Annotated in this window: 49 protein-coding genes and 2 tRNA genes (1 of these 51 running past the window's edge); 20 read left to right on the top strand and 31 right to left on the bottom strand. The window is 42.8% G+C overall.

Annotation, left to right across the window (positions count from 1 at the left end; genetic code table 11):
- The 3 genes from ACQKCG_RS03660 to ACQKCG_RS03650 form a co-directional block, all read right to left on the bottom strand.
- Window positions 1-288 carry the start of an RDD family protein gene (locus ACQKCG_RS03660; RefSeq protein ID WP_101205144.1) on the bottom strand. The gene continues 375 nt to the left of window position 1, outside the view, so 288 of the gene's 663 nt are visible here — the first part of the coding sequence; the start codon lies at window positions 286-288; its stop codon lies beyond the left edge, outside the window.
- Window positions 289-554: 266 nt separating this feature from the next.
- A tRNA-Arg gene (locus ACQKCG_RS03655) sits at window positions 555-631 on the bottom strand.
- Between the two features lie 181 nt (window positions 632-812).
- Window positions 813-902 (bottom strand) — tRNA-Ser (locus tag ACQKCG_RS03650).
- 393 nt (window positions 903-1,295) lie between these two features.
- Here ACQKCG_RS03650 and ACQKCG_RS03645 point away from each other — a divergent pair.
- Window positions 1,296-2,090: a hydroxymethylpyrimidine/phosphomethylpyrimidine kinase gene (locus ACQKCG_RS03645; RefSeq protein ID WP_101205145.1), complete on the top strand. Its 795-nt coding sequence runs from the start codon at window positions 1,296-1,298 to the stop codon at window positions 2,088-2,090.
- A 107-nt stretch (window positions 2,091-2,197) separates the two neighbouring features.
- Here the strand turns inward: ACQKCG_RS03645 and ACQKCG_RS03640 are convergent, their stop codons facing one another.
- The 5 genes from ACQKCG_RS03640 to ppx all read right to left on the bottom strand — a co-directional run bounded on the left by ACQKCG_RS03640 (window position 2,198) and on the right by ppx (window position 8,248).
- Complete coding sequence (locus tag ACQKCG_RS03640; RefSeq protein ID WP_101205146.1) at window positions 2,198-2,767, bottom strand: YggT family protein; 570 nt, start codon at window positions 2,765-2,767, stop codon at window positions 2,198-2,200.
- A gap of 119 nt (window positions 2,768-2,886) precedes the next feature.
- On the bottom strand, window positions 2,887-3,720 hold the full coding sequence (gene proC, locus ACQKCG_RS03635; RefSeq protein WP_134292320.1) for a pyrroline-5-carboxylate reductase: 834 nt from the start codon (window positions 3,718-3,720) through the stop codon (window positions 2,887-2,889).
- A gap of 177 nt (window positions 3,721-3,897) precedes the next feature.
- Window positions 3,898-5,478: a tRNA lysidine(34) synthetase TilS gene (tilS, locus tag ACQKCG_RS03630; RefSeq protein WP_134292319.1), complete on the bottom strand. Its 1,581-nt coding sequence runs from the start codon at window positions 5,476-5,478 to the stop codon at window positions 3,898-3,900.
- A 223-nt stretch (window positions 5,479-5,701) separates the two neighbouring features.
- A complete protein-coding gene (locus tag ACQKCG_RS03625; RefSeq protein ID WP_134292318.1) occupies window positions 5,702-6,505 on the bottom strand; it encodes an acetyl-CoA carboxylase carboxyltransferase subunit alpha in 804 nt (267 codons plus the stop codon).
- A gap of 177 nt (window positions 6,506-6,682) precedes the next feature.
- Window positions 6,683-8,248, bottom strand: coding sequence for an exopolyphosphatase (gene ppx, locus ACQKCG_RS03620; RefSeq protein WP_134292397.1), 1,566 nt, complete (start codon window positions 8,246-8,248; stop codon window positions 6,683-6,685).
- A 601-nt stretch (window positions 8,249-8,849) separates the two neighbouring features.
- On the opposite strand from ppx, the gene ACQKCG_RS03615 reads away from it, so the two are divergent.
- Entirely contained in the window at window positions 8,850-9,185 is a 336-nt protein-coding gene (locus ACQKCG_RS03615; protein ID WP_201556086.1) for a DUF962 domain-containing protein, read from the top strand.
- A gap of 125 nt (window positions 9,186-9,310) precedes the next feature.
- Here the strand turns inward: ACQKCG_RS03615 and ACQKCG_RS03610 are convergent, their stop codons facing one another.
- The 3 genes from ACQKCG_RS03610 to ACQKCG_RS03600 all read right to left on the bottom strand — a co-directional run bounded on the left by ACQKCG_RS03610 (window position 9,311) and on the right by ACQKCG_RS03600 (window position 13,055).
- A complete protein-coding gene (locus ACQKCG_RS03610; RefSeq protein ID WP_134292316.1) occupies window positions 9,311-11,032 on the bottom strand; it encodes an AMP-binding protein in 1,722 nt (573 codons plus the stop codon).
- Window positions 11,033-11,296: 264 nt separating this feature from the next.
- Window positions 11,297-12,598 carry a glutamate-1-semialdehyde 2,1-aminomutase gene (hemL, locus tag ACQKCG_RS03605; protein ID WP_102078705.1) on the bottom strand — a complete coding sequence of 434 codons (1,302 nt, stop codon included), beginning with the start codon at window positions 12,596-12,598 and terminating at the stop codon, window positions 11,297-11,299.
- 103 nt (window positions 12,599-12,701) lie between these two features.
- Complete coding sequence (locus ACQKCG_RS03600) at window positions 12,702-13,055, bottom strand: zinc ribbon domain-containing protein YjdM (RefSeq protein WP_057758016.1); 354 nt, start codon at window positions 13,053-13,055, stop codon at window positions 12,702-12,704.
- A gap of 296 nt (window positions 13,056-13,351) precedes the next feature.
- Here ACQKCG_RS03600 and ACQKCG_RS03595 point away from each other — a divergent pair, with 296 nt between their 5' ends.
- Both ACQKCG_RS03595 and ACQKCG_RS03590 read left to right on the top strand, forming a co-directional pair.
- Window positions 13,352-14,104: a YgfZ/GcvT domain-containing protein gene (locus ACQKCG_RS03595; RefSeq protein WP_101205153.1), complete on the top strand. Its 753-nt coding sequence runs from the start codon at window positions 13,352-13,354 to the stop codon at window positions 14,102-14,104.
- A gap of 64 nt (window positions 14,105-14,168) precedes the next feature.
- Window positions 14,169-15,521 carry a D-amino acid dehydrogenase gene (locus ACQKCG_RS03590; RefSeq protein ID WP_264757024.1) on the top strand — a complete coding sequence of 451 codons (1,353 nt, stop codon included), beginning with the start codon at window positions 14,169-14,171 and terminating at the stop codon, window positions 15,519-15,521.
- An 88-nt stretch (window positions 15,522-15,609) separates the two neighbouring features.
- Here the strand turns inward: ACQKCG_RS03590 and ACQKCG_RS03585 are convergent, their stop codons facing one another.
- Both ACQKCG_RS03585 and ACQKCG_RS03580 read right to left on the bottom strand, forming a co-directional pair.
- Window positions 15,610-17,808: a molybdopterin oxidoreductase family protein gene (locus tag ACQKCG_RS03585; protein ID WP_134292315.1), complete on the bottom strand. Its 2,199-nt coding sequence runs from the start codon at window positions 17,806-17,808 to the stop codon at window positions 15,610-15,612.
- Window positions 17,809-17,871: 63 nt separating this feature from the next.
- Window positions 17,872-18,570 (bottom strand): TetR/AcrR family transcriptional regulator, encoded by a 699-nt coding sequence (locus tag ACQKCG_RS03580; RefSeq protein WP_166739224.1) that lies wholly within the window; start codon window positions 18,568-18,570, stop codon window positions 17,872-17,874.
- Window positions 18,571-18,780: 210 nt separating this feature from the next.
- Between ACQKCG_RS03580 and ACQKCG_RS03575 the strand changes: the two genes are divergently transcribed.
- The 4 genes from ACQKCG_RS03575 (at window position 18,781) to ACQKCG_RS03560 (ending at window position 22,509) form a co-directional block, all read left to right on the top strand.
- Window positions 18,781-20,022, top strand: coding sequence for an NADH:flavin oxidoreductase/NADH oxidase family protein (locus ACQKCG_RS03575; RefSeq protein ID WP_134292313.1), 1,242 nt, complete (start codon window positions 18,781-18,783; stop codon window positions 20,020-20,022).
- A 438-nt stretch (window positions 20,023-20,460) separates the two neighbouring features.
- On the top strand, window positions 20,461-20,664 hold the full coding sequence (locus tag ACQKCG_RS03570) for a CsbD family protein (RefSeq protein ID WP_057758006.1): 204 nt from the start codon (window positions 20,461-20,463) through the stop codon (window positions 20,662-20,664).
- A 723-nt stretch (window positions 20,665-21,387) separates the two neighbouring features.
- A complete protein-coding gene (locus ACQKCG_RS03565; RefSeq protein WP_101205157.1) occupies window positions 21,388-22,050 on the top strand; it encodes a hypothetical protein in 663 nt (220 codons plus the stop codon).
- An 84-nt stretch (window positions 22,051-22,134) separates the two neighbouring features.
- Entirely contained in the window at window positions 22,135-22,509 is a 375-nt protein-coding gene (locus ACQKCG_RS03560; protein ID WP_101205158.1) for a hypothetical protein, read from the top strand.
- Between the two features lie 142 nt (window positions 22,510-22,651).
- On the opposite strand, the gene ACQKCG_RS03555 is transcribed toward ACQKCG_RS03560, so the two are convergent.
- The 8 genes from ACQKCG_RS03555 to ACQKCG_RS03520 all read right to left on the bottom strand — a co-directional run bounded on the left by ACQKCG_RS03555 (window position 22,652) and on the right by ACQKCG_RS03520 (window position 30,444).
- Window positions 22,652-22,963 (bottom strand): NGG1p interacting factor NIF3, encoded by a 312-nt coding sequence (locus tag ACQKCG_RS03555; RefSeq protein ID WP_101205159.1) that lies wholly within the window; start codon window positions 22,961-22,963, stop codon window positions 22,652-22,654.
- 37 nt (window positions 22,964-23,000) lie between these two features.
- Entirely contained in the window at window positions 23,001-23,633 is a 633-nt protein-coding gene (locus ACQKCG_RS03550) for a DNA-3-methyladenine glycosylase (RefSeq protein WP_134292312.1), read from the bottom strand.
- 390 nt (window positions 23,634-24,023) lie between these two features.
- Complete coding sequence (locus tag ACQKCG_RS03545) at window positions 24,024-24,746, bottom strand: hypothetical protein (protein ID WP_134292311.1); 723 nt, start codon at window positions 24,744-24,746, stop codon at window positions 24,024-24,026.
- 190 nt (window positions 24,747-24,936) lie between these two features.
- Complete coding sequence (gene purC, locus ACQKCG_RS03540) at window positions 24,937-25,650, bottom strand: phosphoribosylaminoimidazolesuccinocarboxamide synthase (protein WP_101204577.1); 714 nt, start codon at window positions 25,648-25,650, stop codon at window positions 24,937-24,939.
- A gap of 128 nt (window positions 25,651-25,778) precedes the next feature.
- Window positions 25,779-26,108, bottom strand: coding sequence for a hypothetical protein (locus tag ACQKCG_RS03535; RefSeq protein WP_227522882.1), 330 nt, complete (start codon window positions 26,106-26,108; stop codon window positions 25,779-25,781).
- Window positions 26,109-26,249: 141 nt separating this feature from the next.
- Window positions 26,250-27,155 (bottom strand): 4-hydroxy-tetrahydrodipicolinate synthase, encoded by a 906-nt coding sequence (gene dapA, locus ACQKCG_RS03530; RefSeq protein WP_101204579.1) that lies wholly within the window; start codon window positions 27,153-27,155, stop codon window positions 26,250-26,252.
- 450 nt (window positions 27,156-27,605) lie between these two features.
- Window positions 27,606-28,814 (bottom strand): hypothetical protein, encoded by a 1,209-nt coding sequence (locus ACQKCG_RS03525; protein ID WP_101204580.1) that lies wholly within the window; start codon window positions 28,812-28,814, stop codon window positions 27,606-27,608.
- A 265-nt stretch (window positions 28,815-29,079) separates the two neighbouring features.
- Entirely contained in the window at window positions 29,080-30,444 is a 1,365-nt protein-coding gene (locus tag ACQKCG_RS03520) for a Do family serine endopeptidase (RefSeq protein ID WP_404944627.1), read from the bottom strand.
- A gap of 967 nt (window positions 30,445-31,411) precedes the next feature.
- On the opposite strand from ACQKCG_RS03520, the gene ACQKCG_RS03515 reads away from it, so the two are divergent.
- The gene (locus ACQKCG_RS03515; RefSeq protein WP_101204581.1) at window positions 31,412-33,685 is read left to right on the top strand and encodes a cation:proton antiporter; all 2,274 of its coding nucleotides are present in this window, start codon (window positions 31,412-31,414) and stop codon (window positions 33,683-33,685) included.
- A 148-nt stretch (window positions 33,686-33,833) separates the two neighbouring features.
- On the opposite strand, the gene tmk is transcribed toward ACQKCG_RS03515, so the two are convergent.
- Entirely contained in the window at window positions 33,834-34,475 is a 642-nt protein-coding gene (gene tmk / locus ACQKCG_RS03510) for a dTMP kinase (RefSeq protein WP_101204711.1), read from the bottom strand.
- Between the two features lie 178 nt (window positions 34,476-34,653).
- On the bottom strand, window positions 34,654-35,943 hold the full coding sequence (gene mltG, locus ACQKCG_RS03505; protein ID WP_101204582.1) for an endolytic transglycosylase MltG: 1,290 nt from the start codon (window positions 35,941-35,943) through the stop codon (window positions 34,654-34,656).
- A gap of 170 nt (window positions 35,944-36,113) precedes the next feature.
- On the opposite strand from mltG, the gene ACQKCG_RS03500 reads away from it, so the two are divergent.
- On the top strand, window positions 36,114-36,878 hold the full coding sequence (locus ACQKCG_RS03500; protein ID WP_101204583.1) for a DpnI domain-containing protein: 765 nt from the start codon (window positions 36,114-36,116) through the stop codon (window positions 36,876-36,878).
- Here the strand turns inward: ACQKCG_RS03500 and ACQKCG_RS03495 are convergent.
- Entirely contained in the window at window positions 36,875-37,369 is a 495-nt protein-coding gene (locus tag ACQKCG_RS03495) for a hypothetical protein (protein WP_101204584.1), read from the bottom strand. The two genes, ACQKCG_RS03500 and ACQKCG_RS03495, sit on opposite strands and share 4 nt — an antisense overlap.
- 160 nt (window positions 37,370-37,529) lie before the next feature.
- Here ACQKCG_RS03495 and ACQKCG_RS03490 point away from each other — a divergent pair, with 160 nt between their 5' ends.
- Entirely contained in the window at window positions 37,530-37,721 is a 192-nt protein-coding gene (locus ACQKCG_RS03490) for a DpnD/PcfM family protein (protein WP_101204585.1), read from the top strand.
- 118 nt (window positions 37,722-37,839) lie between these two features.
- The gene (locus tag ACQKCG_RS03485) at window positions 37,840-38,523 is read left to right on the top strand and encodes a DNA-methyltransferase (RefSeq protein ID WP_264754898.1); all 684 of its coding nucleotides are present in this window, start codon (window positions 37,840-37,842) and stop codon (window positions 38,521-38,523) included.
- Here ACQKCG_RS03485 and ACQKCG_RS03480 read toward each other — a convergent pair.
- Together ACQKCG_RS03480 and ACQKCG_RS03475 are read right to left on the bottom strand one after the other, a co-directional pair.
- On the bottom strand, window positions 38,520-39,530 hold the full coding sequence (locus tag ACQKCG_RS03480) for an aminotransferase class IV (RefSeq protein ID WP_101204587.1): 1,011 nt from the start codon (window positions 39,528-39,530) through the stop codon (window positions 38,520-38,522). The two genes, ACQKCG_RS03485 and ACQKCG_RS03480, sit on opposite strands and share 4 nt — an antisense overlap.
- A gap of 3 nt (window positions 39,531-39,533) precedes the next feature.
- Window positions 39,534-40,196 (bottom strand): hypothetical protein, encoded by a 663-nt coding sequence (locus tag ACQKCG_RS03475; RefSeq protein ID WP_101204588.1) that lies wholly within the window; start codon window positions 40,194-40,196, stop codon window positions 39,534-39,536.
- Between the two features lie 490 nt (window positions 40,197-40,686).
- On the opposite strand from ACQKCG_RS03475, the gene aroE reads away from it, so the two are divergent.
- Window positions 40,687-41,550, top strand: a complete 864-nt coding sequence (gene aroE / locus ACQKCG_RS03470; protein WP_134292310.1) for a shikimate dehydrogenase — start codon at window positions 40,687-40,689, stop codon at window positions 41,548-41,550.
- Window positions 41,551-41,581: 31 nt separating this feature from the next.
- Here aroE and ACQKCG_RS03465 read toward each other — a convergent pair whose 3' ends face one another.
- Window positions 41,582-42,703: an FUSC family protein gene (locus ACQKCG_RS03465; protein ID WP_134292309.1), complete on the bottom strand. Its 1,122-nt coding sequence runs from the start codon at window positions 42,701-42,703 to the stop codon at window positions 41,582-41,584.
- A 381-nt stretch (window positions 42,704-43,084) separates the two neighbouring features.
- On the opposite strand from ACQKCG_RS03465, the gene ACQKCG_RS03460 reads away from it, so the two are divergent.
- Entirely contained in the window at window positions 43,085-44,905 is a 1,821-nt protein-coding gene (locus tag ACQKCG_RS03460; RefSeq protein WP_134292308.1) for an acyl-CoA dehydrogenase C-terminal domain-containing protein, read from the top strand.
- Window positions 44,906-45,027: 122 nt separating this feature from the next.
- Here the strand turns inward: ACQKCG_RS03460 and ACQKCG_RS03455 are convergent, their stop codons facing one another.
- A complete protein-coding gene (locus ACQKCG_RS03455; RefSeq protein ID WP_101204592.1) occupies window positions 45,028-45,402 on the bottom strand; it encodes a 5-carboxymethyl-2-hydroxymuconate Delta-isomerase in 375 nt (124 codons plus the stop codon).
- Between the two features lie 204 nt (window positions 45,403-45,606).
- A complete protein-coding gene (ybaK, locus tag ACQKCG_RS03450) occupies window positions 45,607-46,095 on the bottom strand; it encodes a Cys-tRNA(Pro) deacylase (RefSeq protein ID WP_101204593.1) in 489 nt (162 codons plus the stop codon).
- A gap of 247 nt (window positions 46,096-46,342) precedes the next feature.
- On the opposite strand from ybaK, the gene plsB reads away from it, so the two are divergent.
- Window positions 46,343-49,165 carry a glycerol-3-phosphate 1-O-acyltransferase PlsB gene (gene plsB / locus ACQKCG_RS03445; RefSeq protein ID WP_134292307.1) on the top strand — a complete coding sequence of 941 codons (2,823 nt, stop codon included), beginning with the start codon at window positions 46,343-46,345 and terminating at the stop codon, window positions 49,163-49,165.
- A 102-nt stretch (window positions 49,166-49,267) separates the two neighbouring features.
- On the opposite strand, the gene ettA is transcribed toward plsB, so the two are convergent.
- A complete protein-coding gene (gene ettA, locus ACQKCG_RS03440) occupies window positions 49,268-50,929 on the bottom strand; it encodes an energy-dependent translational throttle protein EttA (RefSeq protein ID WP_134292306.1) in 1,662 nt (553 codons plus the stop codon).
- Between the two features lie 404 nt (window positions 50,930-51,333).
- Between ettA and ACQKCG_RS03435 the strand changes: the two genes are divergently transcribed.
- The 4 genes from ACQKCG_RS03435 (at window position 51,334) to ACQKCG_RS03420 (ending at window position 55,135) form a co-directional block, all read left to right on the top strand.
- Window positions 51,334-52,584: a flavin reductase family protein gene (locus ACQKCG_RS03435; protein WP_227522883.1), complete on the top strand. Its 1,251-nt coding sequence runs from the start codon at window positions 51,334-51,336 to the stop codon at window positions 52,582-52,584.
- A 158-nt stretch (window positions 52,585-52,742) separates the two neighbouring features.
- On the top strand, window positions 52,743-54,191 hold the full coding sequence (locus ACQKCG_RS03430; RefSeq protein WP_101204597.1) for a fatty acid desaturase family protein: 1,449 nt from the start codon (window positions 52,743-52,745) through the stop codon (window positions 54,189-54,191).
- A 200-nt stretch (window positions 54,192-54,391) separates the two neighbouring features.
- Entirely contained in the window at window positions 54,392-54,685 is a 294-nt protein-coding gene (locus tag ACQKCG_RS03425) for a GNAT family N-acetyltransferase (RefSeq protein ID WP_101204598.1), read from the top strand.
- Window positions 54,686-54,841: 156 nt separating this feature from the next.
- Window positions 54,842-55,135 (top strand): 4a-hydroxytetrahydrobiopterin dehydratase, encoded by a 294-nt coding sequence (locus ACQKCG_RS03420; RefSeq protein ID WP_057757953.1) that lies wholly within the window; start codon window positions 54,842-54,844, stop codon window positions 55,133-55,135.
- Window positions 55,136-55,268: 133 nt separating this feature from the next.
- Here ACQKCG_RS03420 and ACQKCG_RS03415 read toward each other — a convergent pair whose 3' ends face one another.
- On the bottom strand, window positions 55,269-55,424 hold the full coding sequence (locus ACQKCG_RS03415; RefSeq protein ID WP_082624527.1) for a DUF1328 domain-containing protein: 156 nt from the start codon (window positions 55,422-55,424) through the stop codon (window positions 55,269-55,271).
- Window positions 55,425-55,896: 472 nt separating this feature from the next.
- On the opposite strand from ACQKCG_RS03415, the gene ACQKCG_RS03410 reads away from it, so the two are divergent.
- Window positions 55,897-57,183 (top strand): saccharopine dehydrogenase family protein, encoded by a 1,287-nt coding sequence (locus tag ACQKCG_RS03410; protein ID WP_101204599.1) that lies wholly within the window; start codon window positions 55,897-55,899, stop codon window positions 57,181-57,183.
- The last annotated feature ends 488 nt before the right edge of the window (window positions 57,184-57,671 follow it).

Below are 57,671 nucleotides of genomic sequence, written 5' to 3'. Positions count from 1 at the left end.
AAATGATGGCGTCATAATGGCGTTCTGATACCAGAGCGGCAGTGACTGAGCTTGTGAGGATTCAGTACCCGTTTCCATAGTCAACAGCGTACCAACGACGGTTAGTATCGTTCCTACCAAAAATAACAGCGCCAAAATCAGCATACCATCATAGAGAATCGCCACGACACGAATCATGGGCTTAGCGATGGTTGGCTCTTCGTTAGGATCTTGCTGTACAGGCGCACTCGATTGAGGCTTTGATTTACGAGTCGTTTTTGACAGACGTTTAGATGGACTTTTTGACATGGTACAAGCTCATAGCAAGCAGTGAATAGTAACGCTATTGTACCGTAAATGGTGGGGCTATCGTACATTATCCTAAATGACTGTCCGATATCATAGATGGCTCTTTAATATTATTAGTTGGCTATCCAATCATGTTATACACAGGAGATGATCGTAGAATAAATAAGTAGAAGGGTAAAAGCTACAGACATAAAAAAACCGCCAATTGTCATAAGACAGGCGATTATTTTAATGTTTTATCAGCTTAAATTAAGCTATTATGCAAATGGTGCGCCTGGAGAGATTCGAACTCCCGACCCCTTAGTTCGTAGCCAAGTGCTCTATCCAACTGAGCTACAGGCGCGTATTTTGCACTTTATCCACTGCGAAGATAATATCTTTTGCAGTAAATTAGGTTGGTCATTATATAGATAATATCGCTTGTGTCAACATTTTTTTTAATTAGAACAAATTATTTTTTGAATTAATTATTAAAATGTTTAACGCAGTATATTGCGTTATTACTCTAATAACAACTGAATAAATGGCGGTGAAGGAGGGATTCGAACCCTCGATACGCTTACACGTATGGTTCCTTAGCAGGGAACTGGTTTCAGCCACTCACCCACTTCACCTAACGATTCAAGACATTTATAAAAAATCTATAAACATAGTATTGATGCTAACAATACGTCTCATGTCGTGGGCGAGTATTATAACAAAGCCAAAACGAATTGCAAGCGTTGTCTACAGATTTAATGCGGCTTTTATCAAAATTATAGATATAAGTACTTATATTGCATTTTTATAAGGAAAATTGCGACATATCATTGCTAAATATAACGACCAAACTGCTTACTAATATTAGGTCTACTCACTCTACCGTCTTATACCTCATCCATAAGCATAAGCATAAGCATAAGCATAAGCATAAGCATAAGCATAAGCATAAGACTATGATAGATTTTTTAGTAGTAGGTGGCTATAGTATTTGTCACTTACTTTAAAATATCTCAAAAGGAGCTGTTATGCGACCTGTCGTACTGTGTTTTTCAGGATTGGACCCTTCAGGCGGTGCTGGATTACAAGCGGATATCGAGGCCATTGGACAGTCAGGGGCACATGCAGCCATCGCTTGTACGGCGGTCACTATCCAAAGCTCGCAACAGGTGTTTGGCTTTGAGGCTTGTGCGGCATCGTTGGTAAAAGCCCAAGCTACTGCGGTGCTTGATGACTTACCTGTTAGTGCTATCAAATCAGGTATGCTCGGCACCATTGATAATATCGCAATGTTGACCAAACTATTTGCTGATCAAGTTATCGATAATGATACGCCATTTGTCTTAGACCCTGTACTAGTCGCAAATAGCGGTGGTAGCTTGGGCGATGAGAAAACACTGGTTAGCGCCTTTAGACAATTGCTGCCCTACGCCACTTTAATCACTCCAAATACTCATGAGCTACGTGCGCTTAGCGGAGAGCAAGACTTACATGTCGGGGCAAAGAAGCTATGTGCTCAAGGCACTCATGCGGTACTCGTGAAAACCTCACATGATTTTGATAGTGGTGATATCGAGCAGTACTTATATATACAGGGCGAAATGGTGCATAAAAGCACCTTACCGCGCTTAGATGGTGAGTTCCATGGCTCAGGATGTTCACTCGCCAGCTTTATCGCTGGACGCTTGGCAATGGGCGATGCTCTCATCGATGCAGTACAAGCGGCAGATAGTTGGATTACCCAGACATTGCGGGCAGCTGATGCACCGCATCCTTATGATACTCAAGCTCAGCTCATACCAAATCGCTTTGTTCGTTTTTAGCATATTTAACAAGCTATAGTTTACCCAAGTAGCAGACGTAAAAAGGCGCTCTATATTTTTATAGAACGCCTTTTTTATGACAGTTTTCAGATGTAATTCTATTAGGTTTAACCCAACGTTGGCAATACACTCGCAGCCAAGCCACCGATGAATATCTCCAGCAAATAAAATGCTAAGAAAGCAACCATTGGCGATAAGTCTAGCATACCTAAATTCGGCGTAATACGACGAAACGGGGCCAAAATAGGCTCAGCCAAATTAATGATAATGCCAATAATCGGATGCTCAGATCTGGTAAACACCACAATCCAGCTAACGATGATAGAACCAATCACTAGATAGCGACACATGCGTAAAAAGTCTAACAATAAGCTAGTGGTACCCGTAAAGAATAGCGGTACAGGCGCAATACCTTTATGCGTCAATGCGGCCTTTCCAGAGATGTCGATTAGACGAATCAAAAACATCAGCACGATAGCGGCAATGCTAATACGACCCTGCGCGACAGTCGGGAAAATACGCCCGAATACATCGACGATATGCGTCGCTTTATAAGCAGGTGCAATCATCGGATTGCTCGCATCCATCCCTGCAAACTGCAACATAAAACGAATAAACACCAGCATCATAGCGAATGTGGTGACCAAATCAAAAATTTGAAATAACATGTTGTTCATGAAGTGCTACTCAATGTGACATTATTAACAGATTCTAGGATGACAAATGTCATTATCAGATGCTGATGATTACATAAGGTGTGACGTCAGTGGTGACTCACAGCACACCTTGTCAGTGTTTACTTATTCATCTCTTCACTTAAAGCTTGGCTACGATCATAGCAAGCTTGCATGGCCTCGCTGATTTGACGACCAATCTCATTGGCTTGCATTGACTCAACCGCTGCTTGAGTAGTACCGTTCGGTGAAGTGACTTTACGGCGTAGCTCAGCTGGTGCATCATCACTGTTCATCGCCATTTTTGCAGCACCTAACATGGTCTGCATAGCAAGCGCTGAGGCTTGTTCTTTATCCAGCCCTAATGCAACTGCCCCATCGACCATCGATTCGATGAAGTAAAACATATACGCTGGCGCTGAACCTGATACGGCTGTGACCGCATGCATATGCTCTTCGTCATCGACCCACATGACCAAACCTGAGGCTTCCATAACGGCCGTTGCTAGCTGCTTCTGTTCTGCTGAGATATTGTCTGTACCGTAGAGGCCAGTCGCACCCATCTGAATCATAGAAGGCGTGTTTGGCATTGCACGGACGATATTGCTATAGCCGCCTAGCATATTTGATAAAAGATCAGTCGATAAGCCTGCCGCCACTGAAATGACCAACTGATTATCTAGCACATCTGCAAAAGCACCAACGACCACCTTCATCATTTGTGGTTTGACTGCAAGTACCACGATATCCGCACCGATCACAGCAGATTTTGGATCAGCCATTGGATCAACAGTATTTAGACCTTTGGCGGCTAATTGCTCACGTGCATCGCTGCTAGGATCGGCGACCGTGATGAGATTTGGTTTGATGCCGCAACCCACAAGCCCGCTAATGAGCGCTTGTGCCATGTTTCCGCCACCAATAAAACTGATTTTTTTATTATCTAATACCGACATACTTGTCTCCTAGTCACAAAATTCAAAGGTATTCAACTTAACATACTGATATGTAAAACGACACTCAGTTTATCATACTGCCACTATTACCGTTTGATAAATTCAAAATGTCACACCTGACATCAACCTGATAAAAATCAATGAGTCAGCCAACGGATATTAAACTTTTGACACTTCCTATTTTAGACTAAGCTCACTTCTGATGTACTCAGCAAATTGCTTACTTTTAGCATCGCTATCGGTATCTTTATCCGTCTGCTCAGAACTCAAAAGCCAACTCTCAAATGGCGACGCTAGTAATAAAGGAATATTAGTTTGTATATCACTTCCATCTTCAGATTTTTTTATAAAATTAATACTAACTACCATTAAGCTTTTTCGTAGCCATAATGGAATCCCAATCGTCTGATACAGTTTTTTGCCTGCTTGTGGGCGCGCAGCCATCTCAGTCTTTAGCCGTTGCTTTCGATCTAGCGGCGCTATTTTTAACGTTGCCTGCTGTGCTACACCGTCCGTACTATTTTCTAATAACCTTAACAGCGCATCTCCCATCACTCGTAATTGCCAAATGTAGTCATTACTGCTGCACAAGGTGACTAATTCGAAGCTATTATCAGCTGAATTATTCTTAGACAAACTCAGGCTAGATAGTGGCAGCACCTGCTCGCTAAGTGGTAGCTTCAGCCAAGACAGCCATTCGCTGCTCATACGATAGAGCTGCTGACGATAGCGCCGAATGGTATAAGATGCTTTACGACCTTGCCAAAACAGTTCTGTTTGATGATCTTGGTCATCACGTTGGCTTAGAGTTAACACATCATCGACAAGTTGCTTAGCAGGTGGTAACGGCTCATCTTGACCCAACCAATAGTGCAATAGTTGCCGCTGACGATACATGGGTAGCTTTTGCAACGCATCGATATTTAGTACGCGCTGTGCGGATGAAAATTGCAGGTCTGTATGTTCTGTCTGCTGCATATCCTGCATAGCTTGAGCATTGATTGTTTCCTGTGCCTCACTTAATAGCTGCACACTGCGAGCAATATTGTCAATGACATTGGGGTTGTATGTAGCCAGTATTGGCATGATATCGCGGCGTAGCCCACTACGTACGTTGTCGCCACTGTCATTGGTAGGATCATCTATATAAGGCAGTTGTAGACGCTTAGCGTAGGCGCTAATATTGGCTCGTCGTATCGTGAGCCAAGGTCGCCACAGGATATTACGCTGTGCGCCCTGCGTTTGCACTCGCCATGGCTGCATGCCTGAGAGGCCATTGACTCCAGCGCCTTGGATTAGTCGCATTAATACCGTTTCGGCTTGGTCATCAGCATGATGCGCTAATAGCAATACATCGTCTTGGTTGATATGAGCTCGCATAATATTATAGCGTGCTTGTCGCGCAGCTTGCTCATCATGTCCGTTCACTTGTGCCTGTAAAATGCAACAAGGTATCTGCTGCGCTTGCGCCCAATTGGCAACATGCTTGGCCCAGTACTGACTATCCGACTGTAAGCCATGATCGACATGTAACAGCTGCGGCAGACATGGCAATTTACCTTGTCGATAGAGCTGTACACACAGCGCCGCAAGTGCCAATGAATCACGCCCACCACTACAGGCTAGCCAAAGACGACGACCATGCAACTGATCACTATACTCAGACATACTGCTCACTAATGCGGTTGCTAGTGTCTTATCAACTGGCAAATCGGCAATTGATTTAATAGGATGTGAGATGATTGCGCTGCTGGTCATATTCAGCCTTAGACATTAAGTGATAATATATTTATTAATGTGCGGATTTGTGAGCACCTACGTTGATTAATACATTGCGTTAAGTGCTTTATATAGTAACAGCCATAAAAAAACGCGCCATTAAATGACACGTTTTTATTTTAGCATTAAGACTGAGACTCTAATATGAAAAACCTATTATTGAATAATAGCGACTTAACAATAATAGAGCCATAACAACCAATTAAGCAGGCAACATTACCTCTGAGTTAAAAGACTTTAGCTTTTCATAACGTAGCTCACAACGCTCTTCAGGATCTAAATCTTTAATCTCATCAAGCTGCTCAGTAATCAATGCTTTTAAGGCATTCATTACAGGTTGTGGCTGCACATGTGCGCCTTCGCCCTCTTCGATAACAGCGTCAATCAAACCCATTTGGTAAAGGTTGATTGCATTTAATTTCAATGCTTCACTAGCATCTTGTGCTTTTTCAGCGGTTTTCCAAAGGATAGAAGCACAGCCTTCTGGCGAAATCACTGAGTAAATACTGTTTTGTAGCATGTTTACTTTGTCACCAACGCCAATCGCTAATGCTCCGCCTGAGCCACCTTCACCAATGATAGTCACAATCACAGGCACTTTCAGACTAGAGAACACAGCGATGCTTTCTGCAATCGCTTGTGCTTGTCCGCGCTCTTCTGCACCGATACCAGGATACGCGCCTTGGGTATCGACAAAGGTCATCACAGGGATATTAAAGCGCTCAGCCATTTTGACCAAACGAATCACTTTGCGATAACCTTCAGGATTGGCCATACCGAAGTTATGAGCAATACGCTCGCGAGTACTGCGACCACGATGCTGACCGATTACCATCACAGGCTGACCGTCAAAACGCGCAAGACCACCAAGTATGGCTTTGTCATCGGCAAAAGCACGGTCGCCATGCAACTCATCAAATTCGGTAAACAGCTGATTAACATAGTCCATAAATAATGGACGCTTGGCGTGTCGTGCAAGCTGCACACTATCCCAGACAGTGCTCATAGACGCTTCCCTTTAATAATTATACTTAATGTATTTATGTTTAAGAATAATATCGTTATCCGTGTTCAGATAATGAAAGTACAGTTGTAAACTCAATAGGAGCTATAGTAGCACATCTTAAATAGCATGACATTATCGACAACGCCGCTTTTGTTACGTTAATCTTTAACTCAATACTTACAATGGTAACTGCTCAACCTCTGGAGTCTCGGCCTCTTGGGCTTCAATCACACTAAGCTGTACGCCCCACTTAGCAAACTGGTCAATCTCAGTACGCAAATCTGCGAGCAAGAAAGCATAATGTTCACTGCTATCCGCCAAGGTAATTTGCCAACTGTTTTCAGCGACTACCTTTAGTTCTAGCTCTGGTAGCGCATAATCACTGCGGCTATGATGTGCCAGTACGGCGAGGCGTAACAGTAAACAGAGATAAACCAGCTGATCGCCACCAATCTGACAAGTCTGCTCTAGCATATCGGCTTTGAGCTTGCGGCGATGGTTCAGCATCAGCTGCGCCATGCGTTTTTGATCGACTTGCGAAAATCCTGGAATATCAGAGTATTCAAGCAAATACGCGCTATGCTTGTGATAGCTACTGTGACTGATTGCCAGTCCTATCTCATGCAAGAAAGCAGCACGTCTGAGCAAGTCGCAATCATCATTGGACAGCGCAAGCTTGTCTTTTACTTGCTCAAATAAATGGCGGCTGGTTTTTACCACTTGTTTGGCTTGCTTTTTGTCCCCTGAATAACGCTTGATTAACGCCAACACACTGCGATCACGCACATCTTCGCTAGCAAAGCGGCCAAGCATGTCGTACATCACGCCTTCACGCAAGGCACCATCTGAGTAGGTAATGGTCTCAACGCCCAACACTTTCATCACCGCACGCAGCACTGCCACACCAGCAGGGAATACCGCTTTACGATGGTCTTTGACACCTTCTAACTCGATATCATCAATATTGCCAATCTTAATCAGCAATTTCTCTAATTTTTTGACACCTTTATAGGTAATGCGTTCTTGCTCATCGGCCCAACCTTTTGATACTAGGACATTACGCACCGCTTTGATTGTACCGCTTGAGCCAACCACGCTACTCCAGCCTGTCTTTTGATAGCGACCATTAATCGCTAAGACTTCTTTACGTGCACCTGAAATCGCACTATTAAAAGCTTCTTTAGTAATCAGGCCGTCAGCGAAGAATTTTTGGGTAAAAGAAACACAGCCCATTTGTAAGCTTTCAGTCAGTAATGGATCGAAATTTTGACCAATAATAAACTCTGTCGAACCGCCGCCAATATCCATAACCAAGCGTTTATCACTACTCTCGTTGGTATGCGAGACGCCCAAATAAATCAATCGCGCCTCTTCGCGGCCCGCGATAATCTCAATAGGTTTTGGCAGGATTTTATTAGCACGGGAAATAAAGTCGTTGGCGTTTTTGGCTTGACGCAACGCATTGGTCGCCACCACACGTATACGCTCTGGCGGTACTGAATCCAAGCGCGCCACAAAGCGGCTTAAACAATCAAGACCACGCTGTTCAGCAGCTGCGCTTAGAATATTATTTTCGTCCAGACCGGCGGCGAGCTGTACCTTTTCAGACATCGAGACTACTTTTCGCACTTCCCCATGGTCAAGACGAGCAATAGCTAAATGGAAACTGTTGGAGCCAATATCGATGGCTGCCATCATTTCATCATCGCCAATTGGCGGATTCGTAAGGTAGTCAATAGGCATAGGACAAGTCGTCACCGTGTTAGTAGAGAGTGGATAGTTTACCAAAATCACGTGCTATATAGTTATAAAATCACATGTATAGAAAAAAGTCATAACCACAAAAATCAGGGCAATTTTATCATTAAAGCATTGGTGGTGTATCAAAAAGTATGCTAGCGATAAAAGTCAATAAGAAATCTATGCTAAGTTCCCTGATTCTATAGGGCTTTAAAGGCTTCAAAAATTGTTCGAATTTTAATCAGCATACTTTTTGATACACCACCAAAGCATTTATGCCAAACACTCGCAAGCGATGCAAAAATGTAGTGGGAACATCGGAGACCACCCTATGAGCTGACAGGTATCGGCTCAGCATCTAGCGCTTGTGTTACTCATATCGGTTTGCTACATTGAAAGCTATCAATATCATGATAAAAAACCGTTATTTACAGAATTTTTATCCGTATCACTTACTTCAAAAGTCACCAGTTAATCGGTTAAAAATCATCCGCAATTAGTAATTATCAACCTCACCAGCAAGGAAGCTAGCCACATGAATCAGACCACCACAAAAGACGCTACCCAAAATACTGAGACCCCTATCAGTAGCGCTAAAAAAGACATGGTAAAAACTGAAAACTCGCCCAAACAGGCATTTTATGATTTTTATTTAGATGAGCATCAAAATATCGCCTGTCGTCGCCTACATTTTGCAGGTAGTAGCTTTGGCTTATTAGGACTGGCAAAGTCTGTCAAAACTGGCTCAACCAAACCTTTGGTAAAGGGCATTGCCGCCGGATATGCCTGTGCATGGGTTGGACACTTTTTCTTTGAAAAGAACAAACCCGCTTCTTTTAAGTTTCCATTGAAAAGCTTTGTTAGCGACTTTCGTATGTATAGCGATGTGCTACGAGGCAATCTGAGCTTGAGAGATCGTAAGTTTGATAAAGCACGATAAAGTTTAGTCATTATATAAATTAAATGACAAAAAAACTGGGCTACTATTTTTAGCAGCCCAGTTTTTAATTATATTGATAGCTTCGTTGATGTCATCTTGTTTTCATAAGCGAAATGACACATTTTTTATCGTAAGGATTTGCGTAATATTTTGCCAACAGCAGTCTTAGGTAGCTCATCGATAAACTCATAGGACTGTGGACGCTTATAACCAGTTAAACGCTTGCTCGCAAAGTCTTGTAGCTCTTCTACGGTGAGATTCGCATCTTTTTTGACCACAAATGCTTTTGGTACTTCTCCGCTATAGTCGTCTGCTACCCCGATTACAGCGACTTCTAGCACCTTAGGATGTTCAGTCAATGAAGCCTCTACTTCATTGGGATATACGTTAAACCCTGACACCAATATCATGTCCTTTTTACGGTCGACGAGTGTCAAAAACCCCTCATCATTCATAACGCCAATATCACCTGATCTAAAGTAGCCATTTGGGGTAAAAGTATCTGCATTGTCTCGCTGCCAATAACCGCGCATGACCTGAGGCCCTTTGATACAGACCTCACCCTTTGTACCTGTTGGGCACGTATTCCCATTCTCATCAATGATATGGATATCTGTCAAAGCAAGCGGCAGTCCAACGCTGCCATTGAACTCTGTAATGCCAGACGGATTGAAAGAAATAACAGGCGCCGTCTCAGACATTCCATAGCCTTCGCTAATAATCATACCTGTCACTTGCTGCCATTGATCAGAGACCGCTTTAATAATCGCTGTGCCGCCACCGATAGATAAGGCTAAACGACTAAAATCTAGACTAGCGAATTTTGGATGATGCAGCATGCCAATGAATAATGTATTCACTGAAGGGATAATATGAGGTCCGTGCTGTTCAATGGTATTCACTAAACCATCGATATCACGTGGATTAGTGACCAATATATCTTCCCAGCCGCCATAAAGACCTAGCAAGCCGCAGACCGTAAACGAAAAAATATGATAAAGCGGTAAGGGATTAAGTATTTTAATCTGCTCGCTACGATTGGCTTCAATCGTTTTACCAAACATCGCGTAGCACTGGCAGACATTTGCCATGACATTATAATGAGTGAGCATAGCGCCTTTTGGCTTGCCAGTCGTACCACCTGTATATTGCAGTAGGGCCAAATCTTCACGTTCAATCGTAACGGCTTTAAACGCTTTTGCATCATAGGCTTGCATAATATAGGCAAACATTATGTTGTGCTGTGATGACTCATTTGATGATTCGGAGGAAGCATGTGTTTGTTCATCTGTGTCCGCAGGTTGTTCTGAGCCAATCTGACTGAGCAAGGCAATGTCGTTATCAGCAATGCTAGGATCAATGGAACATCTGACCACCCATTTTAACTGCGCTTTGACTGTGTCATCTAATTGCTCATAAGCAGTGCTCATACCATCTAGCACAATTAGACCACATGCTTGAGCATCAGTGAGCTGATGTGCCAATTCATATTGGGTATACATGGGATTAACATTGACCAATACCACACCTGCACGTAGGCAACCCAACAGTACCACGGCATACTGCAGTATATTTGGCAGTTGTACCGCAATACGATCACCCTTCTCGACACCTTGCGCTTGTAAAAAAGTAGCAAAACGTCGACTGGCAATATCTAGCTGCCTAAAAGTGAGCGACGCCGCACCCATACTAAAAGCTAGAAATTCACTATGCTGTTCGATCTTTGGTTGCAGTAAGTCAATTAGGTTGTGCTTACCTTCCAATACATCCAAATGATTGTCTAGGCCGTATTGGTCGTAAGTGGCTTGCCATAGTGGCGCGGTATTGCTAGAAGTACTGGTACTCATTCGTTTGCATCCTTGCTTAATTGGCTGGGTTTACCTCAGAATATCATAACTTATTGTCTGTTTTTCGGATGCGCAGGCAAGAACTGTATAAGCATCAGTCACGCTAATGTCTATACAAACAATCTTCAAAAATACTTTATATTATTCCCAACATGATTATAAATAAGATATCGATAAACAAAAAAACCAGCAAAGATCACGGGATGACCTTGCTGGTTTTTTAAACTTTAACTTTTTAGTTAGCTAATAACTTACATGGCTAAACTATGCTTTTGCCATTTCTGCAAATATCTCATCAGCTGCTTTGATTGACGCATCAATGTCTTCATCGCTATGTTTGATAGACATAAAGCCTGCTTCATAAGCTGAGGGTGCCAAGTAAATACCACGATCTAGCATACCGTGGAAGAAAGTATTAAATACGTCCATATCGCACTCTGTCACGTCATCGAAATTCTCTGGTGTTTCAGTTGCGCTGTCTTTAACAAAGAACATGCCAAACATGCCGCCAAGCTTATTGGTACGTAGATGAATACCATGTTTGTCAGCTGCTGCTTGGAAACCGTCTACTAGGTGATCAACTTTCGCTGCTAATTCGTCATAAAAACCGTCTGCCGTTAAGTCTTCAAACATAGCGATACCAGCGCGCATCGCTAGTGGATTGCCTGATAACGTGCCAGCTTGATAGACGCCGCCAAGTGGCGCGATGCAAGACATGACTTCTTTTTTACCACCAAAAGCACCAACGGGTAAGCCAGCACCGATGATTTTACCGAAACAGGTCAAGTCTGGGTCAATACCAAAATGGGCTTGCGCGCCGCCAAGACCAACGCGAAAGCCTGTCATGACTTCATCAAAAATCAATACTGCGCTATTGGCAGTACATTCTGTACGCAACGTATCATGAAACTCTTGTGTCGGGATAACCATGTTCATGTTGCCAGCGATAGGCTCTAAGATAACGCAGGCAATCTCTTCACCCCATTTCTCAAAACAATCTTTAATCGCTTGCGGATCATTATAAGGAATCGTAATAGTATGCTTAGCAAAATCTGCTGGCACACCTTTTGACGTTGGCTCACCAATATCTAGCATGCCAGAGCCTGCTTTTACTAGCAGGCTGTCTGAATGTCCATGGTAGCAGCCTTCAAACTTCACGATTTTGTCACGCTGAGTATAACCACGTGCTAAGCGGATCGCGCTCATGGTCGCTTCTGTACCAGAGCTAGTCATACGAACCATCTCAACGCTAGGCACGATTTCACAAATCTTGTCAGCAACGGTGGTTTCAAACGGTGTTGGTGTACCAAAGCTTAGACCATCATCAGCCGCTTTTTTCACCGCATCGATGACTTTTGGATGCGCATGACCCAAAATCATTGGGCCCCAAGAACCGACATAATCGATATAAGCATTGTCTTCGGTGTCATAAATTTTGCTACCATTGGCACGGTGCATAAAGATTGGCGTACCACCAACTCCTGCAAAGGCGCGGACTGGCGAGTTAACACCACCTGGGATATGTTTACGTGCTTGTGCAAAGAGCTGTTCGTTTTTAGTACTCATAATTATTCTCTACTTATAGCGACATTTATAACGACAATGTTTTGTGATTGAGCGTCTATTTTATATTTGTTTATTATTGAATCTTTCAAGAAGTTTTTACAATTTAAGCTTTTTTGACCACAGAAGACTTAAGCTTCATTGGTCCGTAGCCATCAAGTTTGCAGTCGATATCATGACCGTCAGTAGCATCTGGCAACAGGCGAATACTTTTCGCTTTCGTTCCTACCTTAATCACGATTGAAGAGCCTTTGACTTTTAAGTCTTTGATTACAGTCACGGCATCGCCGTCCTGTAGCTCATTGCCAACAGCATCACGTATAACTGCGTCTTGGTCTTCAGCTTGCGCTGCATCAGTCTCAGCCGCCGTCCATTCATGAGCACACATAGGACATACCAGTAACGCACCATCTTCGTACGTATATTCAGCATCACATTTAGGGCAATTTGGTAAGCTCATTATTTCCTCGGCAGCCATCGTACATTAGGTTAATTGTAGAGCTGATATTGTACCGTAACTCACCATCTTTAACCAATTTGTACGCTTGAAAATCAAACTCTATGCCCAATTTAACACTTAACTCATCGCTTATTGATGACGTTTTTTATGACAGGGTTTTTTGTGGTACTCTTCTTAGCCTCATTTAGATTTATGTGCACAAATACTGTCAATGATAAAAGCGCCCATATAATTTTTATCACTTCGATTTACCCTCTATATTATTAATAAAAGCTCTCACCAGAAGGATAATAACAATGACTCAGTCTTCCAATCTAGCAGCTGTACCGCAGTTTTCGCAGTTAACTATCCAAGGCGAGGACGCCGAAAAATTCTTGCAAGGGCAATTAACTTGTGACGTTACCAAGCTCGGGCTTAGCTATCAGGCTGCCGCTATCGGTAACCTAAAAGGTCGTATTGAGTTCGGTATCTGGATCAAAAAACAAGCAGAAAAACATTATGATGTGGTCATCAGTAGCGACTGTGCTGAGTCTTTGCAGGCGCATCTTAATAAGTACGGGGCGTTTTCTAAATTCGAGACCAGTGCACCAGCAGCGATTTATCCTTGCGTGCTAGCAGATGAGCCAACTTTTAGCCATAAAGACGACCATAATACCGCCGAAGATACGCAGGCTTGGATGGCATGCAGCCTAGCTACTGGTAATTATTGGATTGTGGCCGCGACTCAAGGTGAGTTTCAACCGCAAGAGCTGCGTTTACATCAGCGCGGCGGCATGGACTATGATAAAGGCTGCTACTTAGGTCAGGAAGTCATCGCTCGCATCTACTTTAAATCTGCACCCAAAGCATTTTTGCACTATGTACAAGGCACCGGTGAGACACCAAACGCAGGTGACAAAATCGATAAAATCCAAGTGGTCAATGCGATGAAAAATGACGATGGCTTTACCGCTTTGGTCGTGGCACGTCCTGAACAATTGGCAGAAAGCGATTTGAGCATATTGGACTTGCCAACTGCACTACAAGTAGATGTCGCACGCCCAAAATAAAAGCACATCGAATCAGGCAAACGACGCAGCAAAGGTGACGGTAGTTCAATAAAGAGTTACCGTCATGACTAACATGAGCATAGAGAATCCTATGACACATATTGCGGTACTCGGAGCAGGTGTGGTGGGCGTGACCACCGCATGGTATCTACGTCAGGCAGGCTATGATGTGACTGTGATTGAGCGCGAACCGGCAGCAGGTATGCAGACGTCATTTGCCAATGGCGGTCAAATATCTGTCTCACATGCCACGCCTTGGGCCAATCCTACGACCCCGATGAAAGCGCTCAAGTGGCTGTTTAAGGAAGATGCACCACTACTGTATCGTTTGCGTGCGGATAAAGCGCAGCTCAAATGGGCCATGCAATTTTTGCAAGAGTGCCGCGCCGATAGAGCCGATGCCAATCTCGTGCAAATGGTGCGCTTAGGTCTATATTCAAGAGATACCTTACAACAGCTGCGCGCGGGTATTGGTATCGACTACGAGCAGCAAACACGCGGTATCATGCACTTTTATACCAATCAGGCAGAGTTTGATGCGGCTATTGAACCAACTGAACGCATGCAAGCGCTCGGCTGTGAGCGCCATGTGATTGATATCAATAATGCTGTCAACTTAGAACCAGCGCTTTACCCAATTGCGCATAAGCTCACTGGAGCGACCTATACCAGTCGTGACGAGTCTGGCAATGCGCACCTGTTTACCCAACGTTTAGCGCAGCGCTGTATCGATGCTGGTGTACAGTTTTTATATGATACCGAGATCTTAGCACTCAATGCTGATGCTGACTCTGCCCGTCCGCATGTACACAGTATGACTATCCGTCCAAAAGGCGAAAACGCGCAGACCTTCATGGCTGATAGCCATGTGGTCGCGCTTGGCAGCTATAGCGTACCTCTACTAAAACCATTGGGGATACACGCACCAATATTTCCAGCAAAGGGATATTCGGCTACGTATACGGTGAATCCACGCGCGCCGCACTTAGCGCCTTTTGTCAGTCTGATTGATGATGAATTTAAACTGGTTACCTCACGACTGGGTGACAAATTACGTGTTGCTGGAACCGCAGAATTTAATGGCTATAACCTAGACTTAAATGCTACCCGCTGTGAAGCCATCACTCGGCGTGTGCAGCAATTATTTCCGAAAGGCATTATCGCAAACTCGGTGCAATATTGGACAGGACTGCGCCCGATGACCCCATCGAACGTACCTTTGATTGGTCGCGCACACTGCGGTCAAGTCAAACATGGTAGTCATAACGCTTCAGCGACTTTTGACAATTTATGGCTCAATACAGGGCATGGTACCTTGGGATGGACACACTCTTGCGGCTCTGCAAAGGCCCTTAGTTTGCTAATCCAAGGTGAAACGCCCAACGTCGATTTTGATTTTATCGGCATGAGCGTTTGATCGGCTCAGCGATGTATTCAGATTGCAAAAAAAGGCGCTCACTTTACGTGAACGCCTTTTTTGTATTTCTACAAACTTATCATTAATTTTATGCTAGTGCGCCTTCTGCTACAGTCTCTGTAGCAATCGATAAACCATCAACACCCATATCCAATGCTTCTAATTGCACAGGCACACCGTTAACGGCAGCATTACCACTCAACTGATCAATCAACGTCTCATCAGTCAAATCATTAACGCTAACCCCTGCATGCGCTTGCGCAATCTTTTGCTTAACGCCTTTGCGTCCGTGACCAAAGCCGTGCGGAATACTGACCACTCCTGGCATCAGCTCATCCGTCACTTCTGCTGCAATGACCACGCTACTCACTCGAGAGGTTACTCTGACATCTTGACCGTCTACAATGCCATGTTGCGCTGCCGTTTGCGGATGCAACATCAATGTACAGCGAGATTTACCTTTTACCAATCGATGACTATTGTGCAACCATGAGTTGTTGCTACGTACATGACGACGACCGATTAGCAAAATCTCATTACTGTTGTACTGTTGCACCATTTCTTTAACACGTGCCAAATCTGACTGATAAAAATCAACATGAAGATGAATTTGTTTATCAGCGTGTTTAATGGCCTCTGGCAACATACGATGCAACGGACCCAAATCGATACCATGCGGATTTTCGACTAATGCTTCAAATGTCACCTCCTTATGAGGTCCATACTTTAGGCCTTGCTCTAACAAGAACTTAGGACCAAAGGCTTTTGTCGCGGCACGTTCCTTTTGCGTTGCTTCTGGTGCATCTTTGTCTAAGCGATCTGCTAATCCTAAATAAATCTCCCAGTCATGCTTGGTATCGTCAGTTTTATCAAACAAAGCAGGCGAGTATTTGGCGACATTGTGCACGGCAAAGCCATTAAAGGTGATGTCATAATGGTCGCGCTCTAATGGCGATACAGGCGGCAGAATAATATTGGCATGGCGACTGGTCTCAGTCACAAAATAATCAAGCGAGACCATAAACTCTAACTGAGATAGTGCTTCATCCAACTTTTCACCATTTGGGGTACTCAGAACCGGATTACCAGCGACCGTAACGAATCCCTTTAACTGGCCTTCCCCTTCGACTAACATCTCATCTGCCATCGCAACCACTGGATACTCACCATTAAAATCTGGCAAGTTGCTGACGCGGCTATGACGTTTACCTAAATAGCCTGGGCCTGAGCTGTTCACAACATCTACGGCAGGATTTGGGAACATGAGTCCACCCACTTCATCTAAACGACCCGTGACGATATTGATGACCATAGATAAATATTGGCTGAGCAAACCAAACTCTTGCACCGAGATGCCCATACGGCCATAACAAACTGAGCTTTCCGCTTCACAAAACTCTTTAACGATACGTTTGATTTCAGCTGCGGTAATGCCCGTGATGTCTGCCACTGACTCAGGCGTATATTGTTCAGCAAACAAAACAAGTCGATCGATCTCAGGTGCCAAGGCCGCCACTCTAGTATCGAGCTTGGCATAGCCTTGCGTATAGATTTCATTCAACATAGCTAATAGCAGCAATACGTCCGTCGCTGGACGAATAAAGTGGTGTTCGCTAGCGATGTCGGCGGTTTCGGTACGTCTTGGATCTACTACTACCACCTTACCATCGCGCGCTTTGATATCTTTTAGCTTTTGACGCATATTGGGCGCAGTCATGATACTGCCGTTGGAGGCCAGCGGATTACCACCGATGATAAGCATATATTGTGTGTTATTGACATCAGGAACTGGAATGCGCAGCATGTGACCAAATAGATGCATGCTAATAATATGATGTGGCAGTTGGTCGATAGAAGTGGCAGAAAAACGACTGCGCGTCTTTAAACTGGTAAGCAGTTGTTTGATGGTCAACATACCGCCCATGTTATGTACGTTAGGATTACCCAAATAAACACCCAACGCATTTTGACCATACTTTTGCTGTATGGATTGAATACCTGCAGCAACTTTATCTAACGCTTCTGGCCAACTAATAGATTTCCAACCGTCTGCCGTTCTCTCTACTGGCTGACGCAAACGGTCAGGATCTTCATGCAAATCTTGCAAAGCAGTGGCTTTCGGACAAATATAGCCTTGCGAAAAAGGATCTTTTTTATCCCCTTTAATCGACAAGACTTTTTCGCCATCGTGCTTTATTTCGACGCCGCACATTGCCTCGCACAATGTACAAGTTCTAAAATGCGTTTGCGTTTCGCCTAACGTTGGTGCAGCCGTAGTTGTGGCCATAGTCACTCTCCCTGTTGTGTTTTTTGTTCTAGATTTCATGACGATAATTTTCGCTTATTATCACTACTGACTAGTATTGCTTCCGTGCAAAAAATTGGCGAACAGTGCATCAAAGCTGATACTCAAGGTGGCAATCGCTTGTTGTCTTGAGTAACGCTGTTGATGACAGCCCAATATCAACTCATGTACTTGTGCCGCCGCCATATCGACGCATAGATTGACAGCACTACGCTCGCAAGAACGATTGGATAACTGCAATCCCTGAATAAATATCTCTGTCCATTCTTCTTGTATTTCGGTAATCAGATTGCCCAGTCCATTATTCAATGATGACTGGTTTTCTATACTGTCACTAAATCTAGGACGGTCTTCGAGTAAGTGTTGAAACAATGCGATATTCTCAAATGCAGAATCAAAAATCATAATCAGGCATTGTCGACATTGCTGATTAAACTGATCTTTACTCAACACATCATAATCTTTGAGCATATTGACCCATGCCAGTCGCATCGGGGATAGATAATTGTCTTTTAGTTGGGCGCTCAGCTCATTTTGTAGCGCCTCTAGACTCTCAAAATGATTGTAAAAACTGGGCTGTGCAATACCTGCACCTTTGGCAACTTTATTCATGCTCATGCCCTGAGCACCTTCCAAGCTATACAACCGCAAAGCACTTTTTAATAACGCACGCCGAGTCTTGGCTTTTGCTAGCTCACGTTTAGATTCTACTGGGACTGTCAAATCTTGCGCTAATACATTCAATGCAGAGGTATTCCTATTCAATAGATAATTATATCGACACACCAGTAATTTACCTTGGGTGCTATTGTGCCAAAAAAATGTGATGATAATGGTCAATTGCCGATAGCGAATATCTTAGCTATAAGGTTATAGTCATTTAAACCATATGTCTATAGCCAAACCAATAGTAGAACTCATGCTTCACAAAACAACCATTTCTAGGCCACTATCATGACATCACCTGTATTCTCCCCTTTAGTGCTGCCTTGTGGCGCTACATTACCCAACCGCTTAGCGAAAGCTGCCATGGAAGAAAACATGGCTGATGTCGGTCAAGTCCCTGGCCCTACTCTGCTCCGTCTATACAAAAACTGGGCAGAAGGCGGGACAGGTCTGTTAATCACGGGAAACGTGATGGTCGATGGCCGCGCTATGACAGGGCCTGGCGGTGTCGTATTGGACAAACACAGTGAGATAGCGCCTTTTAGAGCGTGGGTAAATGCTGCCAAGCACAACAATACACAGGTTTGGATGCAGCTCAATCATCCTGGCCGTCAAGTATATGCTGCCATGGGCGGCGATGTGCTATCACCTTCTGACGTGGCGATCGACTTGGGCAAGCACTCTCATCTATTTGGCAAACCGTGTGCGATGACGCAACAAGATATCGAGCAACTGATACAGCGATTCGCCGATAGTGCTCTAAAAGCAGAACAAGCTGGCTTCGATGGTGTGCAAATTCATGCAGCCCACGGCTATCTAATTTCACAATTTTTATCACCGCTTACCAATAAACGTAAAGATGAATACGGCGGCTCAATTGAGAATCGTATGCGACTATTGATCGAAGTAATCAAAGCCGTTCGTGCTCAAGTTGCGCCTACCTTTGCAGTCGCTGTGAAGATAAACTCGGCCGATTTCCAGCGCGGAGGATTTGATGCAGATGATGCTAAAGTGGTTATTTCAGCGATGAATGAATTGGCGGTAGATTTGGTTGAGCTATCAGGCGGCAGCTATGAAAGCCCAGCCATGCAAGGCAGCACAGCAGATGGTCGTACGTTGCAACGAGAAGCTTACTTTTTAGATTTCGCAAAGGAGATTGCTCAAGTCGCTATCATGCCTATCATGACGACAGGTGGCGTTAGGCGATTGGCTGTCGCAGAAGATGTACTGGTGCAAGGGATTGATGTGGTTGGTATGGGAACCGCATTAGCCATGAACCCGTCTCTACCGAATAACTGGAAAAATGATAGTACACTTAGTGCTCACAATCCTGTGGTACGCTGGAAAGATAAAACCTTGAGTGCGGTTGCTACAATGGCCGTCATCAAGCGACAATTACAGCGCATGGGGCAAGGAAAATATCCCAAACCAACTGCCTCGCCAATTTTCTCATTAATTTCTGATCGTATACGAATAAGAAAACTCACCAAACGCTATCATCATTACTTGAATAGATATCCAACGAGATAGTTTTCAATCAATTTTAAAGACAATAAAAAAAGCAGCTACTCTATTTTTGAGTATCTGCTTTTTTATCTACATAAGTATTTTTGAATAAATAATACATTTTCTTAATATTTATATAAAAAACAAGTTCATAGAAAAAATTATTATCACGCACAATAGACGCAATTTACGTGGCACTACTACAGCAGCCCTGTATATAACACTTAGTAAACGCTCACTATAATTAAGTAACACTATAAACATAGCATATACAGACAGCTGAATTGAAAAGTCCTATATTTAGTCTCACAAGATATTTGAAACCAATCATTTATCCTCGTGCAATACAAATTAGAATAAAAATTAAATAGTAGTATCAGTAATCGATATCGTGAAATAAGAATCAAAATAATGATTAATAAATAAATCAAACACAATAAGTTCAATAAAAGGAATAATACAATGAACGAACATACTCTAAAAGGCGAATGGAACCAAATGAAAGGTTCAGTTAAACAAAAATGGGCTGAACTAACAGACGACGATCTTACCCATATCGAAGGTAGCCGTGACAAGCTAGTAGGCCGTGTACAAGAGCGCTATGGTCATGCTAAAGAAGACGCAGAGCGTGAAGTAGATGACTGGCGTGTAGAAAACAAATATTAATATATTTAGTTCATAACTACTGTACTGAATAAACCGAAAAACCGCATAGAAATATATGCGGTTTTTTTATGGCAGATTTATACTGTACAGATAAGCTGTTGGAGAAATAAATTACCATTCTCCAGACACGATAAAACCGCATAGCAATCAATTGTTATGCGGTTTTATTGTTAACTATCCATGTTACCTATCACGACTGCTTTTCATGCATCCTTGCACAAATATTCAGTATATTGTGATACTGGGCATCCTGCCCTTTTTACTACACTACAGCTTCAGTATTACTTGCTGCTATCAGCAAAGGGACTGTGTCCTTACTTCAATCGCTATTGTCATCCTGACGCTAGTTATCGAATCATTATCCTTAATGCGGTCAACTCAATCCTTGAGTCACATTCCCTAATGCCGTGTGACTATAATGCCTAACTCTCACTGGTATGTTAAGTCGCGTAAACGTCATTGCGTGTAAGCATATGCTTACAACAATATATTTTACTTACCACAATTATTACAACTTATTAACGCAAATGACACCTAGCGCAAAGTTTTGTACTCTATTATAGATAATGTAAGGAAATATTTCGAAAAATAAATCACTAGAGATACTTATTGATTACGATCTAATTTAATTTGCCAGAATACCTTTAAAATCTTATAGTTATAGCAGATATAGATATTTCCAACATATATCGCCTACTTAATACCATCATAGGATATTGCCTCATGAAAACGATAAAACCCTTCTCTATTAAGGCCACTGTATCTACTGGTCTTGTCGTTGCATTATTGGGTACGACAGTGGGTTGTGCGGTTGTAGGTCCAGGATATGACAATCAGCCTGTCTATCGTGGTGATAATAATAGCCAAAACAATAATTTTAATCGCGTAAGTCAGCAGCTTCGACAAGACTTGCGGCGCAAAGGCTATCAAGTTATAGATATCAGAGCTGATAGTTACCGTGGTGATCGAGCTCTTACGGCTTATGCTAAAAAGAACAACCAAGCCTACGAGCTAAAATATACTTACCCTACCCTAAGACTCATCAGCTCAAGCAAAAAAGCATGGCCAGATAACTGGGACAATAATAAGTCGCAAAAGAATAATGACCGCTATAAAGAAAACAAGCATAAAGATAATTATCAAAATGGTCAGCGCTATAAAAAAGGCGATGTCGAAGACACTATTAAAAGAGAATCACGTTACCCAGCTATCAAACGCCGTGCTATCAACAAAGTAAGGGCTATGGGTTATCGTGTCGAAGATATAGATCTTGAAGAAAAAAATAAGCGCGGTGTCTTTGAGATTGAGGCCAAACGCGGTTCACAGAAGTACGAAATATTATTAAGTTATCCAAATTTAGATGTTATCAAAGTCACAAAAGATTAATTACTTTTAGCATTTTTAGCTAATTACCTCGGTACGTTTAACTCTTACCCATATTGAGCAACAATATATTATTAGGAGATCATTATGAAAACCCTATCATTTTCAACATTAAAAACGGTAGCGACTGGCAGCATAGTCGCAGCTTTATTGGCAGTGACCACAGGCTGTGTGACTGCACCGAATGGCTACAATGGCTATGACGACCTATACGAGCATACTCATAAGGACAATAAAGGCCATAAAAAACACAAAGACAAAAAGAACGATAAAAACAGCTATGTCTCCGTTGTCGAGCAACGAGCTGCTAGTAAAGTCCGTAGCATGGGATACCGTGTCAAAGACGTCAAATACAAAAATGGTGATCGTAAAATTAAGATAAAGGCTGAACGTGGACGCGACGATTATAAAATTGAGCTAGGCTATCCAAGCTACAACGTGATTAAGCTTGAAAAAGATTAATCGTTCATCAAGATCTGATATTCACTGTTACTACTCAGTTGAAACAGCGAAAACTTTATAACCAAATAAGTCATCAAATGGCTTATTTGGTTTTTTTATGAGAATTCTTACACTCAATAAGCTAATATTTTTCTATATAAGACTAAAAACCCAAGACTTTTATCACATCATAGGCTGGTGTTTCATAGGGGTGTGCCTTTTTTAGTGCGGCAATGGTAGCATCGATAAATGCTTCATCCACTACCATTTCAACTCGCCACTCATCGACCATTTCTAAGCTATCTTGTGTACCAATATGTGGCTCACTGCCTGATAATGGCATAAACTGACCGGCTCCTCGTACCTGCCAACAGCATTGCTCATAGTTTCCAATCTTCCCAGCGCCAGCAGCAAACAGAGCAGACTTTACTTGGTCTAACGCTGCATCAGGAATAAAAACAGTCAACTTATACATAGGTTTACCTCATAGAATGGTTTTGAATCTCAATCTGCTAGTTCTTAGATAAAGAAGGATGATCGGTCCATATATAACGTAGCAGCCAGTCTTTGGCATCACCTGCATAATCAATACCAATACGTGGGCGTAGTGATACAGGTGGCTGGCAGTCATCATCTTCTATCCAAACGTCTGATGTCGGCGAAATAGGCTTGCCATATAAATCGCGATCAATTTGCAAGCGTTTGGTCAATTTACCAGGGCCTGCGAACTGCTTAGGATGTGTAAATTGCTTATCCGGACTGAGTTGTTGCTCTTCGATCAGACGGTCACTATCATCGGTCAAAAACCCAGCGCGAATCAATACCGATTCAGGCGACTCTGAATATCCACTGATGAGGTTTAACATATGATGTACGCCATAGGTCAGATAGACATAGAACACACCGCCTTGCTCATACATAATCTCTGTGCGCGCCGTTCGAGTGCCTGCATGTGAATGGCAGGCAGGATCATCTTGACCAATATAGGCTTCGGTCTCAGAGATCCGCATTCGCAAAACTTTCTCTGATCCGTCGCTATCGGTTAGCTGTCGACATAAGACCTTGCCCACCAAATCGGCAGCGACCACACAGGTCGGACGAGTGAACCAGTCAGACTCTAAAACAGTTGATGAAGCAGTAGACATTAGCGAAACCTTTTCTTATTTTTATGGTCTAATTGATATGAGTAAGTACTAACAAATTAGCATAAAAGTAAGACAAGGTATCGAGGACAGTGTTGGCGCTATGTTTGATTTTTTATACGAGTTAAATGATAAACCTATGGCTGAAAGGGTGATACTGGTTGATAAATGGATAGGAATTATAGTCTGTTATAAGTGGTTCTATTATAGCGGTCTGTTTTAGGTGGTCTGTTCATAAATTTGAAGGGTGAGATAACTGGTTCTGTTGGGGTATACCTCAAAGGTACTATTTGATGATAAAAAACTTATTTTGAAATGAGTCCGCTATAAGTAGTTCACCAATAACAGTGTCTTTTGATGGTTAGTATTATTGGATATCAATCTATAAACTAATTATTTGACGACGCAACGAATCAAAGCGAGCGCTTGGCGCTTGATCCCTGAGGCTAATAAGGCGCTGACCAACTCGTCCGAGAAAAATAAAGATTTTCGTAAAACAGGGTCATGCCATACGTCTACCTCACACTCTTGTGCAGTAGTATTCAGCTGGATGTCATCATCGGTTGGTTCCCATATTGAATGCGTGGGTAATTTTGGAGCATAAGAATTTTCTTCGATCCCTTTACTTTCTTTAACATTGAGATAATTACGCGTCTCTGCGATATTGATAAAGCAATAAGGTGTCTCTGATCTCAGCTCTTCTGTCTCAATGTCATAAATATATACTTGACTAAAATGCGTAGCGCCTAGCGTGAACTGACTGATGATGTCATAGCACTGTTGATTGAATAATAAATACCCCCCAATAATATTGAACATTAGTTCATCAGACTTAGGTAGTTTCTCATTTGGCTTGATAAATACCTTACTAGGCATATGGTGAGTATTAATATATTCACCTTTAGACCAACTTTTACAAAAGACCAGATCCATCTCGTTGATGTCATAGTATTTCTGCTCTTCACCTTTCTCTATTACATTAGATTTTTTCTTCTTCTCTAATTTGTAAAATTGCACAGCATCAAAAATCTCTGGCAACGTCGCTTTGATACCATAGGTCTCTGTCACATCAAAATTGTTGTAGTTGCATAGCCATACTGCTTTAGTATTAGACATAACTGCTTCCTTATTGTGCATGGTATGTACACTACGAAGTACACTGAGACTATTTTAGTGAGCAAAGGCTTTGATACCATTAGCCTACAGCTTAAGATTCAAGTCCTCACTAGGGAACCAACATTAATATAATGCCATAAAAAAACTGAGCACATGGCTCAGTTTTTATTTTATGCTAAGTATCAGATGCTTATTTTAATGGCACACCAATACGGTCAGCCACTTCTTCATAAGCTTCAATCACATCACCTAGTGACTGACGGAAACGATCTTTATCAAGTTTCTTCTTGGTGTTCTTGTCCCAGATACGGCAGCCATCTGGTGAGAACTCGTCACCTAATACGATACTGTCATGGAATACGCCAAACTCTAATTTAAAATCAACTAGGATTAAATCACCCGCGTCAAACAATGCCTTTAGTACATCGTTGACTTGATAGGTTAGCTCTTCCATCTTAGCCAATTGCTCTTTGGTCGCCCAACCAAGAGACACAGAAAGTGATTCGTTGACCATCGGATCGCCTAGCGCATCATCTTTATAAAACAGCTCATACGTTGGCGGCGTCAATGCCTGACCTTCTTCTAAGCCTAAACGACGCACCAAACTACCAGCTGCAAAGTTACGCACCACGCACTCTACAGGAATCATGTCCAAGCGTTTAACCAACACTTCGTCATCAGATAATTGCTTTTCAAAATGTGTTTCGATACCAGCATCAGACAATTTTTGCATGATAAAAGCATTAAAGCGGTTATTAACCACACCTTTACGTGCTAATTGTTCGATACGCTTACCATCAAGCGCTGAGGTATCATCACGGAAGTGCAAAATCAGAAGATCATTATCCTCTGTTTCATAGACAGATTTGGCTTTACCTTTATACAGCAGTTGTTGCTTTTGCATTATGGGGGTTCCTGTTCGTTCAAGCTTATGTGGTAAAAACGCGCAGCTACCGCTGACTGATGTAAGATACATGGTTTGCGGCTATAATAAAAAACGCAAAAGTCAGCGATATAGATAAGGGAATAAGTTTAGTTCGAAGTGTTGCTAACAGCACGCTGAGGTTTTGGCAGCTGATACTGATTGCCTGACTCATTTTGTAGTTTGAGCGTGTTTGCCCCAGCATTAGGTGTTGAATACAAAGGTACAAAAGGTGCCGTTTCTTGGGCGGCAGGTAGTTCTATCGGTGCAAGCTTTTTGCTTTGCTGATAATCTAAGCTGCCGTTATCACGTTTACCAAGCAAGTTTTTGGTCGCTTGACAACCGCTTAATACCAAAGTGCTACCCAAAACCAAGGTCAGCATGGCTGGAAGTAGTTTTGTCGTCTTTGATGATACTGTTTTTGATGATAATGTCATCATGTTGTCTCTCTGAGTTAGCAGTTATTGCTCATGTAGGCGATTGACTTATCATTATAAGTTGACTTGCTACTAGCTCGAATATCAATCATCGAACTAGCAACAAATCTAAAATCGCCGAATATCAATTGGCTAAATATCAATTTATCGTATGTTTGCTCGAACCAATGCTTCATCGATAGTCGCATGATGCTGCTCGGCGAGCCAAACCAATGGCAGACGGATACCTTTATCGATAATGCCCATTTTATGCAAGGCGTACTTCGCTGGGATAGGGCTTGATTCGATAAATAGGTCACGGTGCAAATGTTTGACCACGTCATGGATTTTACCAGCCGCTTCAAAGTCACCACGTAAACCTGCAGAAAAAGTCTCACTCATGGCTTTTGGCGCCACGTTAGCAGTGACTGAGATATTACCTTTGCCACCTACTTTCATTAGATCAAGCGCAGTGCCATCATCACCAGATAATACAACCATTCTGTCACCAACGGCTTTGATCAATTGCTCACCGCGACCGACAGATCCTGTCGCATCTTTGATAGCAACGATATTATCGATGTCACACAAACGCTCAACCGTTTCTTGAGCGATATCAACCACTGTACGTCCAGGCACGTTATACAGCATTTGCGGTATATTTACGGCTTTGGCAATGGCTTGATAATGCTGGAATAAGCCTTCTTGTGGTGGCTTATTGTAGTAAGGAGCGACTAGCAACGCACAGTCCGCACCTGCATCGGCAGCATCCTGAGTCAGCTTGATGGCTTCCATCGTGTTGTTGGCACCAGTACCCGCGATGACCGGTACACGACCTTTAACATGCTGGACAAAATAGCGAATGACATCGCTATGCTCTTGCATAGATAGGGTCGCTGATTCACCAGTAGTACCAACAGCCACAAGGCAGTGTGTGCCCTGCTCGATCTGCCAATCTATGAGATCTGCGAGACGTTTATAATCGACCTTACCGTCAGGGTGCATGGGCGTTACCAAAGCTACCATTGAGCCTTGTAGTCGGGTTTTGATCTCGTCGTATGCTGTGCTCATAACCGTGCCTTACTGTATTATCCTAGCTTTTATTAAAGCTGTCACATGATAGGTCGTTTGCAAGTGGCCATTGCTTTGTGTGCGTTGATAAACGCTGATGGCGTAACTTACTTGATGTTAATGCTGCGTCTCTACTTACTATAATAGCGTTTGTATCATAGATTATTATATCTACGATATCAGTATCGTGATGGCAATTTACCAAGAGTAATAGGCGTACCTACTAGCCGACAGAAATATAATAATAAGAGTGCTCGTTAGTGTAGCATATTTTGATTTAACCGCTATCAATCAATTGGCAGTCAGCACATAATTTTAGTACCAAAAAATGGGTATTATTTTTCGCTTAAATTTATAGAACTTGGCCTAAAACCTTGTAGATGAATACTTACATCATTAAAGGAGCAGTTTAGCGTAATCAACGTGCGCTGATAAGTCTCTTATGTAATATTAACGAATCGTCAACACATCGATAGTAGGTCGATAGAATCGAAAAGGCAACCCTCTCGTACCGATGCCGCTACTAACAAATATCTGTGCACTTGCATGTTGATATAGGCCGCGCTGCTTACCCATGCGACTGTTATATAGCAATGCTGACTGCTCACTACTGCGTCGAATATCGTTCTGTTTTTGAACAAGCAGGATATTTTTTTGAATAGCCTTTGCAGCACCGGTTATCAACAAAGGGCGTGGCTGTAAAGACTTTGGCAGATCACTGATACTATCAAATCGTGATGCCAAGATAATCACTGGACTGGTGGCATTGGCAATCTCCGATCCAAGCATTGCTTTATCAGTCGCCTCTGACGTTTCAATATCTGTAGATTGCTTGGGCACATCTTGCCAACCGCAAAGCACCGCTACTAATGGATTTGTATGCGAGTTTTCCTGCTCAACACTGTCTTGATTATTAGTTTGATTAGTAGACTGATTGACGACTGACTGCTTATTTGTCGCTCTTGCACATTTGAGTGGCAATGACGTACATTGCTGATCGATATAGTTAATATCGAGTACATCAAAAGTACTGGCCAATGTATCTTCTAATAGTGGCTGACCTTGCTTGGTCGTATTCATAGATTGATAACGCAAGTCCGAGGTGCTCATGACCGTATAAACAGGTTTATTCACCCCTTTAAATAGCATTAACTGACCCACTAAATCTGCACTTGGATAGTATAGCCAGTCGCCCGTAATCAGTACGGCATCTGCTGACAAAGCATTGATAGTAGAGACCAGCTTGCGAATATGACGCGGCTTACCACCGTATATCCCTATACGCAAATCTGCCAATACGGCGACCTTGAGCGGTGTAGACAAATCTAAGTCAATAGAATGATGCTCTAATCGTAAGCGGTTGGGTTGTACAATGACAGTATAAAAGTACAAGCCCATCATCAATATTGCCATAAGTACGGCAGATAGTGATAGCTGCGCTAACATCGGCATCAGCTCCTGTGACCAAACCATGATAAGCAATACTGCCCAAACAGGCATCGTATAAGCAGCATAATATAATGCGAGCTTTACCCAAATACGCATAAAGCGCTTGGTAGGATTGGCATTAAACGTTTGTAGCCCTGACCACAGTGCAATGTACGCTAGCAGTGCTGCTGACGTCGTTGTAATAAGCGTATGTAGAGCGGGGTCAGTCATAATTACCTAGCGATTGCATAATGGTACGAGCCTACTAAGCGACTCGGCCCACCTTAGAGCGTATTGATTGATCAATAGCTCATTTAACGAATGGATTGCTGTTGAGGTCTTACTCTTAGCTGTTTGATAAAAAACCAAACATTATAGAGGTCGACCTCCATGATAGACAAGCACAATTATTGACGTGTGCGCTGCCTTTATACTCTGCACCGTAATCTGAGTTACATTATGAGTCACATTAACAGCCACGATTTAATCATGACACCTACTCAATACGTAGACCAATAATAGCAGGAATGCCTTGGCGTATAACTTCTATAGTGACCACGCCTTTTTTAGGAAGAGATGAGATAGCACCTGAAAAGTCTGCCACTGTTTCAATCGGCTTTTGATGAAAGTTGGTAATAACATCGCCTGCCAGAATACCTGAGCGCGCGGCCAATCCAGTAGGATCCACCGTGGTAACCAATATGCCCGTTTTATTATCGACAGCGATTTCTGCCTGTTCATCTGCCGTCAAATCGCGTAAACGCAAGCCCAACTGTACATCATCATTTTGCTCATTACCGCTCTGTGCTCTTACATCATTGGGCGCATAAGCGAGCTTGCCGTTAATTACCATCTGCTTACCGTTGCGCTGAATCCGTGCACGGAAGGAGTCGCTTGGACGCGCTCGATTGAGCAAGTTCAGCAAGTCTGATGCCTCCATGATTTGTACGTCATTGTATTGCAAAATGATGTCACCAGGTTTTAGGCCTGATTTTTGTGCTGGTGAATCTGGTGATACACGAGTCAGTAAGGCACCTTGAGGGCGCTCTAAATTATAAGCCTCGGCCAGATTGCGATCGATATCTTGTGGATAAATTCCTAGATATGCACGCGCCACTTCACCATCATTTTTTAGCTGCTCATAAATGTCCATGGCAGCGTCAATAGGAATAGAGAATGACAGTCCCATATAACCGCCAGTACCACTAAAAATACGCGAATTGATTCCAATCACTTCGCCGCGCTGGTTAAATAGTGGCCCGCCAGAGTTACCCGGGTTTAATGCCACATCGGTTTGGATAAATGGCACGCTCGTTTCACGCGAGAAGCTACGCGACTTGGCACTGACAATACCAGCAGAGGCTGAGTAGTCAAAACCAAATGGCGAACCGATTGCTAATACTGGCTCCCCTACTTTTAGACCACTTGAGTCGCCGATAGGCAAGGCTGGAAATTGACTGCCCTCAACTTTTAGCACGGCCACATCTGAGCGCTCGTCACTACCAACCAAGGTTGCATCAAGCTCGGTTCTATCATTGAGCGTCACAGTGATTTTGTCCGCACCTGCGATGACATGATGGTTGGTCAGCATATATCCATTGGAGGTAATAAAAAAGGCCGTACCATAAGCATGTTCAATCGCTGGCGTCGCGACTCGATCCGGTATACGCAGACGATCACCAAAGAACTGACGCAACACTTCAGCAGTCTGAGCCTTAGCAAGCTCAGCTTCACTAATCGTTTTGGTGACATTGACGCGTGCCACTGCTGGCGTGACTTGTTGCACCAAACCAGAGAAATCAGCCGTAGTGACTGCAGCCTGAGCACCGTTTATCGTCGTGACACTAATACTAGCAAACATCGCGGTACTAACAGCGAGTGCCAGCGCACTACGTTGTAACCAGCGCTGCATATTGGCAGTGGTCTGTCCTTTGAACATATTGATAGGCATTTTGTGTCCTCCATATGAGTAATCGCTGTTATTAACAGCCACGTTATGATTGTCAGCGATAGCGACTACACCAAGCGGCATGCCCCTATTCGTTACTATTTGGTGAAATTATATTCTTTTATCTATTTATCTTGTCTATTTATGCGGCGCAGCACTTTTATTCGAACTTATGGTCATAGCTATTTAGCTGTTACTTTACACTTGTTTTTATCACTACTCATTACTTGAATATTTATAGAGTGCCTGCCTTTAGAAGATGGTTAATAGTGTAGAACATGATTAATAGTGTCTTATAAAAATAAACCATGTCAGCAATCAGTATATGACATTTCATGACGCTAACACTATTATCCTGTGCACGACGTGCATGCCCAACGCAGCTACTGTATGATAAATAAAAACTTAAAGTATTGTGCTGATGCCTTCTGCATAGTGCAGGATAACTCAAGGCAGCGTTATTTCATATGGGCTTCGTATACTTTTGTGGCCGTGAGATAGCTTTTTAGCAGGTACGGCTTACATCAGCTTGAAATAAAATCATGGTATGATGTCAAACCAAATATTTTACTAAACAAACAAAAGTTAGCTTGTATATGAGGCTGTTTATTGCAGGCTTATAAACTGGCTATCATCACTCTTGTTTTCCATCTTTTGCATTTCTAGCGTATTGTGATTTATCTAGAAGCGCTTTTGTCTTTGCTACTTTATAGTAGTTATATCATATCTAGCTTATGTTGTGATTCATGAGGGCTATCAGTGCGATGGCTTGTCTACAACAGAAACGGATAACAACTTATTGTTAAATAAACGGTAGCGACTATCTTATAACAGCTATCGGTAGATATAAAACATGACAAGATTATAAAAGGATTAATTTATGGATACCGCCCTTTTGCTATCCGGCGTGGTTGGGATTGGCATTGCCGCCCAATGGTTGGCTTGGTATTTAAAGCAACCATCCATTTTATTTTTATTACTGATTGGTATTATCGTCGGTCCAGTGCTGGGTGTATTCGATCCAGATCTGGTACTAGGCGAGCTGATGTTTCCTTTCATCTCTTTGGGCGTAGCGATTATCCTATTTGAAGGATCGCTAACGCTAGAGTTCGATGAAATTAAGCAACATGGTACCGTGGTACAGATGCTGGTATCGGTCGGTGTACTGATTACAATTGCTATCGTGGCACTATCGACTTATTTACTATTCGATGTCGATCCATTGATTGCTCTACTCTTCGGTGCTCTAGTCTGTGTGACTGGTCCAACGGTCATTATGCCGTTGCTGCGTAGTGTACGCCCTAACAAAACCATTTCCAACATCCTAAAATGGGAAGGTATTATCATTGACCCAATCGGCGCTATCGCTGTGGTATTGGTCTATGAGTACATTATCTCAGGCGGCGAAGCCAGTAGTATTCTACTGTTTGCTAAGATTGTCGTATTGGCGACTGCAATGGGTATGGCGGGCGCTTGGCTACTTGCCTTCCTTATGCGCCGTCATATGATTCCTGAGTTCTTGCGTAATGTTTTTACTCTAGCATTTGTACTGGTGTTATTTTCGATATCAAATCATTTGGAGCATGAATCAGGTCTATTAACTGTCACAGTATTGGGCGTGGCATTGGCAAACTGGCCAAAATTCCCACGTGAGACGATTTTAGAGTTCAATGAATCGTTAACCATTTTGCTGATTTCAGTGCTGTTCATTATTCTGGCGGCGCGTGTAGAGTTGGCAAGTTTGCTCAGCGTTGGTTTTGCAGGGTTAGTGCTGCTCGCTATCGTGATGTTTGTCGCACGTCCACTATCAGTCTGGGCATCGGCTATCGGCTCGAACCTTAAGACCAATGAAAAGCTGATGATTAGCTGGATTGGCCCACGTGGTATCGTTGCTGCTGCCATCTCATCACTGTTTGCAATTCGTTTGCAAGAGTATGATATTCAGGGCGTAGAGCTGCTTGTACCTCTCGTATTTATGGTTATCATCGGTACGGTCATGATTCAGGGTCTGGGTGCAAAAGTCGTCGGTAATCTACTAGGCGTACGTGAGCCTGAGACTAACGGTATTCTTATCGTCGGCTCAAACCCAATTGCGCTATTGATTGCTACTTCTTTAAAAGACCAAGGCTTCGACGTCATCGTTGCGCATAATAACTACACCAATATTGCACGCGCACGCATGAGCGGTCTGCGTACTTATTTTGGTAATCCCATCTCTGATCACGCAGATCATCATTTGGATCTGATCGGTATTGGTCGCTTGTTTGCGATGAGTATGGACAAAGAAATGAACACGTTGTCCGAGATTCATTATCGTCATGAATTTGGTGAGCGTAAACTATACCGTCTTAAATTCAGTGACGAAAAAGTCAAAAGCGAGCGTGATGACAAGCAATCTAACTTCCATTCACAGTGGTTGTTTGGCAAAGATGTGACCTATACCAAGCTTGCCAGTATGCTGTCCAAAAAAGCTCGAATTAAAATTACTAACATCACGGATAGCTATAGCTTTGAGCAGTATAAAGCGGATAATAAGCAATTCGTACCGCTATATACGGTCGACAAAGAAGGCAAACTGCACGTCATCACAGATAAGTTTGACGGTACTGTCCCTCGTGACCGTAAGCTTATATCGCTAGTGGTAGACGATGAAGTACAACCAAAGCCAGTCGATGTAACGCCTAAGCAAGAGCAGGCTCGCATGGCAGCTGATGCTAACTTTGAGTCCAACTCAAAAGCACCTGAAAAGCGCAAAGAGCAGGAGCCTAGCCCTGACGATAGCCAGACAGCAGCGCCAGAGCCTTCGGTAGATAGTGACAAAAGCGATGAGCAAAACACTGCTAATCAGTCATCAACCACCCAAAGCAGTAGCACCGAGTCTAAGTTACCTTCTAGTACTACCGTAGAGAAAAGTGAGCCAGTAGAAGAGCCAAAAACGTCTGCTACGAATGTGGATCATAAAGGTGTCATGTCTGCAAACTCAACAGCGACTTCGAAGACCAAAACCTCTACGAACAGTAATGGCAATGGTAGTGCGCCTAAAAACAAAAAAGGCGCGCTTGATCCAAATCGTCTACCTGACTCTGCTCAGGATAACGACGCCTCTATCGCGACTACTGAGGATGTAAAAGCAGATAAAATAGATGACAAATAACGTGCATAGTTATCTGCTTTATTGATTTAAAGATAAAATATTTACCTTAACAAAAAGCCCCAGCAATGTGCCGGGGCTTTTTATTGGTGCTAACTGACTGGCTATCGATACATCTAACTGCCTTATAAATCTACTTGGCAAAATTTAATTATTTGATATCGAATCTGTCCATAACCGTCTGCCATATACGCACACTCACATCATCCGTACTGCCCGATGCATCAATACGCTGTATGCGCTCAGGATACTCGCTCGCAAGCTGACTAAAACCAGTATGCACCCAAGTAAAAAACTCGGTAGCCTGCTGCTCAAAACGATCTGCTGCACTGCGCTTGTTGGCACGTTTCATACCTTCTGCTACTGGTAAATCTAGCCACAATGTCAACTCAGGAAGCTGCGTCACAAATTGTTTGATAAGCATATCGATTTTGCCGCGTACCAGCTCGTCACCATACGCACGCCCAAAGCCCTGATACGCGATAGTAGAATCGGTAAACCTATCACATATCACCCAAGTACCATTTTGGAGTGCTGGTAAAATGACTTGTTGCATGTGATCACAGCGCGCCGCAAACAATAGCAGCAGCTCAGTATCGTCTTCGATATCAGTCGCTGGGTCCAATAATATGTCACGCAATTGCTCGGCAAATGGGCTGCCACCCGGCTCACGAGTACGTAGATATGGAATGCCATTAGCTTCTAAGCGCAAGCACAACTGTTCAATCGCGGTAGTTTTGCCCACGCCTTCGGTCCCTTCAAAACTAACAAAGCGGCCTAAAGTAGGTGCCATCTCCGTATTCGAAGCACTTGCTTCAGGTAGATTCGATGGTGGTGTGTTGGTAGGTGACGGTGTTGCGCTGGTGTGCATAGATACTAACATGATATGACCTTATGTCATTGATGAGCGCTACTTCTACTTTGTAGCGCTCAATAAACGATAAGTTTTTTAAGAAGATTAAGAAGGAATATTACTGCGGCGGCGTTTGAGATTTTTTCTCACGCATGACACTGAGATAGTCTTTTACCGCTTGATTGTGTTCAGCCAAGCTATTGGTAAATTTGTGCCCACCATTGCCCGTTGCCACAAAATACAACGCTTCACTATCGGCAGGATGTAAGGTCGCTTCGATAGAGGCCGCTGATGGTAGCGCAATTGGCGTTGGCGGTAAACCATCAATTTGGTAGGTGTTATAAGACGTTTTTTCATTGATGTCTTTGCGGCGGATATTGCCATCATAACGACTGCCCATACCATAGATGATGGTCGGGTCCGTCTGCATACGCATGTTTTTATTCAAGCGGTTTCTAAATACGGCAGAGACTAAAGGACGTTCATCAGCAACGCTGGTCTCTTTTTCGATAATAGATGCCATCACCAACGCTTCATATGGACTCTTATAAGGGAGGTTCGGTGCACGATTTTCCCACGCATCAGTCAGTACCTGCTGCTGACGCTTATACAGGTCAGTCAATACTTTTTTATCGCTGGTTCCTTCACCATAATAATAGGTATTAGGCGCGAACCAACCTTCAAGATTATAGTTAACAATCGGGTCACTACTATTAACAACGCTGTCTGGCAATACACCCGTCAAATCCAATGCTTGGGCGATACTGGCATTGTCACTATCTGCGGTCAGTACTTCTTTTTCGATTTTGTCGTTGTCACGCAGCGCTTGGTAAAGGTCTTTAGATGTCTTACCTTCGATGATCTGTACCTTGACCATGGCTGCTTTTGCGCCTTGACCTAGTATCTGTAGCGCCTCAGCGATAGTTGGGTTTTCGGGTAATTGATACGTACCAGCATGCAACGGCGCATCGACTTGTGATTTGATATATAGTTTGGCCACACCTGCCGAAAACAGCGGAATCTGCTGCTGCCACTGCGGTAGTAGGCCATAATACGTCTGACCTGGTTCAATCGTGACCATTTGCTGCGGCTGCTCGATACGACCAAACAACGTCTGATAAACCATGACCAAGAAAAATGCAGCAATAAGCCCCAACACCAGCAGCACTTGATAGCCGCGTTGCATAAAAAACGATGGGTTATTGACTTTATATTGGCGCGGTTTACTGTTACCACTGATGAGTGAGACGTTGGTTGCTGGCGTTGCTGACGTGTCTTCCACCTCATCTACCACTGGTTGCGCGTCCGGCAGCGTGGTATCGACACGCTCCTCGACTGTGCCATCTTGCTTGTTTGACGGCGACTCATTGGGACGTTCAGGTGGTATATTGGGTGTAGGCTTGCTCATGGCAACTCGCGAGGCAGATGTTTGCTAGAATTTAGCACTGAACCGTGCGATTTTCAATGGTATTTGCTTAGCTTATGAATTATCTTGCTATTGATAGCAGTTTATATGGCTTAATACTTAGGCGTTTTTTTCAGTATTCTCAGCTTATCTATTAATAATGAAAATATCTTATGAACCTACATTTTAACCAAAGTCTTGCTAAAAACTATCACTCTGAACCTCAAAAAGTTCGTGTACTCAGTGAAGCATGGGTAAAAGAAAATAGTTACTGCACCAATTGTAGCGCCCAGTCGCTAGCTGAGTTTGCTAATAACAAACCTGTTGCTGATTTTTATTGCGAAAATTGTAATGAGCAATATGAGCTAAAAAGTAAAAAAGCTAAGTTAAGCAATGTTGTCAATGATGGTGCTTATAAGACGATGATTGAGCGTATCAATAGTAAGAACAATCCCAGCTTCTTCTTTTTAACCTACTCAAAAGAATACACCGTCAATAATTTCCTGATTATTCCCAAGCATTTCTTTACACCCGATATTATTGTTAAGCGTAAACCCTTATCAGTGACGGCAAAAAGAGCAGGTTGGGTTGGTTGCAATATTGACTTACGCCAAGTACCCGAATCGGGCAAAGTATTTTTGGTCAAAGACCAACAAGTTATACCGCGTGAAAATGTCACCCAACAGTTCCAAAAGACTTTATTTCTACGCAAGCAATCTATGGCTTCACGCGGTTGGACACTCGATGTCTGGCAGTGCATCGATAGGCTTGATACTCACTTTTCGCTAAAGCAGGTTTATGGTTTTGCTGATGAGTTGCAGCTCAAACATCCTGAAAACAACCACGTAAAAGACAAAATCCGCCAGCAATTACAAGTATTACGAGATAAAGGCATCATTGAATTTGTAAGCCGTGGTCACTATCGAAAGTTATACTAAGAACACTTATCATCCCATAATGGTAAACCTTTGGCAGCAACCAAACGACCGTAAAACTTATGAGGAGGGTAATCTAGCTCTAGCTCATCATTTACTTTGAAAAAGTGTTTCACATTGCCATCGAGACAGGTATAAGCTCGATTTTTTACCTGTTTATTCCAGCTCATTAGCAGCCCTAACGGAGTGCGAGAAGCTTTAGTAAAAGCTTGTCTTTCGGTTGTGATTGCACACATCACAGTATCTTCATGAAACTGCTTATCTAAACCTTGTTCAATGACTTCTTGACGGGTATGCGCATACTTAAACACACTCCCAAATGCTGTGTATTTTTTATCTTTTTTAGAATAAACAATACTAAATGCTATCTGTGAATAACAAGGTAAGTGAATTATTTCATCAGGGTTTCTTTTCGCTGCACAGCAAACTTTATTAAATATCATCAACCTACGAACTTGTAGTGGAATTCGTTTATCTTCATAGACTGAACTCATTCGATTTTATCCTTTTAAAAGAAAGGATCATTGATCGATTTGATTTATGGCACAAGTCTGCGTAACAAAAGACGATCACTTCTTTTGAGGGCTTTTGCTAATCTACTTGGTATAAATGACTGAAGTGATATACGAGAACTTTTAATTGTTGAGAATATCTATGATAAAGACAGGCGGCTCAAATACTTATCAAATAGAAGTAATCGAAACGATGAGTGCACTTATAGAAGTGGTTGCAGAAGATGGTGAAACTGCTCTACTAAAAGCACAAGAAATATATAGAAGCGAGGATATTATTTTAGAACCTGATGATATGCTTGATACTGAATTTATTATCTTTGGCGTAGAATAGAATGAGTAGCTAGCTCAAACCAAAAGTAGCTCTCAGTACTTGTGAACCTTAATGGATAAGCGTGTAGATAATAGTAGAGCGCTGGCTCTTGACCAGTACATTCAATAATGGTCTAACAGTGAGAAATAGTAAAGTCCAGTCAGTCAATAAAGGTCAGTGGGACAAGCTTGTCAGTGACAATGATGCTTACGTATTTACATACGAATGGCTGTCTGCTGTACGAGAAAAAATGGCAGATAATGCGACCTTATGGGTCAGTGGTACACACCATAATATTTTTACCTTGGGACGTATTTTACCGCAGCTTGGTTTTAAGATACTTAATGTTATAACTTGGGAAAAAACCAATCCACCACCCAACTTTTCTTGCCGGTTTTTTACTCATTCTACAGAATTCATTATTTGGGCAAGAAAACACCCTAAAGTACCGCACTACTTCGATTACGATTTGATGAAGAGACTCAATAACGATAAGCAAATGAAAGATGTGTGGCGCTTGCCAGCAATTGCTAAGTGGGAAAAATCTTGTGGTAAGCACCCTACGCAAAAACCTTTGGCATTACTAGCTCAAATTATTTTAGCTTCTACTAAGAAAAATGCAGTGGTTCTTGACCCTTTTGCTGGCTCTGCGACGACAGGTATTGCAAGTAATGTTTTAGGAAGGCAATTTATCGGTATTGAACAGGAAGCTGAATACCTACAACTTAGTCAAGCGCGCTACGAAGACCTACAACAAGAAGGAAGAAAAGAGTTTTTCAAACAGCATTTCTATCGTTTATTAAATAAAGAGAGTAATAACTAAACGGATTTAAAATCCACAACATCACCTGACAATAACATCAGACTGCTCATTGGCATGATACCGCGCAGTGCATTGCAAAAAAATAACTGCGTTAATTTAGGCAAATCTTCATCTTGTAGCGACCTGATTCTGACTGGATATTGCGTCGTGGATAGCGCATCTATAATTACCTGACGCATGACGCCAGCAACACCCGATTGAGCCATAGAAGGGGTGTACCACTGACCGGTGGTTAGGTAATCTTCATCATCTTTATGAACGCTAGAGGTAGTTTTGGATTCTGATAGTGGTGCGTCTGCCAATTGATAGAATACATTACTCATCGTACCCTCAACCCACTGCCCACTCATATCGCGTAGCAGACCTTCACCAAGTGTTGAAGCAAGATTTGATGCCAATGGCTCAGCTTTTATCCGTTGTAGCTCACCACTAGCGAGAACATTGTCTAAACGATTAAGACTCTTGAGACCTGCCAGCGATGGCGGTAAGCAAGCAATCTGAGAAGACAAACATATTGCCGAGGCATTAGATTGGATAGGTATTAAGCTCCCATCAGGCAAAGACAGTTGCAGCGCAGTAGAAACTCTCATTGCCGTAGCCTTTAGCCATATCTCACAGTCGCTACCATTTGCATTAGGTGTATAACCATAACCGCGCACATCCTGCGCAGCGCGAGTGACTACTAGCTTGAGCATACCCTGCTCTAATTGCTGAGCGTACAGTTGCAGTACTGCTAATAGCTCTTCGCTGTTTATATTTAGCTGCAAGGCTTCAGCATGAGAGACAAGCCGCTGATAATGGTAGTCTGACCATAGTATCAATCCATCAATGACGCCCATAGTAGTAAAAAACCCATCAGCATATGCCAGCCCGCGATTATCTAGAGACATGGTTACCGTTTGGCTGGTTGTCCTGTTATCTTCAATCACACTGCTGTCTTCGGTCACACTGCTGACTTGCGGGTACAGACACACCCAACCGTTTGGCACTGACGTCGTATCGGTCATGATTTAGCTATTGTCTGTTTGAGCAGCGGCTTTATTGATCACCAACATGCAGCTATAAAACTCGCATTTTGCTAGCTCTATTTTTTGTCCACCGACGATTCTGTTTTTGATGATTTGGCTATTGAGCATATCAGCAACCATTTTACCGCCATCATCACCCATCAATTGACGCGATAACTGATAGGCTTTTTTGGCGTGGTTTTGGCTCAGCTCTTTTTCTTTGTCTGTATCAGTAGGATTGGCATAGTACCAGCCTAGCTCTAGATATTTTTCAGAGTCGATGATGTCTAGATACGGCGCATCCGTTTTCATAAAGCGATATTTTGCCGCTGGATTACTGGCATAGTCTAGGCTGTTTTCGTCAGTGCTCATCACTTCGCCAAACACGGATTTTATACTATCTAACTCATCTACAGCGAGCGACTCTACCTTATCCGTACCCCATGCTGCGACATCATATCTCACTGGTGTGCCTTGCTGAGCAGTGGCGCCATCTAGGTCAGGATTGTTTGCGCTGTCCTGTACTGGCTCATTCGTTGTTGCCTGCTCAGTGGTCTCAGCATCTTGACTTGGAGCATCTTCTTTGGTGCTGTCACAGCCACTGAGCGTCACACTAACTGCCATTATCGTACCGACTAGAAGGGTCTGTAGGTTAGGATTCCACATGGATAATTTACTCACACTTTTAGATTGATCTCGAAATAGTATTAACGAGCTGGCAGGAACGCCGCTGATAACGAATAGTTTTCAATAAAGAGCATATTTCACAAACATTATAATCTAGCAGTCATTACAGCATATTGATATAGGTTTCCATATTTTATAGTTTACCCAACTGCTCAGCACTTGACTACCTTTTACGTTACGCGGAGCACTCCCCGAGAGTACAGATTTGTTAAATATATAACGTACCAAAACAGTCTTTTCTTTAATAGAAAGTACAAAACTGCTTGCGCGTGTTTTGCATATGCTTGCCTCAATGTCACAATTTATTTTCAAAAGCGATAAGGCAGCTTCTGACTAACGCTATCACCTCCTAATCATTGATTGGTGATGGCCTCTTGGTTTGTCAATTATAGCGTTATCCCTTATGATGATTGAGCGTCACTTATTGCTTCTTTGATAGTATTTTTATTCTCTAGCCAGCGGACTATTTATGACCCAACACTTTATCGTTATTGGCAATCCAATCGCCCATAGTAAATCTCCTGAGATTCATGAGCAATTTGCTGTACAAGCAGGGATTGATATTAGCTATCAGCGTCAATACTGTCCTGATGATACCGCCAGTTTTACAGCTGTCGTTGAGGCGTTTTTTTGCGGTGGTGGTTTGGGTGCCAATGTGACAGTTCCTTTTAAACAAGTGGCTTATGACTGCTGCGCGGCGCGTGGTGGTTTATCAGAACATGCCAAGACGGCAGGCGCGGTCAATACGTTACTGTTGAATAAAATACTATTAGAAAGCGGCGTGCCAATCACTGAAACACTCTATGGTGATAACACGGATGGGCAGGGACTTATCAATCACATTATGAGTATGGACTGGCCGCTGACCGATGCTCGTGTGGCGCTAATAGGTGCAGGCGGTGCAGCGCGTGGCGTGATATTACCGCTATTTGAAGCGGGTATTGGCTCTCTCACGATTGCCAATCGCACCATGTCTAAGGCAGCCGATTTGGTAAATGAGTTAAGTGCGGCCAGCTCAGTAATCGATAAACAACATATTGAGGTTTGTGCGACCAATGAACTCAGTGGCTCTTTTGACATTATTATTAATGCCACCTCTATCGGTCTATCAGGTGATACGCTGCCACTAGATGATGCTCTAAACTGTCAATACGCTTATGACATGATGTATGGTCGTTCGCTGCCATTCTTGCAGCATTTTGCCGCTCGCGGCGCACAGACCTCTGAAGGCTACGGTATGCTTATCGGTCAAGCCGCTTTAAGCTTTGAGCGTTGGACTGGGCATACTATCGATGTAGTACAAGCGACAACAGCACTAAATAAAGATAGTTAATCAAAGAGAAATCCTTACAGAGCTGTAGCTATTAACTAAAGCGCTGTAATAACCAGTTTTCAAAACGGCGTAGCGGTACACGCAATCTCGTAGAGTGCATCGCTATACCACCGCTCAACCCAATCATGCAACCGAGCGCCGTATCAATCATACGTGCTTGGATAACGTCTCCAGCGACTGGTGGCACCGACATCGTACTACCATACTCAGCGATAAATATCGTCAGCGGCGTGATAAATATTACTGCCAGTCCATAATGCCGATCAACAAATGACTCAATCAAAAACATCATACACAGTATCGCTATAGCGATGCCCCATACCGAGAGTCCCCAAGACAGCATCCAACCTGCCACGCCCATGCCAGCCAACGTACCCAATAATCGATGCAACTGTTTGATCCACATGGTTCGTAACTGCATACCTTGGATAATAATAAAGCAACTCATCGCTGCCCAGTATGGATAAGGCAGTTCTAAAAAAACGGCTATAACCAACGCCAAACTGACAAAACTCACCACGATAAGGCTATCGCTAATCATATCAGGCTGATAATCATAGACAGGTACAGAAGCAACGGAACGCGTCGCCAATAAGAACAAACTATAGAGTAGTGCTAGCAACATCGAGGAGCCACTGCCCAATATCACAAGCCCTATCGCTGAGAGCACTTGATCAATCGGCACAGGGATAAATAGCGCAATCGCACCCGCCATCAACACAAACAATCCTGCTGGTGGTGGTTGCCGATAGTAACGACCTAACATCACTACGCTAATACCAATCAGCATAAACACAGGTAGCCGAAGTACTGGCAATAGCTGCGCTATCAGACCTAGCGTAAAGCTCAGTATCATCGCAAACCCCCAAGCCATGACCGTCACTAGCCGATATGGTAGTCCGCCTGCAAATGGTAGGTTTAAGATAATCATTGAGCCTAGCGAGGCTTTGATACCTGAAGACAAATCACCAAAATAAGCTCCTACAAACACCGGAAAGCTAATCGCAATTGCCGCGATGATTGGCATATGCCATGGTCGCTGACTGCGATTGACTGTGAGTAAATGATTCAGCTCACCATCGATTAACCACTTAATACGAGTTAATAAAGCGCTCAACCAAGAGGCTCGCTGTTGCTTTTTTGAGGTGCTCATAAATGGCTTTTCCTATTTGATAAGTCCATTTTTCTTTGGGTCTAGATGAGGCTAAATAGCCCTTTATAAAATAGTTTCAAGCAGAGATACAACTTACCTGTACAAACTAAAATGAATTAATAACATAGTTAATCATGAATAATAGTTATTAGTTGTATATTTGTTGCTGTATAAGATCTATAATCATATCAACGCCATAACAGCTGTCGCCACTAAGGACGTTCTAATAACTAACACCTTTGAAAGCTGTCCACTAATAATCTACTTGATGACTAATATAACGTCTACCTCATCTAAAATAAGTAAATATCGCTTACATAAGTTGTGACTCAAATATTGCGCCATAAGTCTATGATAGCGAACCAACCAAAGAGAGCGATTATGTTAACTTACAAAGCACCCTTACGTGATATCAAATTTTTGTTTAATGATGTATTTGATTTTCAAACCCACTATAAAGATTTGGACAACGGCGAAAACGCTGATCCTGAAACCGTAGACATGATTCTACAAGGCATGGCTGATTTTGCTGAAAACGTCATTGCCCCGCTCTATCAATCAGGTGGTGAAGAAGGCTGTCATTTTGAAGATGGCGTCGTGACCACACCAAAAGGCTTCAAAGAGGCTTATGACCAGTTTGTAGAAGGCGGCTGGCAAGGTATTTCATATCCTGAAGAATTCGGTGGTATGAATCTGCCAACGTCAATCAACCTTATCAAATCTGAGATGATCGGTACTGCTAACTGGTCATGGTCAATGTATCCTGGTCTATCAACAGGTTGTATCAACACGCTGCTTCAGTACGGTACTGACGAGCAAAAAGCACTGTATTTACCTAAGTTGGTCGAAGGCTCATGGGCAGGTACCATGTGTCTGACTGAACCACAGTGTGGTACAGATTTGGGTCAAGTTAAATCGAAAGCCATTCCACAAGATGACGGCACCTATAAAATCAGCGGTACCAAAATCTTTATCTCAAGCGGTGAGCATGACTTAACAGATAATATCGTTCATATCGTTCTAGCACGTCTACCAAATGCGCCAGAAGGCACGCGCGGTATCTCATTGTTCATCGTACCAAAATTCACCCCGAATGCTGAAGGTGAAGCTGGCGAGCGCAATGCCGTAGTTTGTGGTTCAATCGAACACAAAATGGGTATCAGCGCATCTTCAACGTGTGTATTGAACTTTGACGGCGCAGTCGGCTATCTAATCGGCGAACCGCACAAAGGCCTAAAAGCCATGTTCACATTCATGAACACGGCTCGTATCGGTACTGGTATCCAAGGTCTGGCGCATACTGAATTGTCTTTCCAAAACGCTTTGCCATATGCCAAAGAACGTCGCTCTATGCGTACGCTATCTGGAACTAAAGATCCTGAAAAAGTAGCTGATGCGATCATCCATCATGCCGACGTACGCCGTATGCTACTGACGCAAAAAGCCTTTGCTGAAGGCGGTCGCTCAATGATTTATCATTCAGCACGTTATGCCGACAAAATGGCACAAGGTATTGTCAATGGCGATGATGAAGAGTTCGAAAAGTGGGACGACAAATTGGGCTTCTATACGCCAATTCTAAAAGGCTTCTTAACTGAGCTAGGTATCGAAGCTGCTAAGCATGGTCAGCAAGTCTATGGTGGTCACGGCTACATCAAAGAATGGGGCATGGAGCAAATCGCTCGTGATGCTCGTATCGCAACGATGTACGAAGGCACCACTGGCGTACAGGCGCTTGATCTACTAGGCCGTAAGGTTATCTTGCAGTCTAAAGGTAAGATTATCCGTGACTACACGTCAAGCATCATGAAATGGTGTGGCGAGTATGCTCTTGATAAAGAAATGCGTAAATTCGTTTGGGCACTAACCAAACTGTGTGCTGAGTGGAATACCTTGACGGTACGCTTGATGTTGATGGCACGTAAAGACCGTGAAATTATCTCAGCAGCGTCAGAGGACTTCCTAATGTACTCAGGCTATGTGATGATGGGTTATCATTGGGCGCGTATGGCAGCAGTAGCTTATGAAAAGCTAGAAAATGGCGGCACAGAAGCACCAGAGTTCTATAAAGCAAAAATTCAGACTGCTGAATTCTACTTTGATAAGTTACTACCACGCACGTCTGGTCACGCAGAAGCGATGGTTGCACCAAGCGAAAGCATGACATCAATGGAAATCGATCATTTTGCTTTCTTAGATTAAAATTGACTAGAACTGCATCGATAATCAATAAAAAGCGCCTATCATTTAGGCGCTTTTTTATGCTTAACTGAAAATATACTTATAAATAATACAAAGCAACTAGCAGATTTAGGCAGGTACTGTTAACTACCAAGCATTTTCTTATGATAGACCGCACTTATCTCTTCAACTTCTACACATATCTGCAGTGCCGCACGTCCTGACTGCTCTGCGCCTATTTTTTCCTCGATAGTAGCAACCAACAGCTCAGCCAATTGATCACGAGTGGCCATATCACGTCCACTCATTAGCTTTAGGTGAGCATAAATAAATCCATTGGCTTGTTCATCGTCTTCAACACCTACTAGAAATGACTTAATAGGTACAATACGTGCTTTGATATCAGTAGGCAGCTTAAACTGGCCACTATCCCATAATGCTTTGTTTAGCGATTTGAGCAATGATTCTTCGTGAGCGATACTGACGTTGGGTGTCACTTGAATGGTTAAATGTGGCATGAGCATGTCCTTAAATGTAGATAAAAATAATAGATAAACCGGCGTATAAGTCTACGCCTCATCGCTATGGTCAATCTACAACAATCTTGCGCCAAAGTATCCTCAGTACAAGCACGCTGAGTGTAAATTACTCATGGGTATGATTAGCGAAGTTGTCGACATGGCGAATTTATAATAAGCAGATTACAGCCACCGTATAATCTTTTACTCATCCGTAATAGCGTCAAAACAAGCATCAAGCGTTGCGGCCAATTGTGTAGGCGGCAATTCAATCTCTAGACCGCGGCGGCCACCACTCACATAAACTGTGGCCTGGTCTTGAGCTGTGCTATCTATCACGGTTTTTAGTCGTTTTTTTTGACCCAGTGGACTGACACCACCCAACACATAGCCCGTGCTACGTTCTACTTGTTTGGGGTCGGCCATCTGTACTTTCTTGCAGGATAGCAATTTGTTAGAAGATAGCGCCTTGGCCATTTTTTTAAAATTAAGTGTTTTATCAACTGGTAACACCGCCACAGCAAGTACGCTAGTATCGGTATTCACGACTAAAGTTTTGAACACCTGTGTCACCGCTACGCCAAGTTTTTCTGCGGCTTCTAAGCCAAATGAAGCGGCATTGCTGTCATGAATATATTCGTGTACTTGGTAATCAAGGTTACATTTTTTGGCAAGATCGATAGCTGGAGTCATAATCTTTAGGCTTAATAAAGTGAAATTGAAAAGTGGACGCTATATCTATGAATCATCAATGATAAAAATATATTATTACGCCAAATATATGAACTTTCAAATGTTTGAGCATTTTGTATAATTTGTCACTCACTACAGCGTAACCAAACCGTATTAATATTGGTAGTATATACAGACACTATATATCGCTTTGGTGGCTTTTATGGCATCATAAGCGCAACATATTTGACTATTTTTGATACTGATTATGATACCGAAGTTCCTAAAAAAACGGATTTTTAAAGCGCCGGTCGCGACTGATGGCACTGCTAAAACTGATGGCGTCGCGACTTATAGCACTGTTGAAACTGACGGCAATGCAATCGCTACTAAGCCTTATTCTAATGCACCGATCAATCAGCTGTATCGTAAGCTGTCAGGTCAGATGCTCGATATCGCCGTAAAACCTAAGTTATTAGGCGAGCTACCTGAGTTCGACAATGATGATCAGACGCTACGGTTTTATGTACTACAGGACTATTCTCGTTCCAACAGTATTCTGATTGACTTGCAGACGCAAGAGCATAACTTACCGCCTGCACTGGTTGGAGTAAATGATGCCGCCCATAATATTAAAGAAAATGCGGCCATCATATTTTTAAATCATCCAAGTGCCAAAGACAGCCAATTGTCTCCTCGCCTTTCTCGCTTGGTATCTGCTGTATTACAATACCCTGAGCTAAAGGTACGTCTAGTACCAGTATCGATTCTGTGGGGACGTGCACCTGAGAAAGAAGATTCGCTATTCAAGCTGCTAACTGCTGACAACTGGCAAGATCCTAGTATTACCAAGCAACTATTCAATATCGGGGTGATGGGCCGCGATACTTTTGTACAGTTTCACCCACCGCAAGACTTACGTACCATTATCAATGACAATCTTAAAGGCGATGTGGAAGGACCTGCTACCTTTGACTCAGTCGCTACAGATGCTCTTAAAGCAGATTTAACAGCGGCGGATTCAGTCGATACAGAGTCAACGGCTACTAACAGTGATGCCGCAGCTGACGCTGAGCAGACACCAAGCTATGCGCTAGTCGCATCGGTTGATAGTAATCGTGAACTGGTTCGTATGTTACAGCAGCAATTGTCGATTTATTTAGATAAACAGCGCGCCAGTATGCTTGGCCCAGATCTATCAGATAGACGCAACTTGGTAGACAAATTGGTGTACTCGCCAGCGATTAAGCATGCGATCGAGATGGAAGCGGCCGAAAAAGGAACCAGCGTTCGAGAAGCTCGCAGTCAGGCTAGAGGTTATGCTAATGAGATGGTCAATGACTACTCTCATTCTATCATCCGTGGTTTTTATAAATTTTTGACATGGTTATGGACGCAGTTATATGACGGCGTAGAAGTTCATCACTTCGAGCGAGTACGTGACCTGGCGACCGATTATGAGCTGATTTATGTGCCTTGTCATCGCAGCCATGTCGACTATCTATTACTGTCTTATGTCATCTACAAACGCGGCCTGAGTATCCCTTATGTTGCAGCAGGTGATAACTTAGATGTACCTGTATTAGGCCCACTATTACGCGGTGCTGTCGCTTTTTATATCCGTCGTAGCTTCCGTGGTAACGCGCTATATACCGCTGTACTGCGCGAATATATGCATACCCTTATCACGCGTAACACCCCGATTGAATACTTCATCGAAGGGGGTCGCTCACGTTCAGGTCGCCTACTACCACCAAAGATGGGTATGCTAGCGATGACCGTTCACAGCCAACTACGCCAAACCAATAAGCCTGTGGTATTTATTCCAACTTATATTGGTTACGAGCGTATTATGGAAGGTGGAACTTATGTTGGTGAGCTAAAAGGTAAGCCGAAAGAGTCAGAGTCTTTAATCGGGCTGCTCAAAGTTGGCCGTAAAATTGAACGTATCTTCGGTAATGTGCATTTGAGCTTTGGTACACCGTTGCACCTTAGCGACTTTATGACAAAGTTCGATGTGCCAGCCAATAGTTTGCCATCCGATCGTACTGACTCGCCGCTTGATGAAAAGACCAGCGCCATGGTCGATAACATCGGTGTGAAAGTCATGCAGCACATCAATAAAGCTGCTGTCGTCACCCCTGTATCGCTATTATCATTGGTTCTACTATCGGCACCGAAAGCTGCATTGGATGAAAATATTTGCCGTGAGCAAATCGCTTTGTATCAAGGCCTGGCTCAGCAGCTGGTCTACTCAGATGATACGGTTATCACCGATATGACACCGCAGCAAATCATTGATTATGGTATTAAGTTAAAGCTCATTGAGCGTACGCCGCATATCTTGGGCGATATCATTCAGGTCGCAGGTAAGCAAGCAGCGTTGCTCAGCTACTTCCGTAATAACATTTTGCATGTCTTTATTTTGCTATCTTTCCTGTCTGCACTAGTCGCACGCAACGGACGTATTAAACGCAGCCGTCTCGATAGTATCGCTGAGCAGCTATATCCGTTCTTACAAAGTGAGCTATTCTTATATTATCCAGCACATGGCTTGGCTGATACGCTCAATAAGAAAGTTGATAATCTGCTGTCTCATGGGCTCATCGTTGACTTGGGTGATAATACGCTCAGCGTTCCTGAATCTAATAGTAAGCATTATCAGCAGCTGCAAGTATTGGCGACACCAGTTGGACAAAGCCTTGAGCGTTACTTTATGACGCTTGCCCTACTTGCTCAGCAAGGCTCGGGTAATTTAACTGAAAACGAAGTTGTTGACCTATGTCATCTTCTTGGGCAGCGTTTGTCTGTGCTCTATGCAGATGATATTCCTGACTTCTTTGACCGTGCCCTGTTCACCAGCTTTATCAGTGCATTAACTCGTCTTGACTATCTACAAAAAGATGATGAAACAGGCATATTGACTTTCGATCATCGTATTAATGACATTGCCCATCATGCTAAGTACGTGCTAACGCCTGATATGATGCAAATCTTGCAACAAGTCGCTAGTTTGGACGAAGAAGAAATCACTCACGCCATTACTGAGATTAGTAATAAAAAACAGCGTAAATTTGGGCGTAAGCGTTAGTCTTAACAATTACCTACACCCTTTAAGATTTTAAGCTAAACAAAAAAAGACCGCTAACGATTAGCGGTCTTTTTTTGGATTGGACTATATTAAACAGTCGTATTAGTTGGTAATTTTCTTATACTTGGCACGTTTAGGACTGGCGTCATCACCCATCGTTTTCTTACGATACGCTTCAAACTCAGTATAGTTACCGTCGAACCAGACTGGGCCTTCTTCTTCGAATGCCAAGATATGAGTCGCGATACGGTCAAGGAACCAGCGATCATGCGATACGACCATTACTGTACCTGGGAATACTTGAATCGCATCCTCTAGTGCACGTAAGGTTTCGATATCCAAATCGTTTGATGGTTCATCGAGGAGCAATACGTTTGCGCCTTGCTTTAGCGTTTTCGCCAATTGCAGACGGTTACGCTCACCACCTGATAATTGACCAACGTGCTTTTGCTGATCTGAGCCTTTGAAGTTAAAGCGTCCGATATAGGCACGGCTTGGCGTGGTGTAGTCACCAACGGTAATGATATCGAGACCGTCAGAAACTTCTTCCCATACGGTTTTGTTATCATCTAGATGATCACGTACCTGACCAACATAGGCAACTTTAACACTTTCACCTAAATCAACTGAACCAGTATCTGGCGTATCGCGTTCCGTAATCATGTTAAATAGCGTGGTTTTACCCGCACCATTTGGACCGATGATACCCACGATAGCGCCAGCTGGAACGTTAAAGCTTAGGTTTTCGTACAGCAGACGATCGCCAAATGACTTGGAGATATCATTAACTTCGATGACCTTGTTGCCTAGACGCGGACCAGGTGGAATATAAATCTCAGAAGTCTCATTACGTTTTTGGAACTCAGTTGAGTTCAACTCTTCAAAACGCTGTACACGAGATTTAGACTTAGCCTGTTGGCCTTTTTGGTTTTTGCGAATCCACTCAAGCTCTTTTTTCAGCGCTTTAGCAAATGATTCTTCTTGCTTATTCTGCTGCTCTAGACGCGTGTTCTTTTGCTCTAGCCACTCCGTATAGTTGCCTTCGTACGGATAGCCATGGCCACGGTCAAGCTCCAAGATCCACTGAGCGACATTATCCAAGAAATAGCGATCATGGGTAATGGCAACGATAGTACCGCTGTAGTTCTGCAAGAACTGCTCTAGCCATGCAACAGACTCGGCGTCCAAATGGTTGGTCGGTTCGTCAAGTAATAGCATGTCAGGGCGAGACAATAGTAGACGGCATAGTGCCACACGGCGTTTTTCACCACCTGATAGTTTGCTAACGTCCGCATCCCACGGTGGCAGACGGAGCGCATCGGCCGCTTTTTCTAGCTGGTTGTTTAAGTTGTGCGCATCCCAAGACTGGATGATGTCTTCCATCTTGCCTTGCTCTTCAGCAAGCTTATCAAAATCAGCATCAGGCTCTGCGTATTCAGCATAGATAGCATCTAGACGAGCGAGCGCATCTAACGCTTCGCGCATACCGTCTTCGACATTACCACGAACGTCTTTGCTATCATCTAGCTGTGGTTCCTGTGGCAGATAGCCAACTTTGGTACCTGCCTGAGCGCGCGCTTCACCACTAAACTCAGTATCCACGCCTGCCATAATGCGTAGCAAGGTTGATTTACCTGAACCGTTGATACCCAAGACACCGATTTTGGCACCAGGGAAAAACGATAGGTTGATATTTTTTAGGATTTCACGCTTAGGGGGAACAAGTTTTGACACGTTGTTCATCGTGTAAATATATTGAGCCATTAACACTCCGATAGACTGCATAGAAGAGAACAGCAAATGCAACTCAGCGATGATGCCAAGCGTGCCGTACCTCAAAATCAGGGTTACAAATTATAGGTCATTATCGCATTGTGGCGCATACCCTGCAAGCTGACAGGTTGTTTTACCAGTTGTTTTACTGTTTTTGACAGCAGGCTATGCCCTTTGGCTATAAAACTCGCTCTGGAAAAGCAACTCAAGAAGTCTTATCTTAATGAACTAACTTAACATTTTGATTCATTAGCGTTTTATAAAGACCACAAAAAATAGCATCAAAACTTTCGCAAATTTAATCAATAGCCGTTAGCATGTTAGTGTGGCTTAACAAGGTCTATCGGCTCGATTTTATGTTCGATTATCAAAATCGATTGATTATCTGACTTTGTATGCGTTACATCATTCACTTCCATTGCAATCATAAAGGTACTGATAATATGGCCAACGGCTATCGCCCTGAAATAGTTCAACGTGCGTTTGTCGATTTTATCGGATCGCGCTTACATCCGTTTTGGTCATTGATGACGCCCAAGCTACGCCTGATCGCTCGCTATACGTTAAGTGATGATTTGATAGCACTTCGTTTTGAGACCAATCGAGCTTTTAGGCAGCAGACTTCTGAGCTGATGGGTGGTTGGCAAGGCGGTCAATATCTTGATTTGCGTGTTTGTATCGATGGAGTTTATCACCAGCGTAGCTACTCGTTAGTGGGCTTGGATCATCAACCCCTCTGGTGGCTCGATGATGCTACCGATAATAATACAGCAGACCAATGCCATACGGTAACTATCGCGATTAAACCGCAAGGGTTGGTATCTAACCATTTAACCAAGCAAATGCCACTGGCTAGCGTCGTTGATACAAGCCTGCCACTTGGGCATTTCACTTTGGAACAGACCTCGATAGCAGCGCAGAACACCTCAAACGACCACAAACCTACTCCTTTGCTATTTATTGCTGGTGGTAGCGGTATTACGCCTATGCTCGGACTTATCAATCAAGCCCTGAGTAATGGACATCAGGTGACGCTATTGCATTACAGTCGAACTGTTTCATCCAAGCTGCAACATCAGTGGCAACAGCTGAGCGATGCATATCCAGACTTCATTTATCATCTAATCCATACTGAAGATCCGACTACCTATTTGGCTGGCGAACGATACTTGAGCGCAGAGGGTTTGTTATCACTTAATTTACCATTGGTAGATACCAAAATATTTGCGTGCGGTTCACAGGCTTTATTAGCTGGCTTATATAAAACAGTAAACGAGATTAGCGTGCTACAAAACATCCAGCTACGTGACAACATTATCGTAGAAAATTTCGGTAATGCATTGACTGATTTTGATGGCGACGGTAATCAGTTACTAGATAATGCACTACAGACAGAGTCGCATACGGTGTATTTACGATCACGGCAACGGCAGTTCGATAGCGACACTACATTACTCGTTGCTGCCGAAAATGCAGGTATACGTCTAGCCTATGGTTGTCGGCAAGGCATTTGCCAGTTGTGCCGCTGTAATAAAGTCAGCGGCATGGTCAAAAATATTCAAACAGGGAAAGTGAGTGGTGATGGTTACGAGTCTATTCAGACTTGCATCAATATTGCCATGACTGATTTGGTACTCGACGTTTAATGACTGGTTTAATAGAACGACTGGCTCAATAGAAAGCATATGCTAAACAACCTATGAGAAATGAAAGACAAACGTCACTTTATAGACTACAACTCAGATAACTTATCAAACCGGATGCAGTGTTGCTTATTCATGCCGTTTCGGTTAAGGATTTATTTATGCGCTTATTACCACCCGTTACTACGCCACAATCTGCTGTGCCTATCTTGACGCCACTGTCCGATGCACAACTAACGAAAAACGCGCCTTTGCCTTTGACACCGCAAACGCCTTACTCGCAGCTTAATGATGAACCAATCAATGATAGCGATCAGTCAGACACGTCAACACGGACTCGCTACCCAACAGTAACTGGCGCACCTTTATCAAAGCTTCAAAGTGATGCTTTAGCCGTAGAGCTCAATGCCCTGTACAAAAGCATCATGGACTCGCTAGGTAGTGAGGATGCACTCTACATACAGCGGATATATGCCACCGTGGTATATAGTGAAGTTATTGCCCGTGGTTTACTTGCAGCGGCTGGGCGTATGCCATCGACACGCAGTCTGGTCGCTACCTGGCTACTAGGTACGTCTTTACTTAGCTTTAGCAAAATATTGAACAATATGGAGCTGGGTCATAACGTCATGCATGGTCAGTATGACTGGATGCAACACCCGCACCTTAATAGTCAAAAATTCGACTGGGATATTGTCTGCCCTGCTCCATTATGGCAACACTCTCATAATTATTTACATCATACTTTTACCAATATTGTAGGCCGTGATCATGACGTAGGCTATCACTTGATTCGAGTGACTGACGAGCAGCCTTGGACGCCAGAAGATCGCTACAATATGTTTAGTACAGCGGTACTGGCATTTGGCTTTGAATGGGCAGTAGCTTTTCACGACATCCAAATCAGTGCAGATGAATACGCTGACTCTCCTGATCTACACAAAATCATGCAGCAAAAGTCTCGTGCGTTATTTGCCAAAATTGGACGACAAATAGGTAAAGACTATATTGCACTGCCGTCTGTAGTTGCGCTGACACTAGGTCGTCGTAGCGCCTTGAGTACGCTGAGCGGTAACATGACTGCCAACACTGTCCGTAACCTATGGACGTGGGCAGTGATTTTTTGTGGGCATTTCACTGAGCAAGCGCATATCTATACCCATCTCGATACCAATGAAAGTAAAGGCGACTGGTATGTACGCCAAATCCTTGGCTCTAGCAATATCAAAGGCAGCAAATGGTTTCACCTTTTAACAGGTAACTTGTCCCACCAAATTGAGCATCATATATTTCCTGATATGCCAGCTGGCCACTATGCAAAGATTGCGCCGCAGGTACAGGCCATATGCCGTAAGTATGGTTTAAGCTATAACACTGGCCGCTTTGGCACACAATTCAAGCAAGTACTCGGACGTATTTATCACTTTAGCAAACCTAGTGAAAAAGAATGGCAAGCCCATGTACAGTCAGTGGAAAATGCAGATAGTACTGCTTATAAAGATAATAGGTCAGCGGCCGATTTAGAAGACAAATTAGCGATAGAAAATACTGGTGGTCTCACTCGCTTTTTACCTCCAGTCGTTCGTAAAGCCATATCCTATGCATGGTGAAATATTCAGATTTGCAACTAGATACGGCCATGATAAGGTAGGACGGAAGACATAGATGACGTTAACAGTCGTCCTATCTACCATTACGGTAAGTGTCTAGATAATTGAGCATCAAACCTACATACTAAACTGGCACTATCGAAATTAATAAAATATTTAATTCATAATAAAAATTCGATAATAAGAAATGGAGTATATTAATGAGTAACCAAGCCTCTAAACCAAATCTAGAAATTGTTCATAATCAAGCAGCAAAACGTTTTGAGACCTCTATCGATGGTCAGACAGGTTATATTAGCTATCAGGAAAGTGCTGACAAATTGGTCTACGATCATACTATCGTACCGCAGCAATTAGGCGGTCAAGGCGTTGGTTCAGCACTAGTTAAGCACGCGCTAGATTATGCGCGTGAGCAAGACAAGAAAGTGATACCACAATGCTCATTTGTCGCGTCATACATTAGCAAACATCCTGAGTATCAAGATTTAATTTAACTGGCTAAGTAATCGGCTCAATTAATTTGTCAACTAAGTTCAGTTAAGTGATATCGGTCAAAGCAGAAAAATATGTAGATATTTATTTAGCATAGGAGACATACCCCAGCACCACTTTTAATAAACCAATTCGACATAACAATAAAGGTTATTAATATGAGTAGTTTATCTGACAAACAAATCAATCTACAGCTAGAAGAGCTGGCTGGCTGGCAACGTGACGGCAATAGTATCGTTAAGACCTATCATTTTAGCGATTTTATCGAAGCTATGAGCTTTATGAATCAAGCGGCATTTCATGCTGAAGCGCTTGAGCATCATCCTGAATGGCGTAATACCTATAATATCGTGGAGGTTCGTCTAACCAACCACGATACAGGCGGTATATCTAGTTTGGATATTCGTTTAGCCAAACGCATGGAGCATATCATTCAGCCCAAACGATTATAATCGCAAGTATAAAATGTATGCCTTGATGCCGATTATCCTAGTTTTCTAACGATTACCTTCGTTAAAGCAGACAAAAAAAGACCCTCGATTGAGGGTCTTTTTCATAATAATTCTTTATAACAGTGACTCGTGTTTACATTTTACGACTGACAAAGGCAACAATAAACAAAATCACAGCGACTGCTAAGAAAATGTATGCCAAATTAGCAGACAAGCCTGCGACACCACCAAAACCTAGGAAACTCGCTAATAATGCGATTACTGCAAAAATAATAGCCCAACGAAACATAATCTTCTCCTCAAATAATGGTAAAAAACAGATATTAGAATTTATATAGCATCTATTTAACTTGTTTTTATTTAATGCTAGTTATTACTGTTTACGCTTATAGATTAGCAATGTTCGTCTCTAAAAAACGTTCATTTTAGTAATAATATCGGTAGGTTATGTAAAGTTTGTAGTAACTGTTAATGTCTCATACCTCTTTTTCTTTAATAGATGATATTTTCGAAATAGAATTATATTTCTGAATACAGTGTTATTTAACTGAGAGTTGTTTAACTACATGTTTTTTTACTGAACTCTATTTCTCTAGCTGTATGCAGAACTATTTTAAATTCCTCACGTTATATGTGATGTTGTATGTGAGGTAGGCTGCAAACTATAAACTGTAGCGACCTCACAAACCTCTAACCTAATCAAACGACTTGGTTTATAGTTTACTATCCACCTATTCTCAAATCTATTAAGGACAATACATATGGATACCAATACGGATACTGAAAACCCTACACAAAAAACCAGCGGTGACACACGCCCTTATGCAGTCGTTCTATATGGTGCGACTAGCTTCGTCGGTCAGATCACTGCCCACTATTTAACCAATTTTTTGTCAAATAATAAGAACGAAGATGGCTCAAACGTATCATGGGCGATCGCAGGTCGTGATGAAGACAAGCTCAACAAGTTACAGGCCAAACTTGAGAGTAAGGTAGACATTATTATTGCCAACAGTAATGATGCTGCCAGCCTTGATAAGATGACCAAACAGACTCAAGTCATCATCTCAACTGTCGGTCCTTATCTAAAATATGGTGAGCCACTGATCAAATCTTGTGCTGAAAACGGTACGGATTATGTTGATCTTACTGGTGAGGCTATCTTCATCAAAGATATGATGGATAAATACCAAGACACTGCCAAGCAAAGTGGTGCCCGTATTGTTAACTCTTGTGGTTTTGACTCTATCCCGTCAGATTTGGGCGCGTACTTTACCCAAGCTAAGGCAGAAGAAAAGTTCGGCGAGACCTGTAATGTCATCCATATGCGTGTCAAAGCAGCGAAAGGTGGTATCTCAGGCGGTACTATCGCGTCAATGGCATCGATATTTGAAGAAGCTGGCGAAGACAAATCACGTCGCAAACAAGTGGCCAATCCTTACTTGTTAAACGATGATACTGATGCACCAAACGTACGTCAGGATAATGTCAGCAAACCAGTATATGACAGTAACCATAAGCGTTGGTTAGCACCGTTCGTCATGGCGACCATCAATACACGTATTGTCCATCGTACTAATCAATTACTCAGCTATGAGTACGGTCGCGATTTCAAATATGACGAAGCAATGTGGATGAAAGATGGCGTCAAAGGAAAACTGTCTAGCTATGCCATGAGCGCAGGTTTATTGGGCTTTGCCACTGCGATGATGATTAAACCAAGTCGCGAGTTACTATCCAAGCACGTTTTACCAAAAGCTGGTTCAGGTCCTTCTAAGGACGAGCAAGAAAACGGCTACTTTGATATTCGTCACTTTGGCCAAACGGCCAAAAATGACACTATTACTGTTAAGGTAACAGGTGATAGAGATCCTGGTTATGGCAGTACCTCTCGCATGATTTCGCAGGCGGCATTATGCTTGGCACAAGATATCAGCAAAGAAGACGTTGGCGGTGGGTTCTGGACACCTGCATCTGCGATGGGTGATAAGCTAATAACCCGCTTAGAAGCGTATTCTGGTCTTAGCTTTGAAGTGATTGATAGTTAATCTATCGCATGATGATAAAGGCTCAATGTCTTTATGACCGTATCTTGGTTTCGAGATACGGTTTTTTATGGTCTACTCTAAATGTTTAGAAGAAAATTAAATTAAGAATAACGTATTTTTTTGGTGAGCAATGTTTCTGTCTCCCAATTATTTAATACTTTATGATACTAACCATTAATCCAATATTACTACTATCGTTTTATAGATATTGTAGAAAAATCAGATATAAACATTAGTTTAATGAAGTATATGTTATCAAAGGATTTATATAATAGAATTTAGGAATTATCTAAACACTGGCTTTTAATTATAAATAAAAACTACTGATAGAAGTTTCTATAATACTGACAGATAGCACTGAAAAAACTATTAATAACAATCAGCTAAGTTCAAATATAGTCACCTGACCACAAAAATGTTATAAAATAAATCAACTAAACGATTACCACAATAAATAACCATGACTTACTCCCTAGATTATCGCAAAC

It is taken from the genome of Psychrobacter sp. NPDC078929 (assembly GCF_050267985.1).
Lineage (GTDB): Bacteria > Pseudomonadota > Gammaproteobacteria > Pseudomonadales > Moraxellaceae > Psychrobacter.
The sequence above is the reverse complement of the archived record's forward strand: the minus strand, read 5'-3'. Positions and strand labels throughout refer to the sequence as shown.

Excerpts from the sequence above, each read along its gene's own strand:
- ACQKCG_RS03645 (WP_101205145.1), top strand. The coding sequence starts at position 1,296 with ATGCGACCTGTCGTACTGTGTTTTTCAGGATTGGACCCTTCAGGCGGT.
- ACQKCG_RS03640 (WP_101205146.1), bottom strand. The coding sequence starts at position 2,767 with ATGAACAACATGTTATTTCAAATTTTTGATTTGGTCACCACATTCGCT.
- proC (WP_134292320.1), bottom strand. The coding sequence starts at position 3,720 with ATGTCGGTATTAGATAATAAAAAAATCAGTTTTATTGGTGGCGGAAAC.
- tilS (WP_134292319.1), bottom strand. The coding sequence starts at position 5,478 with ATGACCAGCAGCGCAATCATCTCACATCCTATTAAATCAATTGCCGAT.
- ACQKCG_RS03625 (WP_134292318.1), bottom strand. The coding sequence starts at position 6,505 with ATGAGCACTGTCTGGGATAGTGTGCAGCTTGCACGACACGCCAAGCGT.
- ppx (WP_134292397.1), bottom strand. The coding sequence starts at position 8,248 with ATGCCTATTGACTACCTTACGAATCCGCCAATTGGCGATGATGAAATG.
- ACQKCG_RS03615 (WP_201556086.1), top strand. The coding sequence starts at position 8,850 with ATGGTAAAAACTGAAAACTCGCCCAAACAGGCATTTTATGATTTTTAT.
- ACQKCG_RS03610 (WP_134292316.1), bottom strand. The coding sequence starts at position 11,032 with ATGAGTACCAGTACTTCTAGCAATACCGCGCCACTATGGCAAGCCACT.
- hemL (WP_102078705.1), bottom strand. The coding sequence starts at position 12,598 with ATGAGTACTAAAAACGAACAGCTCTTTGCACAAGCACGTAAACATATC.
- ACQKCG_RS03600 (WP_057758016.1), bottom strand. The coding sequence starts at position 13,055 with ATGAGCTTACCAAATTGCCCTAAATGTGATGCTGAATATACGTACGAA.
- ACQKCG_RS03595 (WP_101205153.1), top strand. The coding sequence starts at position 13,352 with ATGACTCAGTCTTCCAATCTAGCAGCTGTACCGCAGTTTTCGCAGTTA.
- ACQKCG_RS03590 (WP_264757024.1), top strand. The coding sequence starts at position 14,169 with ATGACTAACATGAGCATAGAGAATCCTATGACACATATTGCGGTACTC.
- ACQKCG_RS03585 (WP_134292315.1), bottom strand. The coding sequence starts at position 17,808 with ATGGCCACAACTACGGCTGCACCAACGTTAGGCGAAACGCAAACGCAT.
- ACQKCG_RS03575 (WP_134292313.1), top strand. The coding sequence starts at position 18,781 with ATGACATCACCTGTATTCTCCCCTTTAGTGCTGCCTTGTGGCGCTACA.
- ACQKCG_RS03570 (WP_057758006.1), top strand. The coding sequence starts at position 20,461 with ATGAACGAACATACTCTAAAAGGCGAATGGAACCAAATGAAAGGTTCA.
- ACQKCG_RS03565 (WP_101205157.1), top strand. The coding sequence starts at position 21,388 with ATGAAAACGATAAAACCCTTCTCTATTAAGGCCACTGTATCTACTGGT.
- ACQKCG_RS03560 (WP_101205158.1), top strand. The coding sequence starts at position 22,135 with ATGAAAACCCTATCATTTTCAACATTAAAAACGGTAGCGACTGGCAGC.
- ACQKCG_RS03555 (WP_101205159.1), bottom strand. The coding sequence starts at position 22,963 with ATGTATAAGTTGACTGTTTTTATTCCTGATGCAGCGTTAGACCAAGTA.
- ACQKCG_RS03550 (WP_134292312.1), bottom strand. The coding sequence starts at position 23,633 with ATGTCTACTGCTTCATCAACTGTTTTAGAGTCTGACTGGTTCACTCGT.
- ACQKCG_RS03545 (WP_134292311.1), bottom strand. The coding sequence starts at position 24,746 with ATGTCTAATACTAAAGCAGTATGGCTATGCAACTACAACAATTTTGAT.
- purC (WP_101204577.1), bottom strand. The coding sequence starts at position 25,650 with ATGCAAAAGCAACAACTGCTGTATAAAGGTAAAGCCAAATCTGTCTAT.
- ACQKCG_RS03535 (WP_227522882.1), bottom strand. The coding sequence starts at position 26,108 with ATGATGACATTATCATCAAAAACAGTATCATCAAAGACGACAAAACTA.
- dapA (WP_101204579.1), bottom strand. The coding sequence starts at position 27,155 with ATGAGCACAGCATACGACGAGATCAAAACCCGACTACAAGGCTCAATG.
- ACQKCG_RS03525 (WP_101204580.1), bottom strand. The coding sequence starts at position 28,814 with ATGACTGACCCCGCTCTACATACGCTTATTACAACGACGTCAGCAGCA.
- ACQKCG_RS03520 (WP_404944627.1), bottom strand. The coding sequence starts at position 30,444 with ATGTTTGCTAGTATTAGTGTCACGACGATAAACGGTGCTCAGGCTGCA.
- ACQKCG_RS03515 (WP_101204581.1), top strand. The coding sequence starts at position 31,412 with ATGGATACCGCCCTTTTGCTATCCGGCGTGGTTGGGATTGGCATTGCC.
- tmk (WP_101204711.1), bottom strand. The coding sequence starts at position 34,475 with ATGGCACCTACTTTAGGCCGCTTTGTTAGTTTTGAAGGGACCGAAGGC.
- mltG (WP_101204582.1), bottom strand. The coding sequence starts at position 35,943 with ATGAGCAAGCCTACACCCAATATACCACCTGAACGTCCCAATGAGTCG.
- ACQKCG_RS03500 (WP_101204583.1), top strand. The coding sequence starts at position 36,114 with ATGAACCTACATTTTAACCAAAGTCTTGCTAAAAACTATCACTCTGAA.
- ACQKCG_RS03495 (WP_101204584.1), bottom strand. The coding sequence starts at position 37,369 with ATGAGTTCAGTCTATGAAGATAAACGAATTCCACTACAAGTTCGTAGG.
- ACQKCG_RS03490 (WP_101204585.1), top strand. The coding sequence starts at position 37,530 with ATGATAAAGACAGGCGGCTCAAATACTTATCAAATAGAAGTAATCGAA.
- ACQKCG_RS03480 (WP_101204587.1), bottom strand. The coding sequence starts at position 39,530 with ATGACCGATACGACGTCAGTGCCAAACGGTTGGGTGTGTCTGTACCCG.
- ACQKCG_RS03475 (WP_101204588.1), bottom strand. The coding sequence starts at position 40,196 with ATGTGGAATCCTAACCTACAGACCCTTCTAGTCGGTACGATAATGGCA.
- aroE (WP_134292310.1), top strand. The coding sequence starts at position 40,687 with ATGACCCAACACTTTATCGTTATTGGCAATCCAATCGCCCATAGTAAA.
- ACQKCG_RS03465 (WP_134292309.1), bottom strand. The coding sequence starts at position 42,703 with ATGAGCACCTCAAAAAAGCAACAGCGAGCCTCTTGGTTGAGCGCTTTA.
- ACQKCG_RS03460 (WP_134292308.1), top strand. The coding sequence starts at position 43,085 with ATGTTAACTTACAAAGCACCCTTACGTGATATCAAATTTTTGTTTAAT.
- ACQKCG_RS03455 (WP_101204592.1), bottom strand. The coding sequence starts at position 45,402 with ATGCCACATTTAACCATTCAAGTGACACCCAACGTCAGTATCGCTCAC.
- ybaK (WP_101204593.1), bottom strand. The coding sequence starts at position 46,095 with ATGACTCCAGCTATCGATCTTGCCAAAAAATGTAACCTTGATTACCAA.
- plsB (WP_134292307.1), top strand. The coding sequence starts at position 46,343 with ATGATACCGAAGTTCCTAAAAAAACGGATTTTTAAAGCGCCGGTCGCG.
- ettA (WP_134292306.1), bottom strand. The coding sequence starts at position 50,929 with ATGGCTCAATATATTTACACGATGAACAACGTGTCAAAACTTGTTCCC.
- ACQKCG_RS03435 (WP_227522883.1), top strand. The coding sequence starts at position 51,334 with ATGCGTTACATCATTCACTTCCATTGCAATCATAAAGGTACTGATAAT.
- ACQKCG_RS03430 (WP_101204597.1), top strand. The coding sequence starts at position 52,743 with ATGCGCTTATTACCACCCGTTACTACGCCACAATCTGCTGTGCCTATC.
- ACQKCG_RS03425 (WP_101204598.1), top strand. The coding sequence starts at position 54,392 with ATGAGTAACCAAGCCTCTAAACCAAATCTAGAAATTGTTCATAATCAA.
- ACQKCG_RS03420 (WP_057757953.1), top strand. The coding sequence starts at position 54,842 with ATGAGTAGTTTATCTGACAAACAAATCAATCTACAGCTAGAAGAGCTG.
- ACQKCG_RS03415 (WP_082624527.1), bottom strand. The coding sequence starts at position 55,424 with ATGTTTCGTTGGGCTATTATTTTTGCAGTAATCGCATTATTAGCGAGT.
- ACQKCG_RS03410 (WP_101204599.1), top strand. The coding sequence starts at position 55,897 with ATGGATACCAATACGGATACTGAAAACCCTACACAAAAAACCAGCGGT.